The sequence below is a fragment of the Vibrio sp. 10N.261.55.C5 genome (genome assembly GCF_041470505.1).
GTDB classification, from domain to species: domain Bacteria; phylum Pseudomonadota; class Gammaproteobacteria; order Enterobacterales; family Vibrionaceae; genus Vibrio; species Vibrio crassostreae_C.
The window spans coordinates 57,672-102,917 of sequence record NZ_JBFRMS010000014.1 but is presented as its reverse complement, the minus strand read 5'-3'; the positions used below and the strand labels follow the sequence as shown (position 1 = coordinate 102,917).

The following is a 45,246-nucleotide window of genomic DNA, read 5'->3' as shown; positions in this document are numbered from 1 at the left end:
TTAATTACGCAACAAAGCCAACATACTCTTCAAAATTGATTAAAATATTAGCTGAATTTTGCGCTTTACCTCTACTAGGACTCAGAAAGCGGGTTAACGCATAAATTTGCATATCAACAAACTGCATCATGATTTCGTCATCATCATTGTAGTTTTCGTTTGTGATGAAATTGAGATTATTCCCGACACAAAAGCCATTGGCTATATGGGGATAATGTTCTGGATATTCTTTAAAAGCCTCTAAAACAGACTTCTCTTGTAGGTTAGTGACATTATCAAAATAGAAAGTACTAGGGTATATAATATAGTCCCACAAACGATTTTCATCGAGGTCACGCTGAACACAGCCAAAATTAACAAATTTATAAGCGACATTTACAAATGCTGACTTAATTACATCTTTTTCTGTACATTCCGGGAATTTTTCTTTGAAATCAGATAATTTAACAAACGAACCATATAGCTTATATTCAAGCCGGTTAGTTCTCAGAGCCTTTGACCAACGACTCCATTTATTTTCAGCAGCTGCTTTATCTAACTTCCTATTATCTTCATTAGATAACTCTTTGTTTTTAAAAAATGAAGGATTACTAGCTCCTTTTAGCTCCCAGCCATCTGGGTCGCGATCAGGATAAAGCTCTATTTTAAAGGATCTAACAAAATCTATGATTCTCTTTTTATCACGATTAAAGACCTCAACCCCACCGATAAAAAAATAGTCTAGAGTACTTGTAACATTTGGGTTTCTATCTCCTCGCTCATCAAGGTAGATAGATTTTGCTAAATCGACATTTACTGCAAGCTTCATGATTGACCTATTTATATATTTTACCAAAAAATCATGTAACGCCTAGTTAAGCAACGTAAACGCAATTCAACCGCTACGTCGTCCGTTTAATGACTTATTAGGACAATATTTCACTATCAATGTGATAGATTTCTTCCTAGTTTGCTTTATGGGAATAAATTATAACCATAAACTCTAATTATAACAGTGATTTAAATCATTAGCTGTAAACTAGATGCTAATGGCCTAGTTACGTATGTCGAAGATGTAAAAAGAGCTACTTTCATAATAAAGCAGCTCTTTTGATTAGTGTGATTTGTCACCGTTTTTTGTAACGTTTCCGTGTCGTGTTCGCCTGACCACTCGCCCATTTCTAAGCGTGTAGCCCTTCATTAGCTGGCCGGCCTTTGCATTTGTAACCTTTCTAGCCATTGGGGTCCTCCAGTTTTCGTTTCCGTTGCTCTTGGTCTTGCTGCACTCGTTTAATCCAGTGGATGTCTGTTTTCAAAGCCGCAATCGTGCCGAGGCTTGAGACTCCACCTGTAATAAATGCAATGACCAACGCATCAAGAAACGCCATCACTTCGTTTTCCATCGAGATGCGTAATATTCAAGTAGGTATTGCACCATAGCGCGGAAATTAGGAATGAAAGACAAGATGAGTGGTGCGAACGCTCTCATAAACAACAAAGTGATTCGATAAAATTGAGTTTGAAAAGTGACACTGCAACATAACTGCCCTCCACTTTAATTGATGAACAGTAACAGTGGCCTCGTGAGTCGTTATCACAGCTAACCATAAAACTTACACACACCACTCTGATTACAACAAACCGAGCCACTTTAAATTTAACTGTATAAATATACAGTTAAATTATTACCCCCGTAAAAACCGCACTTATTGAGCAAATAACATTCAGAATCAAGGCTCTGCGTTCAGATTTTAAACTTACATTTGGTTAAATGAATCTCTTTACTGTATAACCTGAGCTCTGCGTTAGTTTTAGGTATACCGATTCCACCTAAGGCGTTACTCAAATAGAATCTTCGATTGCGCCAACTCTAAGGCATTGCGCATTACATTCGAATCACGTGTACGGGTTAGTATCATGAGCGACAAAGCATTCCGAAAACTCAACATATTCCTTTCGATTTTTTGCCTAGCAATCACGCTAGTGTCGTTGATCTCTTTTAATACGCTCATGAATAAGAGCTACGTTATTACACCAGACAAATACCCTACACGCGTTAACACAGACAGAGACCACGATGGTGGCACCGTAGGCTCGTTACACAGATCAAAAGATGGCATTGAGTTACAGTGTGACTTTGAACGGACCTATAGCTTACCCTTCAGTGAAATTGAATTCGTTATATCGACACAAGATAAAGGGCTCGATCTCTCAACGTTCGATTCGGTCACCATTAATATGGATTACCAAGGCCAAGAAGACCCAAGGTTTCGCTTCTACATTCGTAATTACAACAAGAATTACAGCGTGAAAGGTGATGCTATGTCGAATAAGTACAATCGCTTAGACTTCTCGTTACCAGATAAAAACCACATCGACTTAAACTACTTCAACGTTCCTTTTTGGTGGATTGATCATTACAACCAACCTATTACTAGTAGCGCGGTAGACATTACAAACGCGGTGTCTGTTGAGCTCGGGCTTGAAGCCAGCACGCTAGATGGACACCATTCACTTAAGATCTCAAGCATTGTTTTCCACGGTAAAGTCATCAGCAAAGCTTTGTTAGGCGAACTCTTAATTGGATTATGGGTGACGTATGCCATCTATTATGTGGGTTGTGCGTTACATATCGCACAGCGAAGCAAAACGCGCGCAGCAGAGCAACAACGCTATTTGACCGACGAGATTGAAGAGTTAAAGGTAAAGGCAACAACCGATCCGTTGACCGGATGTAGAAACCGAACCGAAGCGTTAGATATCTTCTATGATTTCGAATGGCTGGCGCAACAAGGAAAAACGATTCACATCGCGTTGTTTGATTTAGACCATTTTAAGCAGATCAATGATCAACATGGCCATGAAGTGGGTGACAAAGTACTTATTCAGTTTGTCGCAACGGCGAACGAGAGCCTTGGTGAGCAGTACTTACTTTATCGCTGGGGTGGTGAGGAGTTTCTACTCGTTTGCCTGGAACAAACCACGCTACAGTGTAACGAATCTATCGATGATTTTTACCTAGCAATGGACCAAAGCCCTTGGCCTAAAGCGCTTAAAGTGACGACTTCGACTGGAGTAACGCAGCTTAAGGAGCATGAGTCGATACGTACAGCCATCAAACGTGCAGACAAAGCACTCTACCAAGCGAAAGACAACGGACGAAACCAAGTCGTTACGTTTTATTAAGGCTCACTAGACTGGACCGCAGCTACACATTCAACTCTCGGCCACTACTCAATCAACACGCCATTAATACCCTGTCGATATCTACTCTCCACTTAAGCAGCCGTTAGATTTTTAACCGCTGACTAAATAAACCTATAAGCTTTGTTGTCTCATCAGCATTCTAATCGATTCGTATGCCTATAAGCGCGCTCTCGCCATCTGCAATAACACCGTTTGCTATAACACCATCTGTAATAACGCCATCAATAGCATTCTCAGATTGATACGAATCGTTCCTGAATCGCTCTATAAACCGCTCTTCTGTACGCCTCTAGCTTCCTAAGCACTTGTTTTAAAATGTACATATTTGGCTAGTAAAGCGCGCTCTAACCAGTGGTCAGTCACTCGCGGTGTCGGTTTTGAACATTACCGTCGTTACTTATCTCGCACTGTTTTTAGATGAAATCCTCATTTGTCTGCTTCTGAACATTCATACACTCGTATCCGCTAAAAATAGAAGTCACAACGTCACTAGCCTTAAAAAACACCATATATTTAAAGACTTAGGTGTGGTGACATAAATGCTGACACCTAAAATGGCGATTGTTTTACTTTCAGAGCTTGCTGTAATTTAATTACAACTCAAAGCCGAGGAATGCCTGAAAAGTGAATTACTCCGACATAACTTGCTGAATATACGGTATTTAATGGTTTTGGGTAGATCGGAATTTAGGGTAACTAAAGAGTTCGGATGTACGAGATAATATACTAGAGGGTAATATATTTAGTTATAGTGCACTAAGGTAATAAAAAAGAAGGGCTAATGCCCTACTCTTCTTTATTACTCATTTCTTCACGAATTTGCTCAGCAACGATTTTAATAGCTTGTGCTGTGCTGATGCCCTGAGTCATCATTTCTTGAATTCGTTCAACAGCTTTCTGTTGTTCTTCGTGAGAAAGGGTTGGTAAGTCGTTTAGCATGCTCTGCTCCTTTATTTAGGAGCAGAACTATATAAGGACTGTTAGTAACTAGCAAGGAAATTGATGGATGCACCCATTGCATTTTCATTCGTGTAGTTAGCACTTAGATCTAGCTGAAACAAGTTCAATGGCGAGATACCAACACCAGCTGTCACTGTTCCTTCTGAATCAGAGTAAGCCAGGTTCTTGTAATACCCTCCCCTTAGCTTAAGCTGACGTAACAGGTCGACTTCAGTACCAACACGAATCATCTGTTCGTTGTCTTCGAACGAAGTAAACTTCTCTGCTTCATTCAAATCATAATCAACACTCAACGTAAAGTAATCAGAAACGATCCCCGCACCAACAGTGTAGACTGGCCCCAGGTTATAAGAATGACTCGATGTTACTGTTCTTGTAGCCCCTGTGCTGCTTGTTAGCTGTTGGCTAACGGATTTAGTTTCAATCTCACGGTCTATAATATTCGTTGCAGAAAAACCCACTCTAAATGGGCCGTAAAACCAAAGCGCACCTGCATCAATATTAAATGTAGTTTCCGCGGTGTCGTTTTCTCGAACATCACTTAGATCGTAGTTTTGTGCCGAGGCAATGTAGTTATACGTATAGATTCTTTGGAGTTTTGGAGAAATACCAAACGACAAATGTTGTCCCATGAACGTTTGATATTTTGCTAATGATATACCAGCTTCCATAATGCCAATAGAAACAGCTTTAACAGCAGTTAACTCAGCATTAACCAAGTCACTATTAGCAGCGTCACTAGATGTATCAGGGGTTACAAATGATTCAGTGTATGCTTTTGCAAATACGTTTGCTGCAATATACTGATTTGGTAGAGCGAATGCTACAACACCACCTAAATCAACATTCAGGCTATCACCATTAAGAGCATCTAGATCAGAACCAGTCACAGTACCTGACTCAATGCTGTCAACTAAATTATCGATATCATCAACTAAGTTATTAGGGTCATTATAATTACCGCCAAAACTTGGCGTGATCATTCCCATGTCATCATTACGACGATAAATCGCAACAAGTGCTGGGTTATAGAATGGAGCAGTTAGGAAGTTTGCTGAAACAACACCAACACCACCCATCGCATCACCACGCGCTTCAATGGCGTAGTTTGCTGCTGAAAGAGGAAGACTGGCGAATGCAATTGACGCTGCGAGTAGTTTTGTGGTTTTTTTCATGCCGTTTATCTTTGTTAGATCCCTTACATAGTTAACGGCACAATTTTAAATTACTTTAACTCTTCTTCGCTAGAAATATCATAAGTTTTGCTGATAGTTTGTGCTTGTTCTATCGCTATGTCGCCTTGCCAGCGTGAATGCACCATTGAAACCGCTAAAACATAGCGATCATTAGGAAGTTCTTCACCAGTAAGGTTCATTGGATAATCAGATTCGTAGCTCTTGCCCCAGACCTGTTCATAGTGTTCATCAACGTAATCGTACAAACCGATTTCGAGCTTAGGGAGCGGACAATAAGGATTGAGTAGTTCTTTTTTATCGATTCGCCACGTGTCTTTTGATGCCCAGCGAACTTGTTGACGCATGGCAACTTCACCCAAAACAACCCAAGTGCTCCAAGACTTTCCGCCATCACCTTTAACGCTTAAACGGTATAAACCGGATTCAAGTTGAGAGGCTAAATTGTAACGCTTGCGGTATAGACTCACCGATGCGTTGTTAACCACTTCACTGTCTTTGGTTAACTCACTGTCCGAAGAAACGATCTTATCGACCCACTTCTCGAAGGTAATGTCTTGAATGTTGTTTTCGGATTCAACATTAATCGATACACGAAAGGTATCTCGGCCAGGGCTTTGAATGATGTGTCTTTTAACGACGACTGAACTAATCCAATCTGGGAGTGTTTTTCTGGTGAGAGTTTTACCACAATCTTTGTTCAATGCTTGATCGAACAGTTCATTGAGGTGATCTTCTCGTGATTGAGACGAGTTGATTTGCCAAACTTCCACTAATGAGTCAAACATCTGAGGTAAATCATTATCTAGCAGATGTTTATGAACTTGAGTCAGAGCATCGCTGCTCTTAAACCAATCCGTTGCTTGCGCGGTATTCGCTACGCAAGAAAACATTAATAGTGGAAGTAAGGCTATTCTCATTACGCTTTCATCTTGTAACCAACGCCACGCAGCGTTTCAATTTCTAGACCCGGCAGTTTCTGTCTTAGTTGCAGAACGTGCGTGTCTACCGTACGTGTTGTTGGGAAATGGTTGTAACCCCATACATGGTCAAGCAGTTCATCACGTGTAAACACACGTCCAAGGTTACTTGCCAAGAACAGTAGAAGGTCAAATTCAGTGCGCGTTAACGTTACTTCCTGTTCATTGAAAAACACTTCACGTGTCGCTTTATCGATAACAAGATTCTGAGCGATAACTTTTGATGCATCTTGTTCTTCAGAATCTGGCAGGCGAAGTTGAGCACGAATTCGAGCAAATAGCTCAGCCTCTGCGAATGGCTTTGTTAAGTAGTCGTTTGCACCTGAATCTAGGCCCGCTACTTTGTCTTTTACTGTCACGAGAGCCGTCAGCAAAATAACTGGGATATCTTTCTTTTTCTTCCAACCTGGAAGTGAATCTACTGAGTCGCCATCAGGAAGTTGACGGTCTAGAATCACTAGATCCGCTTGTTCCCAGTAGCCTTCAACTTCAGAGATCAGTTCTGCATGCAAACATTCATATCCAGCTTGCTCAAGGCTAACTAATAAACCGTCAGCTAAATTTTTATCATCTTCAACGAGAAGCAATGTCTGTTTCACAAGGTATCTCCAAAATAAATGTTGTCGGGGGGCCGATAAGCGTCATGTGACCGCCCATTTTTCCAACCATAGATTCCACTATCGTCAGACCTAAACCGAGTCCACTCTTACTTACGAATGGTTTTCTTAGTTGCCCCCAATCTTTGCGAGACAAGTCTCCATTATCTATAACTTTGAATGTCAGCTTCTTGTCAGAAGTATTCAGTTCTAGAATTACTGGAGCCACACCGTATTTCACGGCATTTCTGATTAGGTTATCGATGCACGTTCCCAACCAATATACGCTCACTTTTGCAGCTATATCTTTGTTTACACGGAGTTCAATCCCCGGCGCAAAGTCTTCTTCAACTTTGTATTGGAGCCACTCTTCAACACTTGGCACCCACTCTGTTGCGAGCGGTTGATTATCTGATTGCAGGTAATCTTTACTTGCTTCCGCCAACTGTCTTAAACGGCGTGTATCTTCACACAGCCTACGGAACTCATCATATACCGATTCTGGTAAGTGTTCGAACTCACGCCTGAACCCTTCCACCGTCAATGACAAACTCGCAATCGGCGTTCTTAATTCGTGCGTTAGGATTTGAAGAACCAGCATGCGACTCTTCATCTCTTGTTTCTTGCTGTTCCAGCGGTAAATCGCCCAACCTAAGACAAGCATGATGTTGGCAATAACCAAGATAAACATGGCGACTTGCAGAAGCTCTGAATGATCTTCTATTTCCCAACACACATTACCACGCTGGACAAAACAGCTTTTACCTTCTGAAGACAAGCTAAACGATAACCCAGCAAGCGTGGCATTTTCGTTCCAGACTGATTTTTTATACAGGTAATATCTGTAGCCGCGTTTTACCCACATCTCATCAAGCTCAACAAACATACTCGCACCCGCTAACAGCGCGGTGATTGCTTCGCTATCCATTTGTTGCAAGCGAGACAGTAGTTCATCGTGTTCGGTGTTTGGTCGCTCTTGAATATGCATAAAGCGCTTCAGAGAGTCGAATTTTTCTGGGTACTTCTCAACGTATCGTGCCGCATAAGAACCGCCGCCAGGGTGAATCAAACCACTACGGCTAAACCAACGGTCAGAAAGCTTGGTGCCTTTACACATTGCACGAGTAAAAACTAAAGGCTCAGTAATCAAAGGGCTTAACGGCAGTTTACCACTACAGGTTTTTGATAACTGGTACAAGCGCTGAATGTCTTTTAACGGGTACTCTGCTGTTTGTGGCAGCATAGAAGACGGCATGATCAAACGTGTTGGATAATCAGCCTGTAGCACTCGAATATCGTAAGATTCGATTGCCGTTTCATGATCAAAGAGTTTGGTGAAATTATCGATACGCTCAGGTAAAGAGTCAGCAAATGCGTTTGCAGACACAGACAACGTAGCGATAAGAAGAGTAAATGTTCTTTTGATGATCACAAACCAACGCAAATTCATATAGATCAACCAAATATATACCATTCGCTATCAAAGATAAATTTTTAACCGCATGAAAAACATTGAGAATGGCGAGCTACAGAGATAAAGGCCAATATATTACGGCCACATTGTACATACGTACTAATAGACTGATTGGCAAGCCAAACCTCAATTGCGACAAGTTTTGCATCAGGCTTCGTCAACTTCGTATCAACTGAGATCACACATAGAGTCGCTTTCGTAAGATAAAAAAAGGAGCTCAAATGAGCTCCTTATCGAGTTGTTACATATTGTTTAGAGGTGATCTCTATAGATGTTCTAAGATACTTAGACAACTCTTTTTAGCATCGCCAAACAGCATCTGCGTGTTCTCTTTGAAGAACAGTGGGTTTTGCACACCGGCGTAACCTGTGTTCATCGAACGCTTGAATACGATAACATTCTGAGCGTTCCAAACTTCAAGTACTGGCATACCAGCAATTGGGCTGTTTGGATCTTCAAGTGCTGCAGGGTTTACGGTGTCATTCGCACCAATTACCAATACAGTATCTGTCTCATCGAAGTCATCGTTGATTTCGTCCATTTCTAGAACGATATCGTACGGCACTTTCGCTTCAGCAAGCAGTACGTTCATGTGACCCGGTAACCTACCAGCAACTGGGTGGATACCAAATCGAACATTAATGCCCTGCGCTCGTAGCTTCTCAGTGATTTCATGCACTGGGTATTGTGCTTGAGCTACTGCCATGCCGTATCCAGGAGTGATGATTACTGACTTAGAGTTTTTCAGCATATCAGCCACATCTTCAGCTGATATTTCGCGGTGTTCACCTTGCTCTTCATCGCCATCAGACACAACCACTTCTTGGCCGAATCCACCAGCAATAACGCTGATGAAAGAGCGGTTCATCGCCTTACACATAATGTAAGACAGAATCGCACCCGACGAACCAACCAATGCACCAGTTACGATAAGCAGATCGTTTGCAAGCATGAAACCTGCCGCTGCTGCTGCCCAACCAGAGTACGAGTTCAGCATAGATACAACTACTGGCATATCTGCACCGCCAATCGATGCCACTAGGTGGTAACCGAATGCGAATGCGATAAGTGTCATCACCATTAGTGCGAACATGCTGCCGTCTGCTTTAACGAACATGATCATCAGCAGTGTAGAAACTACGATAGCCGCTAGATTCCACTTGTGCTTATGAGGGATGTTCAATGCAGACGAAGAGATAACGCCACGAAGCTTACCAAACGCAACAATAGAACCCGTGAACGTCACCGCACCGATAAACACGCCAAGGAACACTTCCACTAGATGGATAACGTGCTCTGCATGAATATCTGCAGGGTTGATAGAAACAGCAGCAGGTGGATCGATGTAGCTGTTGTAACCTACAAGTACTGCAGCCATACCTACGAAGCTGTGCAGAATTGCAACCAGCTCTGGCATTTCAGTCATTTCTACTTTTCTTGCGTAGTGGATACCAATACCACCACCGATCACCATAGCAATGATGATCCACACAATACCAGCAGAGTGAGGGCCAAAGATCGTTGCGATCAACGCGATTGCCATACCCGTGATACCGTAATAGTTACCTGCACGCGCAGATTCCTGTTTCGATAACCCAGCCAAGCTCATAATAAAGAATACAGCAGCAACAATATAAGCTGCTTGTACTAATCCTTCAGACATCTGTTACTCCTTAGTCTTTACGGAACATTTCAAGCATACGTTTGGTCACGGTAAAGCCACCAAAGATATTGATACTTGCAATTAATACGGCAATAAATGATAAGAACGTGACGACGCCACTTCCTTGTCCGATCTGTAACAGTGCACCTACTACAATGATGCCTGAAATCGCGTTAGTCACGGACATCAAAGGCGTATGCAGAGAATGGCTTACATTCCAAACTACGTAATAACCCACCACACAAGCGAGAACAAAAACGGTAAAGTGAGATAAGAACGCAGCTGGAGCAACCGAAGCTACCCAAGCGAATGCACCAACAGCTACCGCCATACCCGCCACTTTCTTAATTGGAGAAACAGGTTCTTCAACTTTAGGCTCTGGTTTGGCCGCTTTTGGCTTAGCTTGTTGTGGTTGAGCTGAAACTTGAATTGGTGGAGCTGGCCAAGTGACCTCGCCCTCTTTAACCACAGTAACACCACGCAGAACAACATCTTCAAAGTCGATATTGATGTTGCCATCTTTCTCTTTGCAAAGCAGTTTCAAAAGGTTAACTAGGTTCGTTGCATACAGTTGAGATGATTGAGTCGGCAGTCGACCAACCATATCAGTGTAACCAACCACCTTCACGCCATTAGCCGTTGTAATGACTTGATCCGCAACCGTGTATTCACAGTTACCGCCATTGGCCGCCGCAAGGTCTACAATCACACTACCTGCACTCATGCTGTCTACCATCTCTTTGGTAATCAGCTTCGGAGCCGGGCGACCTGGAATCAGCGCCGTAGTAATGATGATATCAACGTCTTTTGCTTGAGCTGCATAAAGCTCTTCCGCTTTCTTATTGAATGCTTCAGACATCTCTTTTGCGTAGCCGTCACCAGCACTGGTGTCTTCCTTGAAATCCACTTCCAAGAATTCAGCGCCCATCGACTCAACTTGTTCTTTAACTTCAGGACGAACGTCGAATGAACGAACGATCGCACCTAAGCTACCCGCAGCGCCGATTGCCGCTAGTCCAGCAACACCAGCACCTGCAACCAGTACTTTTGCTGGTGGAACTTTACCCGCAGCCGTAATCTGGCCCGTGAAGAATCGACCAAACTCATGCGCCGCTTCAACAACAGCACGATAACCCGCGATGTTTGCCATAGAACTCAATGCATCTAACGCCTGAGCTCTTGAAATTCGTGGTACAGAATCCATCGCCATCACGTTGATGTTACGACTGGACAATTGTTCCATTAACTCTGGATTTTGAGCAGGCCAAATAAAGCTGACCAATGTTGCGCCATCTTTAAGAAGATCGATTTCATTTTTAGACTCGTCAACGATCGGAGCGTTAACTTTAAAGATAATATCGGATTTCCAAGCTTCATCTGCGGTGACAACTTTTGCTCCAGCTTGTTCATAAGCTGCATCTTCAAAACTTGCTAACGCACCTGCTTGTGATTCAACAAAAACTTCAAATCCTAATTTTAGAAGCTGTTCTACCGATTTCGGCGAAGCAGCGACTCGCGTTTCACCTGCGAGCGTTTCTCTTGGTACACCAATTTGCATAGCTATTCCTTGACTATTGGCACGAATGACTTATTCGTTTGTATCTAACGACAACTAATACTTCAAGCGTTTTGTTCAAAGAACAGGAAAAGTTATTACTTATAACGATTTGGACGGAATTTGAGCGCTTCATTCGGATAAATGACGACCGTCTCGAACCAAGAGGTCAAACCACTTGCAAATAATCCTTTTAATAACAACTCACTAGCTGTTCTTTATCCATAAAACTAAAAAGAGCTTTCAGCATATACACTGAAAGCTCTCTAAATTATGACCAACATCAATTCTAACCCTAATTGGTTAGCTAAATATATTGTCGCCCATTTGGTCGATGAACATCTGCGATTTTTTGAGCATCAATTCATCGGCATCTTGTTTGTTTGAAACAACATCTGAACGAATAAAACGGTGAGTTTTGATTTCACCATCGAATTCTTTCTCGATTCGCCCAGCAACACGGTATTGACCAGATTCTGCAATGGCATCTTGATAGATATTGAAACCCTTATATTCGACTGGCTCAATCTCTACTTTTTGTTCGGTTTTTTCTTTGCCACCAAATAATCTAGAAAAGAATCCCACGTTTTTTTACTCCTTAAATGACCGTATTCACCCTAAACTATCATGACTGTTTACGGTTCAACAACGGCTTTTCGTACCATTGCAATTCTACGTCATCGTCAAAATTGTGTTGACTAAATATAACAGGCACATTGTCGTCACGTTCACGTCTTCGATCGTCAATAATCATACTTTCTGCATTTTTGACCGCGATCTCACTATTGCGTTTATAGAGCACCAATTTGTCTTCTGGCAATGCTGACAGAAAATCGATATCAAAACGAATATAGATAGGTTTTAGCTGGCCCAAAGCCAAGCACGCGAGATCGGCCAACTGTTCGTTGGTATAACTAGACACATATTCCTCGGTAGCCAATACATGACCGACCAGAGTTTCCATATAGTTATGTACATCAACACTAATTTGCATACCACACCTCCATTTGTAGCGGTTTTTCTAGTCGCAGTCGTTTCTAAAGTCACTTGAAACCATGCAATTCCTAATAGCTTTCTATAACTCAGTTATAGGTTTTACTGTCCATAGTTGAAACTTAGGCATTATTTAATCTTACTCTGACTTCATTACAGATCTTCGTCGCTTAATGAAAAGGTCACTCAATGATAACTGATCATCAAGCCCTTTAAGTGACAGCGCCAACGTAAGAGCAGCAGAGCAGATTTTGTTAAGTATCTATAACGACTAATTAATTTCTCATATATACTGTGTAGTTCGTTCTAAGGTTAATCGCAACTCAAAATACATATAAAAATGATTGCACCAATAGCGACCTATGACTATGTTTTTGCTCTAATTTAGGCAAAAAGCTTGGCAATCGCTTGTTTAACCGTATCCTACGCATATTATTAAATAATAAGATCATCAATATAGTTAGGCTCACCACATAAATGGCATCATCTTTTGTAACGTCGAGCATATTTCGATTTTGCTTCCCTTTAGTCCTGTTAACAATTTTGCTCGTTGGTATGGACAACGTCATCCTCGTGACGGACTCAAATTTAGGGTTTGCTAGCAACCTCCCTTACATTTTATTGAGCGTTGCGGTTCTGCTATGCCATACGTTCAGACAAGGTCGAATGGCGATGGTATCGGTGACCATGCTTGTCGCTTATCTGATCATCCAAGTTCGCTTACAAACGCCTCTCAATACTGGCACAACGCTATTAGAGCTCTCGTTACTTGCGGCATTAGTACCTGTCACTTGCTTACTTGTTTATGCCTTCCCTGATAACGGCGTAAACTCAAAGTCGATGCTGCTCTACGCCATCGTTCTTGTTCTGTTTATGGTGTGGGCACAATTGATCGTCTCTCACTTCCATGCCGGCGGTTTTGAATCATGGAGTGATGGTCTTCTATTTATTGTCAGAGACTTCTCCAAACTGCCTTTTGTTTTAGTGCTGTATAGCCTTTGCTTGCTTGGCCTTACTGCCATTCTCGTGTTGGTGTATAACCGCTCTATCGATGTTGTGGTTTATAGCGCTATCCTGCTTTCTTCTTGTACGTTCATCTTCTTCGATATTCAGTACATCTCGAGCACCATGTTCTCGCTGTCAGGCACACTGATCATCGTCTATGTGATGTCTGCTAGTCATGATATGGCCTTTAACGACCAACTGACTAACATTCCCGGTCGACACGCCTTAGAAGTCGATATGAAGCACTTGGGGCGTAAGTATTCGATGGCGATGGTCGATATTGATCACTTTAAACAATTCAACGATACCTACGGACATGACATTGGCGACGATGTGTTAAAACTGGTGGCACGCATTCTGAGGGAAACCACAGGCGGCGCTAAAGCTTATCGCTATGGTGGAGAAGAGTTCACGATTATCTTCAAAGGAAAACATTCGGAACAAGTTAAAGAGCACCTTCAAGCTCTGATTTCCGAGGTTCAAAACTACGACATGACGATTCGTAATAGTCATGAACGCCCCGACGATCATGAAGTGGGTATCAAAAAGCGTGGCAAGAAAGGCAAACCATCGGAAGTGGTGAATGTGACGGTGAGTATTGGATTGTCTGATAGTACAACCACCAGACATCCTGAAGAGGTGTTGAAGCTTGCTGACCAAGCGCTGTATAAAGCGAAAGAAACCGGTCGAAACAAACTGTGTATTGACCGTTAACAATAGTTGATAGCGAAAGATATTGAGTGCTAGAGATCTAAATAGCTTAAGCCATTAATAGCGATCTGCTTCAATAACTATCACTTCCAAGTTCAACGAGCCTCATTGATTTGAGGCCGTATGGGCTTAACTGGAAAAAAGAGCTTAATCTTGGTTGAAGAATATAACCAAGCTGCCACCTTTTAAGCTACTTCCGTAGTTAATCGTAAAACCTATTCCCACGTTATCGACCCACTCATTAAACAGGTTTGGGTTAAGCAACCAACCAACACTGCCCTCGTAGTAAGATGTGGTGCCCATAGATGCCACGGTGTCACCACCAATATCAATTCGTCTTATACTCGAGTACATCGAAGTGATGTTCTTATCCCAACGCACGAGATCATAGAAAACCTTGGCTTCATTGGCGATATACCACCCTTCAGGATGACCGACATTGCCATTATTCGCCTCGCCCCAGCCGATGCCATTAAAGTAATGCCAACTGGTGATCAATTTATACTTTCCCCAGTCATTCTTATCTTCGTACATCAGCTTGATTTTAGGCTCGATGATATAAGCCCAAGCATCAGTATTGAGATATACGCCATCCAGTTGGTCTTGAATAGGCTTTAGCAACGAAGCGCGATATTCATAATCATTGCGGTAGTAAGAGATGTGGTTACCGATTGCAGAGCTGAAGCTCCAATATTCGTCTAGCTGGGACACATTCGCGAATTCGACGTAGCCAGACACTACCGACTCTTTTTGAAAATCGTTTCTGTTTGCTGCCGCGTACTCGACATCGTTCTCGATTCGCAATGCAGACAAGCGTAGCGTCACCTCTTGATGGTTGTCTTCGATGTAACTTGGTAATTCAAATGTGTAAGGCAAACTCAGGGAGGTGATGTTTTGGCGACGACTTACCGAATCATTCGAACCGATGTCTTCATTGTCCAAACTAAACACTTTATTGGGGTCAAAGTTATTGATACCAAAAGTGAAAACATCGGTGTCGTTGAGCAATACACTGGTGGCAAAGCTCTGCTCTAGATCCTTTCGAAAAAGATCAGATAGCGTATTGGCATTAACAGTGGTCGCCAAAGCGGTAAAAAATAGAGGAACCGCAAGCGTCCAAGATGTGTTAGTCATAGAAAATGACTTCGAATGTGGCATTTCTTTTATCACTTAAAGCACTTCCTAGCTCAAACGCTATTAGAAGTATAAATTCAAATATCTAAAAGAGCTCGCCAACTAACGCGCAAGCTCCAAAATGTTACGTTGTACAAAGGTATTTCTACCACTTTGCTTCGCTTGATAAAGCGCTTGATCGACCTTTTCGTAAATAGACGCAATAGATTCGCCACCTTCTGGTACAAATGACAACACACCTTGTGACACTGTCACTCTATCCGATACCGTTGAGTGGTCATGAGCGTAGTTCATCTCATGCAATGCCTCTTTAACTCGAGTCGCGTGTACCTTAGCGCCTTCACTGTCTGTGTCGCTAAGAATCAGAACAAACTCTTCACCGCCATAACGACCGACAAACTCTCCCGCACGAACAAACAGCTGTTTCAAGGTATTAGCAAGCCCTTGTAAGCACTTATCCCCTTGAATATGACCATAATTATCGTTGTAAGGCTTAAAGAAGTCTACATCTAGAAGTATGACTGTCATGGATATATTACGTCTTCCGTGCCACGCTATGCTCTCTTCAAGCTTAGTATCCATATATCGACGGTTATACAATTTGGTCAGGCCATCTTCGTTGGCTTGTTGCTGCAGAAGGATGTTCAGTTCTTCGAGTTTGGCTGTGCTTTGTTTTAGCTCTCGTCTCATGTGCGCGATACGTTGCATCGCAATCAGCTTAGAATTCAAAACAACCTTGTTTACTGGCTTGATCAGGTAATCATCGCCACCAGCGTCAATCGCTTTTGCGATCATCTCAGGTTCTTCGTGACCACTAAGAAAGATGATGGGAACCCATTCTGGGAATCGGCTTCGAACCTCATTCGCCACTTCAAAACCATCCATATCAGGCATGCTGATATCAAGTAACACGAGTTCAGGATCAAAATCAGAATAAACACTCAGGGCTTCTTTTCCGCTACCGACAGCTTCTACAATATGACCCAGTTGCTTGAGTCGGATAGCAAGTTGCATCCTGTCTAGTTGAACGTCATCAACCAGCAATATGCGCATTGAAGATCCCTTTTCTATCATCACATCACCTTTATCTAGTGTTGAATATTCAAAGTAGCTCAAATTTGGGCTTAAATCATGCCCTAATCTCTATATTATATTGACTTTTTTACAGATCTTTTTAGCATTGTTTCTTTTTAAAGAGAAATACTATGTCAGACGCTACAAACAACGAACAACAAGAAATCGATTTAACCACCATCTCACCAGAACTTCGTCAAGTTATCGAATTTGATGGCGTACCAAAAGAGATGCACTTTATGGTTACTTCTATTCACGAAGTGTCTGAAGAAGCAGTACGCGAAGCTTGGGATAGTCTTCCAGCAAGCGCACAAAATGTTTTAGACAACTTCGAGCAGTTCCACGCTCTAATCTCAGTTAGCCAAGCTTTCGCTGGTGTTAACGTGATGGAAGAGTTCCCTACTCTTAAACTTCCAGAAGACATGTCTGACGAAGAAAAAGAAGAGTACCGTGCTCAACTGCTAGACCAAGTTCTACACAACTGTGTAAAAGACATGGTTAAACAAATCAAGAAAGCTCGTCGTGATGCAATCTTGAAGCGTGATTTCAAAGAAGTTTTTACTAAGTAAGTCGCTAGTCGCCTAAACTAGGCTAAGCGCTAACAGTACTACTTAGAATTAAGCCGCATGTTTCTTTAAACACGCGGCTTTTTTATATCCGCTATTTTCTGTTCGTCGATCGTTACGTCTGTATGTTCTTGTTGCTAATGTTCATATGATTCGACAAATCATATGCTTTAACACTCATATAGTGTGGCGCAAAACTGGCAGTTATACCGTATAAAAATGACGCATGTATCCAATCATGGAATCAAGACCGAATTTTCAGAACCTATAACAGGCAGTATCGCGACAATATCGAAAAGCAAACCTTCTCAGGTTTAATGCGTTACCGCGATATCTCTTTGAGCGACACTCACACCTTTAATTTGAGCGTAAACACGCTGCCCGATTTCTAGATTCAACTCATCCAGCGCCCACAAAGTAATGGTTGCCCATAGATAGCACCCAGACTCTAACTCTAGCTCGACAGCGACACTCTGCTTATTTGTGCCTTGCTGGTGCGTCTCTACACTTTTAATGGTCACTGGAAGGATGTTACGTATAGAAGTCCCTTTCGGCCGTTCTAGCGTGATAGAGACATCATTTGCCCTAACTTGCAGCCTCACTGTCGTACCAAGCTCACTCGATACTTTCTGAACCCATAACGACGTCGACTTTCCTAGCATCAGGCGAGACAGCGCATAATCGTCATTGTGTTCCGCTAATGTCGCTTCAAACAACGAGCTTTGCTCTGAGAAAGATTGCCAAGGTTGCATGGCTCTCGATGCCCAAACCTCTTCCGTCACACCCGACGAAATCACTTTGCCTTGGTCAATAATCACAAGGTGATTTGCCAAGCGTAAAATTTCATTGAGGCTATGAGTGACATAGATGATCGGTATTTGGACGGTTTCGGATAAGTTTTCCAGAAATGGCATCACTTCGCGCTTACGAGGCAAGTCGAGAGACGCTAAAGGCTCATCCATCAACAAAATGCTCGGCTTTGATAACAAAGCGCGGCCAATCGCCACACGTTGCTTCTCACCGCCAGACAAACGAGCTGGGTATCGGTCAAGCAATGAACCCAAAGACAACAGCGAGACTATTTGCTCAAAGTGCGCTTGATCGACGCTTTTCATACCGTATTTAAGGTTCGCTGCCACCTTCATATGTGGAAACAATCGCGACTCTTGGAACACATAACCGACGTTGCGTTTGTGAGTCGGCAAATTAATGCCATTTTCACTATCGAACAGTGTGGTTCCAGATACGCTGATCAGACCTTTATCGGGCTGTTTAAGGCCACTGATTGCATTGATAAGTGAGGTTTTACCCGCGCCAGAACGACCAAAAATTGCCGTAATGCCGCTACTTGGTAATTCCAAGTCGATATCAAAGAACGTTTCACCAAGTTGTTGTTGATATTGGAGGATCAAAGCACTCATGCATTGCCTCCCAAGCGTTGTGCTGACTTTTTGTTGAGCCACTCAGATAGCATCAATGAACCCAGCGCTATCACAATAGAAATGACACACAAACGCGCGGCTTCCATTTCAGCGCCAGGGGTTTCAATAAAAGTATACATAGCCAAAGGAATGGTTTGAGTTTCACCGGGAATATTTGAAACGAAGCTGATGGTCGCGCCAAACTCCCCTAGGCTTCTTGCGAATGAAAGCATGGTGCCGGTAATGACCCCTGGGATCATCAAGGGTAAAGTGATCGTGAAAAACACACGAAGAGGTGAAGCGCCTAATGTAGCAGCCGCCTCTTCAAGCTTACTGTCTACGGTTTCTAGGCTCAATCTAATAGAGCGAACCATCAGCGGCAACGCCACAACCACACAAGCGAGTGCCGCGCCCTTCCAGCTAAAGCTGAATACAATACCAAACACGTCATTGAGCCACGAACCTATGATACCTTGCCTGCCCATCATCACTAGCAGTAAATAGCCAATAACCACAGGTGGAAGTACCAAAGGTAAATGGACAATACTCTCAACAATGCTCTTACCTACAAATTGTTTCTTAGCAAGTAGCCATGCTAAGCCAATACCGATAGGGATAAGCCATAAGATTGCAAACCCAGCGACTTTTAAGCTCAGCATTAAGGCTTGGTATTCGTATTCCGATAAATACATCATTTAACGCACTTCAAATCCAAAACTGTTCAAGGTGTCTTTCGCTTTTTCGCTCTTTAGGAAAGTATAGAACTCTTCTGCCACAACTTTATCACTCAACTTCGCTACAGGGTAACGTATTGGTGTGTGCAGATCTGATGGGAAGGTCGACACTAGGTTTACTTCTTTAGAAAGCAACGCATCCGTTTTGTAGACAATGCCAAGCTTAGCTTCACTGCGCTCGACTAAGGCTAAGGCCATACGAACATTGTTACTTGGTGCCAATCGAGTTTTCACATCGTCCCATACACCTAACGTTTCTAACGCTTCTTTTGCATAGATACCAGCAGGAACCGACATGGTGTTACCCACTGCGAGCCTTTCATTAGTAAGCAGTTTAGCCCATTGTTCACCTTTTGATAGGTCTAACGTTACCGATGTCTCTTTAGGAGCAATCAGCACCAGTTCGTTTTCACATAGGTTTGTGACATTGTCACTATAAACCAATTTACGATCGACTAAATGCGTCATCCATTTCTCATTTGCCGAGATAAAAATGTCTGCTGGTGCTCCTCTTTCGATTTGTCGCACCAAAGACGACGTACTCGCGTACACAGGAATCACATCGACAGAATGGTCTTTCTCAAACTCTTCAACCAACAGATTAACCGCATTGGTCATCGACGATGCAGCGTAAACTCGTAGCTTTTCCGCAGCAAAAAGATGACTAGAACTCAATGCCGAAGTTAAAGCCATGGTTAAAAGGAAGACTCGCTTTTTCATTGTTATCACTTATCTATTGTTCGTTTAAGTTCTTTAGCTAACTTCTAAATGGCGGCTTAAGCTGTTAACTCTGGCCAAAGCAGATCAAGATTTAAGTACTCTTCGATGGCATCAGCGATTCGATTAATACCCAGCTCTTTAAGCTGTTCGTGGTCAATCGCGGTCACATCGTTGGCTCCTGCCCATTCGCAAATAAGCGACAACGCATCACTGTTGTCGAATACGCCATGCAAGTAAGTACCAAAAATCGAGTTATCTTGATTCACAGCGCCATCTAGGCTGCCAGATTCTAACTGAACCGGTAAGGCTGTTTCTTTGACATCAGTCCTACCTACGTGGATTTCATACCCTTTTACTTGTGCTGTTTTGCCATCCAGCGTCATGGTGCCGCGTACGTTGGTTAAGGTTTTCTGCTGTGTAAGGGTCGTTTCAGTATCCAGATACCCTAACCCTTCGCTGCTGCCGGGTTCCCCTTCAACGCCATCAGGATCGTGGATGATGTTACCTAACATTTGGTAGCCACCGCAGATACCCATCACTTTGCCGCCTAAGCGCAGGTGGCGTTGAATATCTTTATCCCAGCCTTGTTCTTTTAGGTAATCCAAATCTGCTCTTACCGACTTTGTACCCGGCAAGATAATTAAATCAGCATTGTTTACACGTTCGCCTTTACCGACATAACGTAAATCAATCGAAGGATTCAATCTTAACGCGTCAAAGTCTGTATGGTTGCTGATTCGGGTTAGCACTGGCACCGCCACCTTAAGCTTAGCTTCTCCGTAAGACTCTTGAGCAGAGGTAATGGCATCTTCCGCTTCTAAGTTAAAACCATGCAGATATGGCAAAACACCAATGACTGGCTTGCCGGTTTTTTCCTCTAGCCAATCTAGGCCAGATTGAAGCAGTGCGATATCGCCTCTAAAACGATTTATCACAAAGCCTTTTACACGAGCTTGTTCAGATTCAGACAATAGAGCTAATGTCCCGTAGAGATGCGCAAAAACGCCACCACGGTCAATATCAGCAACGATGATCACAGGGATGTCCGCTTTCTCAGCAAATCCCATGTTAGCGATATCATTTTCACGAAGATTGATTTCGGCTGGGCTCCCCGCACCTTCAATCATCACGCTTTCATATTCTTCAGAAAGTCGGTCAAACGAATCGATAACTGTATCCATCGCCACTTTCTTGTAATCATGATAACCCGTCGCTTCCATGTTGCTCAGCGCTCGGCCTTGCAGAATCACTTGCGCGCCGGTATCTGAATTAGGCTTTAACAATACAGGGTTCATGTGAACGGTTGGCTCTATATTACAAGCTTGCGCCTGAACCGCTTGAGCGCGACCAATTTCGCCACCATCTTTTGTCACAGCACTGTTTAACGCCATGTTTTGTGGCTTAAAAGGTGCCACTTTGATTCCTTTCCTTGCCAAAACACGGCATAAACCTGCCACCAAAACACTTTTTCCGGCATCTGACGTTGTCCCTTGAACCATAAGGGCACTTAATGGTGCTCGCATTTGTACTTAAATCCTTAATTTCTTAATTTCTTAATTTTCAATTTATAGCTGTGGGCAATATTTCTCTGCGACCATCTTAACGTCATTGCCGAGTAGATGCTCAATAAAATGAATGGAAAATGAATGTGTTACTCACTCTGGATTCAACCCCAGTGTTGTTTAATAGCTCCATCGAAACGAAGCTTGTGAACGATAACAGGCGCTTCAACAAAAAACGTACTAACGAAAAGAAACGTTTCAAATTCAGAAAAACGTTTCTACTAAAAACAACATTAAGGGATTCACCATGAAAAAAACTGTATTAGCTATCGCATCTACTATTATCCTTGCTCCTACTTTCGCAATGGCTAGTGACCACAACAGCAACAAGCACGAAAGCGCTATTGCTTATACTGGCCCAATTGAAACCGTTTCTGTTGCGACACTACTTGCCGACACAAGCATGTTCGCAGAGCAAGAAGCAATTGTGGATGGCAAGATCGTTCGTCAACTTAAGAATGACACGTTTGTCTTCTCTGATGGCCAGAGTGAAATTCAAATCGAACTTGATGATGATATCCGCCTAGCACAACCACTGACCGCTGATACAAAAGTTCGTATCTTCGGTGAATATGAAGGTGGTAAGACACCTGAAATCGAAGTGGACCACATCCAGGTTCTATAAGCGATTAATATAAAAATACCGACTTCAAATAATTGGCCTGCATATTGCAGGCTTTTTTGTATTATACTGCCGCAAAATACAATTTATATGGAGTCACCATGCTAAGTTGCACGAATAAGACTGTCCTTTTAGGACTCGCTGCACTGTGTTCATTCTCTGCGTCTGCAAACAACTTTAACTACAACACATTCGAGCTGCGCATGGGTACTAGCCCAAGTACTTTCGGTGGTGAAGTCACAACAATGTTCACTCAGAACTCTCATTTTGTTGCTCGTATCGATTCAGAATTTGAAAGTGATTGGGATGCAGCGGTAGGTATGGGATTCAACGGCCCAATCAGTCAATTTGCTGACGTTACTGGCCAAATGTTACTGCACAACATTGAACGGAATGACGATAACCACATCAAAACAGAAATTAACCTTGGCTTGAGAGCTTGGTTAATGGCAAACGTTGAAGTTAACGCACGCCTTGGTCAACTGATCGACAACGATGACACTCGTTCAATTTTGGGTATCGGTGCTCGTTTCCATTCAACTGATCAACTGTCTGTTGGTCTTGATATGCGCAATAACGGCACATATGGCCACCAAATCTTAATGTCGGCTCGATTCGGATTCTAATCTAGATTTCAATTACTGAGTAATAAATAGCTAAACGTATTACATAGAAAAGCCCCGAACATATTAATGTTCGGGGCTTTTTTGTTTGTTAGTTTCGCTGGCTTTTAGTCGTTCACGACCTGAGCCAGCGACTTGCTTTATAAGCTAACCATCAGCATCTTTTTCTGGTGATCTAAGTACTCTTCATAAGTACCTTGGAAGCTCACTAGCTGTTGATCTTTTACATCGATGATGTGTGTTGCTAATGAAGAAACGAACTCTCGGTCATGGCTTACGAAGATAAGCGTGCCAGTGTAAACCTTCAACGCGTCGTTCAGGGCTTGGATTGCTTCCATGTCCATGTGGTTGGTTGGTTCGTCCATTACAAGCACGTTGATGTCTTGCATCATTAGCTTGCCGAATAACAGACGGTTCTTCTCACCACCAGAACAGTTACGCGCTTTTTTGTTCGCATCGTCAGCAGTAAACAATAGGCGACCTAGAATGCCACGTACCATAAGGTCATCGTGCTTCACTGTGCGCCATTGTGAGATCCAATCGAAGATGCTCAGGTCGTTATCAAAGTCAGACGTACTATCTTGTGGGCAGTAGCCTACAGATGCGTTTTCAGACCATTTTACGATACCTTCGTTTTGCTCTAGCTCTTGAACTAGGCAACGTAGCAGCGTGGTTTTACCTACACCGTTCTCACCGATAACCGCAAGACGAGTACCCGCTTCAAGCAGCAAGTTACCACCGGCAAACAATGTTTCGCCATCGAAGCCGTGACCAAGGTCTTGAAGTTCAAGCGCTTGACGGTGTAGTTTCTTACCTTCGCCAAAATCAATAGATGGGCTCATACGGCTCGATGATTTCACTTCATCAAGCGTGATCTTATCCATTTTCTTGGCACGAGAGCTTGCTTGTTTTGCTTTAGATGCGTTAGCACCAAAACGGTTTACGAAATCTTGAAGCTCGCTGATTTCAGCCGCTTTCTTAGCGTTGCTTGCTAAAAGCTGTTCACGAATCAAGCCAGATGCTTCTAGGAAGTACTCGTAGTTACCAGGGTAGACACGTAGCTCACCGTAGTCGATGTCTGCCATGTGTGTACACACAGAGTTCAGGAAGTGTCTATCGTGCGAAATGATGATCATTGTACATTTACGCTGGTTTAGCTCTTCAGCAAGCCAGTTGATCGTGTGAATGTCCAAGTTGTTGGTTGGTTCATCAAGAAGCAGGATATCTGGGTTTGCAAACAGAGCTTGTGCCAATAGCACACGCAGTTTCCAACCTGGAGCTACTTGCTGCATCAAGCCGAAATGGAACTCTTCTTCAATACCCGCTTGAATTAGGATGTCGCCAGCACGGCTTTCTGCTGTGTAGCCATCCATTTCCGCGAATTCACTTTCAAGTTCTGCGACTTTCATGCCGTCGTCTTCGCTCATTTCTGGCAAAGAGTAAATACGGTCACGTTCTTGTTTTACTTCCCAAAGTTTTCTGTCGCCCATGATCACAACGTCGATAACGCTGTACTGTTCGAAAGCGAACTGATCTTGGCTTAGCACACCCAGTTTTTCTCCTGGAGTGATAGAAACGTTGCCCGAGCTTGGCGTTAATGCGCCACTTAGGATTTTCATGAACGTTGATTTGCCGCAACCATTAGCGCCGATCAAACCATAACGGTTGCCGTTACCAAATTTAGCAGAGATGTTTTCAAACAGCGGCTCTGCGCCAAATTGCATTGTGATGTTCGCGGTAGATATCAAAGAACTAATTCCTAAGCGTGTACTGACAGATAATTATTAGGCTATTTCAAGAACCTAAATAAGAAGTACGAAAGTATGGATTAAACAAAAATCGAAGCGCGGATTATATAGAGATCTCGATCACGTTGTCGAGGCTAAACAGTAAACGAATAGTAAACATAGACCATTTAGATGCTTTTCATACGTTATGGGGGTGTAAATAAAAAAATCCCCACCAGCAGAACTGGTAGGGATTTCATTTATCAACACTAAAAGTCTTTTAAGCTCGTCACCTTTGAAACTATAGCTCTTCAAACGAAAAGCTTTGATGACGAGCAGAACTTGTTATTTAGTAATTTTCTTCTGAACGTATTTTTTGCTCACGTCGACAACCGCAACATCTCTAAAGAAGCTTCTACCCAACAGAAGTGGGAAAGAAAGATGCGTTCGGTCGGCTAGCGTAAATTCAGTTTTGTCTTTTAGATCGCCAATTTGAATCGAAGCTACAACCACAGCGCGTCGTTGTGTGCCTTCTGCGCTTGATTGCTTGATCTTAACCCAGCGTTCTACTGGTAAGCTGATCTCTTCAGTTGTAATTCCGTCGTGTTCAATCTTGAACTTAACCCAGTCTTTGCCGTCACGTTCAAAATCAACAATATCAACTGCACTGATTGAAGAGGTTGTTGCACCGGTATCGACACGTGCTTTAAACGCTTCTTTTAAACCAGGAACAAACACCCACTCTTCTTCACCAAGAATCAGTTTGCCATCACTTGTTTTTCTAACCTTCTCTACTGGTTTTTCAACAGGTGCAGGTTTTACTTCCGGCTCAGTTGGTTTTACTTCTTCAGGCTTCTCAGTAGGTTCCGTTACTTTCTCGCCTTCTGTTGCGTCAGTTTTTGAAGAGTCATCCACAACAGGTTGTTCGATTTGAGGCTTTTGCTCTGGCTCAACAGGAGCTTGAGTTGTAGCCGAACAAGCAAACAGGCCACCACTTAGCATTAAAACTACAATCGCTTTCCAATTATACATTCAGTCACCTTCTATTTTGAAACGTTTGCTATCGCTTTTGCTACATAAGGAATATGAGATTCGGAAAGGCCTGCGATATTGATGCGTCCATCACCAACACCATAGACTCCATATTCTTCACGTAATTGATTCATTTGAGTTTCTTTAAAGCCTAGTACACTAAACATGCCTTTATGGCTTTCAATGAAGTCAAATTGTGACGTGTTATAAGTATTTCGCAATTCATCACATAGACTTTGGCGCAGATTTAACAAACGTTGCTGCATTTCACTCAATTCTTGCTTCCAAATCGAGGTTAGCTCTTGATTCTGAAGAATTGTTTTAACCAAAGCTGCACCATGATCTGGCGGCATTGTGTAAGTTGAACGAGCAAGCGTTAGAAGCTTACCTTTAGCATTGCCAACGTGTTCGCTGTTTTTGCCAATCACAATAGCGGCACCCGTTCTTTCACGGTATAAACCGAAGTTCTTCGAGCAAGATGTCGTAATCAACATCTCTTCGACGTTGTTAGCCATGTGTTGAAGACCTTTTGCGTCTTCTTCTAAGCCATCACCAAAGCCTTGGTAAGCAATATCAACGAACGGCAAGAAGCCATTTTTCTGCGATAGTTTGGTAATTTCCTGCCACGCCTCAAAGTCGATATCCGCACCCGTTGGGTTATGACAGCAACCGTGCAGTAGTACCACGTCTGATGGACCCGCTTTTGAAAGGTCATCCAACATTCTTGCAGTATCAACTTGCTTCGTTTCAGGACTGAAGTAATTGTAATATCGAACTTTTAAGCCTGCCGCTTCCATCACCGGTTTGTGGTTAACGTAGCTTGGGTTTGAAATCCAAACCGTGGTGTCTGGTTGAGAAACTTTCATTAAGTCACCCAACATGCGAAGTGCACCACTTGCACCCGGTGTTTGAATCGCAGCTACGCGATCCATTGCAGAAGTCCCTTTAAGCAGCAGATCAACCATGCTCTGGTTAAACTCTTCACAGCCTGCTAGGCCAACGTAAGCTTTGGTTTTCTGAGTCTCAACAACGATATCTTGAGCCATAGAAACGGCTTTCATGATCGGAGTTTCGCCTTGATCGTTTTTGTAAACGCCAATGCCTAAGTCGACTTTATCAGTACGAGTATCGCCGCGGTAAGCAACAGAAAGAGATAGAATTGGATCTAAAGTTGGTTTTGGTAGATGTGAAAACATGAAAGTCACAACCCTTTGAAATTCAAGTAATGGATTTCACGTTAACATTTTCGTACTAAAATCAGAAACATTTTTTAATAGAAGCGCTTAGTTACCATAAGTAATCAGAGATTGGTCGTTTCAAACGGATAAATAGTGCAAATTTCAAACACCTAATGACCCATTGCACAATTCAAATTGCTTTATTTCTATGCGTCTTATGTTCCTATATTCTTATGTTTGCACGTGCTCTATTAAGATTACTACTGGGCACTCTGTTTGAATTGTCTTGGTGTCATTCCTGACCAAGCCTTAAACCGAGTGCTAAAGTTAGCGGCATTGGGATATCCAACTATCTCGCCAATGTGTTGAATCGACCAATCACTCGACCTGAGCAGCCTTGCAGCGTATTCCATTCTCATACGCATAATATGAGTCATCGGGCTATGAGAGTAATAACGTTGGCACAAACGATGGAAGTGCGGCTCTGAACAAGGAAATAGGTTTGCTAGCTCATGCACATTCCACTCTTTATGAAGCTGCTTTTGAACACTGTCGAACACACGTCTCAAGCGAATCAAATTTCGAGACTGTTGCTGCGGGACTGGTGCATTAATCATGAACTCTATTTGGGCTACGCTGTGAATGGCAATCGCTCCGCCTAAATCAATGGGCAAGGCAATACTTCTCAGCAAGGTATGAATACAAGACGAGACGACTTCGGCTGCAGGAGAGAGCGTATAACTCACTTCATCATTGACGACATTATCCCAATGCTTATCAGGCGATAGAAAGATCCACGCTATCTGCCATGTTTCTTCTTCAATCCCAAAGCCATTCTCAACGCCTGCAGGCACAGTAATGCACGACCCCGGCTCTAGAATATAGCGACACGCCCCACTTTCTAACCACCCTTTGCCCCTAACCGTGTAAAGCAGCATGTGTTTCTGTGGATTCTTCCGATGGACAGAAAAGAAATCTCGGCACGACGCCGTCCCACACTGAACGATACCCAATTCTTCGAATGCCAATACATGGCTTTGATCGACAAACTCTTGGTGTGTCTGATCAGAGATCTCGTACCGTTCGTGTTTCTCACTCATTTCACTGATCGCTCATTAGGTTTGCCTGCAATTAAATCGCCACTTTAGTCATTCGATAGTTTTGGAATAGATGATTTTGAAAACAGATCGTTTTGACAAATAGACAGATTTTGAAAATAGATAGTTTGGCAAAAGTTTGTGATGAACCTGAACAATACAGCCTAAACAAATGCCGATAAACTTCTCGCATATTAACCACAGGGGAAATGCGATGCGCTCGACATATCGTCATCTAGACAAAGATTTCTGGCAAAAGCTTTTACACATCGGTTTGCCTGTATCGCTACAAACCATGTTGTTTTCATTACTCGGCGTGGTCGATATTTTTATGGTTAACCAACTGGGTGACTCTGCAACTGCGGCGGTTGGTGTGGGTAACCGCATATTTTTCTTCAACTTGATCATGGTATCCGGGATTAGCGGCGCTGTCAGTGTGCTAGCTTCGCAATATTTCGGTGCGGGAGATTTCAACGGAATTAGACGCACATTAGCACAGTCATGGGCATTGTCTGTCTTTACCATCATCCCCTTTGTGTTGATTTATACATTGGCTCCTGAATCAGTCGTGTCTGTGGTGGCCTCAGACCCTGATTACGTCCGCTTGGCAACGGATTACCTTTGGATAACAGGAGCCAGCCTTTTTGGTACCGCGATCGTAGTGCCCTTAGAAAGCGCACTGCGATCGGTCGGCGAAGCCAAGCTACCCACCAAGATCAGTATTTGGGCAATCATCGTTAATGCGATTCTCAATGCATTGCTGATCTTTGGTTTGTTTGGATTTCCAGAACTGGGCGTAGTTGGTGCGGCTATTGGCACCACGGTGTCTCGATTCTTTCAGACGATAGCGCTGCTTATCATGGCGAAGAAACACTACGCGCATCTATTCCCGACATTAAGTAATTGGCGAGAAGCGATATTACCGAAGCATAGAAAGAAGTACTTCACGATAGCAATACCTATGTTGGTTCATGACACAGCATGGGCAATCGGTATTCCCCTTGCTTACTTTACTGCGCTGGTGTTGGGTTGGCCGCTAGAATGGGTGTTGATGATTGTGTTACTGGAGGAGTTAGCGAAGATCGCTTTAACTAGCCAGCGAATTCACTCTAAGAAATGGATCAACAATCTAATCGACGAGCCTGAGCACATTCCTATATAAACAGGCGATAAACTGACACTGACGTGCAGGCGATAGATTCAAAGAACTCACACCCAAGGGCTGATTTGTAGCATTGCGCTAACCATGACGCCCTTTTTCGTTTACGAGTGTGCAAAATCACGACAGCAGTTATATATCAGTAAATCGATGGATAATTTGGTTTGAACTACCACGCCAATCCAACATTGGATCCGCTTTGTCTTGCTCAAAGCGACCGTCAATTAAGGTATCAATGTATTCAAGCACTTGCTTCTGCTTTTCATCGAGTTCGTCGAGTTCGTAACCAGTCCACATCCAAATATCTTTACCTTCGCATTCTGCTTTTACACGCTGAACAAGCTTAAGCACTTCAGACACGTTTGCAGGATGCAGAGGATCACCACCAGAAAGCGACAAACCACGACGCTTGATTCGCGGATCATTGAGATCAGCAATAATGTGGTCTTGAAGTTCTTGAGTGAACAAATGCCCAGAGTCCAACCTTTGCGTCGATTGGTTATAACACCCGCGACACTGGTGTACACAACCCGACACAAACAAAGTGCAGCGTGTTCCTGGGCCATTTACAACGTCGATGGGGTGATATTGGTGATAATTCATAAGGCAGTATTGAAACTCGTTATTGCTTAATAGTTTGAAGTGAAGAGCTGTCACAGCTGAAACGAAAGAATTGGTATCGACACAACACCGATACCAATCTTATTTCTTGAAACCTAGCTCTTCTAAGTAAGCTAGATAATGATCTTAGCGGTTACTAAAGATGCTTCACGCGACGTTTAACTTCTTCTTGCTTACCGAAGTTAAATGGTCGTGCATCTGGGCTACCAAGGTAACCGCAAACACGGCGTGTTACCGATACTTTCGTAGAATCATGGTTGCCACACTTAGGACACGTAAAGCCCTTACTTGTACAGTCAAACTCACCGTTGTAACCACACTCGTAGCACTCATCAATCGGCGTATTTGTACCGTAGTAAGGAACACGTGTGTAGCTGTAGTCCCATACGTTTTCTAGTGCTTCGATGTTCTTCTGCATGTTCGGGAACTCACCGTAACAGATGAAACCACCACTAGAGATTTCAGGATAAGGCATCTCAAAATCGATCTTGTCGTATGGGTTCACTGTCTTCTGCACATCTAAGTGGAAGCTGTTGGTGTAGTAACCACGGTCTGTCACACCATCAATCACACCAAATTCTTTGGTGTCGATGCTGCAGAAACGGCTACATAGGTTTTCACTTGGTGTGCCATATAGGCTGAATGCGTAACCTGTCTCTTTTGTCCAAGATTCCACTTCACGCTTCATGTATTCCACCAGCTCAAGCGCTTTAGCACGCATTTCGCCATCGTCGTACAAGTGAACGTCAGTGCCGTAAAGCGCTGTCATTGCTTCGTGGATACCAATGTAACCAAGAGAAACAGAAGCACGGCCGTTCTTAAAGATATCAGCGATAGAGTCGTCTGCTTTCAAGCGAACGCCACATGCACCTTCCATGTATAGGATTGGAGCAACACGTGCTTTCACGTTTTCTAGACGAGAAATACGAGTTTCTAATGCACGACGAGCCAGCTTGAGTTTATCATCAAGCAGTTCGTAGAACTTAGCCATATCTTGTTTTGCGTTAATCGCAATACGTGGCAAGTTCAAGCTAACAACACCTAAGTTGTTACGGCCTTCGTGAATCAACTCACCATTTTCTTCGTAAGTATTCAAGAAGCTACGACAACCCATAGGAGTTTTAAATGACCCTGTCACTTCTACTACTTTGTCGTAGTTAAGAATGTCTGGGTACATACGCTTAGACGCACACTCTAGCGCTAATTGCTTGATGTCGTAGTTTGGATCTTGCTTCTGGTGGTTCAAACCATCTTTGATCGCAAATACCAGTTTAGGGAACACGGCTGTTTTACGGTTCTTACCCAAACCTGCAATGCGGTTTTTCAAGATTGATTGCTGAATCAATTTCGAGCCCCAGCTTTCACCTAAACCAAAACCAAACGTCACGAATGGTGTTTGACCATTAGCGGTGTGCAGCGTGTTTACTTCGTACTCCAGAGATTGGAACGCGTCGTAGCACTCTTTCTCAGTACGAGAGATAGCAAAAGCTTCTGGGCTATGAATGTCCCACTCTTTCGCTAACGATAAATGCTTCTCGTAGCTCGCCATTACGTAAGGTTCTAGAACCTCGTCGATGCGGTTGATCGTTGTACCGCCGTAAATGTGGCTCGCCACTTGTGCGATGATCTGTGCAGTTACCGCTGTTGCTGTAGAAATAGACTTAGGCGTATCGATTTCCGCGTTACCCATCTTGAAGCCATGCGTTAACATGCCTTTCAGATCGATAAGCATGCAGTTAAACATTGGGAAGAACGGTGCGTAGTCTAGATCGTGGTAGTGAATATCACCACATTCGTGAGCATGTACGATATCACGTGGCAAAATGTGAGTTTTCGCATAGTGTTTAGCCACGATACCCGCCAGCAGGTCACGCTGAGTTGGGATTACTTTGCCATCTTTGTTCGCGTTTTCATTGATTAGATCAACGTTGCTTTCTTCGATCAAACCTTCGATCTCACGAGTTAAAGCGCTTTGCTTCTCACGGGCGATGTCGCGGTCATGACGATATTCAATGTAGGCACGAGCCAGAGACTTGTATGGTCCCTGCATTAGCTCGTTCTCGACCATGGTTTGAATTTCAGAGATATGAACTTCATCGTAGTCTTCGAGCTTCAACTCAACTGCTAATGCCACATTCAGTGCATAAATAGCAATTTCCTTATCGGCTTTGTCTGATGCTGCTTCCACTGCAGCTTGGATGCGATCTCTACTGAATGGAGCTCTTGAGCCATCACGCTTGATTACGATTGATTTCACCACTTCTCCTTACTCTTGAGGTATTCACAGACTTATCCACAAACACACTATATAGAGCGATTTATCGTTTAACTAACACTAGATATTGTGGCGTATTTAACGAGAACCACCAACTTTGAGTATTGATTTGGATCAATAAAAAGAGAACGCTGACTAAGATCAATTCAATATTATTACGCTAGTTCTCAAGTCGAAAAGAAACAATGTAACAATAAAAAAACTCCTAAAAAGAGTTGAATTTTTGGTAAGTGTTGTAGGATAACGGCTCATCAATATTGGCAGACAAAATTAGGGATATTTGGCATGAAACGACTTCAAAACTGGATAATGTTAGGCTGCTTACTCAGTAGCCAGACATTTGCTGAACCTTTGACCATATCCAGTTGGAATATCGAATGGTTATCAACCAACGAGGCTGTGAATAAGTTTTCTGACAAACGTGATCAAGCTGATTTCGACAAACTCGCAACTTATTTTCAATCCTTAGACGCAGACGTGGTTGCGTTTCAAGAAGTCGATAACGTAAATGCCATTCAGCGTGTGGCTGGTGATCAATACAAGATATTGATGTCTGACCGGGCGCTATCTAAGAACAGCAACCGCCAATTTAAAGAAGTGAACCAATACACGGGATTTGCAGTTCGTAAAGGAGTAGCCCTCACCGACTACGCTGACTTTCCGCTTGAAACCACATCCAACAGTAAACTTAGGTTTGCCAGCTATATCGTTGTAGAAACAAACTTTAAACCCATTCACATGTTGTCTGTGCATTTAAAGGCAGGTTGTAGCGGAGCGTATAAGTCCAACCGCGATTGCTCTCGTTTAAAAGAGCAAGCTCAGCAACTGAACAAGTGGATAAAGCAAAGAGAGCGCAATAACGAAGACTACGCCATTCTTGGCGACTTTAACCATAACCTCGCTTACTCACGAGATTGGATGTGGAAAGAGTTATCACAATATACTGATGCGCAGTTAGCGACACGAAAGACCCGTGCAGATTGTAAGGTACGCTCTAACCGCAACAATTATCGCACACATCAGTTCCGCTCTGTTATTGATCATATTGTGGTGAGTGAGTCGCTAAATGCTTCTCCTGCAAAGCAGAAGGTATTTGAAACACAAGATGTTCTGGACTACAAACTCAGCGACCACTGTCCAGTTTCAACGACTATTAAATAGTAGATTTTAGATAACAGCAGATTGTAGATAACTGAAAATAATAGAAACAGTAAATATAGAAAGAGGCTGACTGACTTTCGTGCTGAAAGCGAGTCAACCTCTATGCTTGGTCAGCTCAGAACGGATAACGTCAAAGCCAATGTAATCAGCTATAAGCTTGCTACTAACACGTTTTGTTCATACGATCCGCCAGCCACATTCCCACCAGCATGCTTATCATAAACACCCACACCGTCGGGTTGCCGCCACTTAGGCTGGTTACCGCAGGGCCTGGGCAAAAGCCTGCAATCCCCCAGCCTAAGCCAAACGCTGTAGATCCAAGAATCAGCTTTCTGTCTATCAACGGATTGTTACGGCTATCTAACGGCTCGCCATTGATGGCTTTAGCGCGCTTTTTAATGACCAGATGATAAAACGGTGCAAAGACCAATAGCGCGCCACCCATGACGAATGCCAAACTAATGTCCCAGTTACCGGTAATGTCTAAGAAGCCGAGTACCTTCTCAGGATCAACCATCCCTGAGATGATCATGCCAGAGCCAAAAAGAATACCTGCGACCAAACCGATAACGATAGTAAATGAAGCGTTTTTCATTATGCCCCCAAGCCAGTCAGATTCTTGATAAACACGGTTACGATTGCCACACCCATAAATACACAGGTCGCAACAATAGAACGTTTAGATAAACGAGCCATTCCGACAATGCCATGCCCGCTAGTACAACCGTTCGCTGTTTTAGTACCAAAGCCCACCAGAAGGCCAGCAATAATCACTAAAGCGAGATTCATCTCTTCTAACTGCGGAAGTTGGTAGCCCGTCGGAATTAATAGCCAACCACTTGCGACCATTCCCACAACAAAGGCGATACGCCAGTGTTTTTCGGTGTTTGCTGTATCCGCATCTTTACGTTCTTTGTTGCTGGTGCCAGTTGGCAATAATCGGCTGACAATGCCACTAATGCCAGCAACTCGACCAATCCCCAACATTAAAACAATGGCCGACACGCCTAACAACATGCCGCCGAAAAAAGCATCCCAAGGAATCAAACTAAGCACAAACCTCTCCTATCCACAAACATCATAAACTCATAACAACCTATAAATTAGAGTTTACTAATAAATATAAATTAGTCAATGCTAATGTACTGCGAGTATGTGTCGTTTTGTAAGTCTGGAATTAACAAGCGCCCTGCATGAAAAAAGCCCCTAGGTGTTAACCTAAGGGCTTAAGATTTATTCTGTCTTTGGTAAAGAACAGCTATTTGACCTTGTTCTTCTCAGCAATCCATTGCGACATGTATTTAGTGCTCGCCATACTATGGTGCTTAAGCATTGAACCAAAGAAATTATTCAGTCGATGCGCATCAAGCTCAGAACCTAGCGCAGTCAGTCGCTCGATCAATTTGACGCCCAGTTGATTCTGTTCATAGTGCGCTTCAAGAATTGAATGACATTGGCTTTGAGCTTTAAGCCATTTCTTTTCATCTTTATAAAGAGCGACAGCTTGTTCAACAAACTCATCAATATCATCTGACACTGCGCCCGGCCATTGCAGTTCACCTTGCGGTAGCATGCCTTCACTGCCGATCTCGCTGGTTACATTCGGAGTTTGCAGCTTCATCGCATCAAGTAACTTGCCTTTAATGCCTGCGCCAAATCGTAAAGGTGCAACACACACACGAGCCTGCTCCATCACTTCTTGAGCGTCTTTCGCCCAACCTTTGATATGGAAACCGGTTTTTGGATTATGCAAAGCGGTTGCTTTCGGCGGCGGATAAGATCCGTAAATATGAAGTTCACTATCAGGCAACTGCTTACGAATCTTCGGCCAAATCTTCTGTAACTGAAGCACTGCATCCCAGTTAGGCGCATGTCTAAAATTACCTATCGTCATGAAATGCTTACGTTCTTCAAAGCCTTTCGTACTTTCAGGCAACGTGTTGAGATCAACCATGAACGGCAGGTGATGTAATAGTTTTGGATCGATATTGAACTCAGATTGGAGCAATTCCATCTCGTAACTTGAGATGATCAACGAAAGATCACAGCGCAGGATTGCAGCGATTTCACGTTTCGCCAAGTCACTGTACAGGTGCTCTTTCGTTAACTCTGTCTCTTTCTTAACAGCTTCATGTCGAGCATTGCGTAGGAATTGTAAATCTTCAGTATCCAGTAGCTTAAAGGCATTGGGACATACCTTCTCGACGCGCCAGCCGAATTGCTCTTCCATCATAAAACGGTCAAACATCACAACATCGGGCTGCAGCTCTTCAATGTAATCGTCGAAGCTATCGCAATTTAACTGTATAGATTGGCTTGTGATGCCCTCTTCAGAGAGATCAATCATGTGTTCGGTTTCTTGAGCGGGTGTTGCAAATTCAACTGACCAACCTTGTCTCTTAAATAGACGTAAAAGAGACATCATATGGCTGCCAGCCGCCGATGAATTCGGTTCTGGCCAAACGTAGCCAATTGCTAAAACTTTCTTCAAAATACTTCCTAAGAAATAACAAAAGGGCCACAGAAGCCCCTAATAAAACGTTAATCGAGTTATGCCGCTGATAATAATGGTTCTAAGAACTCAGCGATCAGATTCGTTCACCTACATTGCGAGCTATCATAAGCACTTCATCGGCTGAGTAAAAGTTTGAAATCGTGGTTTCGACTTGAGCGCCCAATGTCGACTGATAGAGCTTTTGTGCAAAGTTATCTGCTCTGGTGGTCACTAATACATGTTTTAGTGTCGAGCCCTGCTCTGATAGCTTCTGCTTCACTTGAGGCAAAGAGTCTAGAATCAGCTTTTTGCCCAATCCTTGCCCCTGAGCACTCGGTAACACAGCAAGTTGTTCTAGCTCCAAAACAGCTTCAGGCCTAAACCCACTCTTTTGAACCCAAATAATGTAGCCGACAATCTCGCCATCGCTTTCAGCAACAAAGTTAAGAAAGCGTGGCGCAGCATTTAAGTTACATTGTAACCATTTTTTTGAGTTTTGCTGTCGAACAAAAGTAGCTTGGTGAACTAAAGCCGCTCCATCGAGGTCGGCTTCTGTCATAAAACGAACTTGCGCCATGCTGCTACTCATTCTCAGAATTAGGACGCGTTTTACAGTGTAAAATGGCTTTCTCTAGAAGTTCTAATGCCGAGCTATCTGCTTCTGGAAGCTTAGCGTCCGATTGACCTAACGGCTCAACACGGCTACCCCACTTAATATGGCCTGCCCCCCAAGTTAAACCGGCACCGAATGCCGCCACAAGAATGTTTGAGTTAGGTTTAACAAAGCCTTGCTCTAACGATTCACACAATGCAATCGGCACAGTCGCAGCCGATGTGTTGCCGTAGTTTTGAATGTTCACAAACGCTTTCTCACGTTCAATGCCCGCCATATCACACAGAGTTTGAATAATTCGGATGTTCGCTTGGTGCGGAATCACAACATCGATGTTTTCAGTTGAGATGCCAGTGCGACTCAATACTGTATGTGCTGCAGCGCCCATTCCTTTCACTGCACGCTTGAAGATCTCTTTACCAACGAAATCAAAATCCCAGTAACCGTTATCAGCAGCAAAGCGGTCCATAGAAGTACCGAATTTTGGTACTGCTAGAATGTCACGGCCCTCTGCGTCACAACCGATTTGAGCTTCTTGTAAACCCACTTGCTCTTCAGTACGTGATAGAACCACAGCGCCAGCGCCATCACCGAATAGAACCGCAGTATCACGCTTGGTCCAGTCGATGAAGAATGAAAGACGCTCTGCACCCACAACGATCGCATTGCGGTAGTTGCCCGCTTGAATCAATCGAGTTGCTGTTTCAACACCGTAGATAAAGCCTGTACACGCTGCATTAAGGTCAAAAGCTGCTGCGCTCTTGATGCCTAAGTTCTGTTGAACTTTAGACGCGGTATTTGGAATAAGAGAGTCTGGACTGCACGTCGCTACGATCACAAGATCGATATCTTCGGCTGTTAAACCAGCACACGCCATTGCATGTTGAGCAGCAACGGTCGCTAGCTCAGAGGTATTTACATGACTGATACGACGATTTTCGATACCAGTTCGAGTACGAATCCACTCGTCAGACGTATCAATGAAAGTGCTTAAATCATCATTGGATAGCACGGCTGGTGGCAGACACTTTCCCCAGCCCGTAATTTCAGCGTAAAATTTTGTCATCATTTACCTGTTTATTGTTTGTTTTTATTTGAGTATCTTATTCTTGTTTTAAACAGTATAAGCGTTCCGTACATGATTCGTAAATCGCGTTAGGCACGGAGACGCAATAAAAAGAGAAAGTTATGTCTACATTCAACACACGTTGCCCTTCTTGCGGTGGCGTAAACCGAGTTCCTTCAGAAAGAATTTCAGAAAGCCCTACTTGTGGTAAGTGCAAAAACGCACTTCTAGACGGTGCACCAATCGAAGGTACGTCACTGAATTTCCAATCAATTTTGAACAGTTCACAGCCTGTCGTTGTCGATTTTTGGGCGACATGGTGCAACCCATGTTTTGTGGATGCGGTAACTGCGGCTTAAATCTTGTCAATCATAAGTAAGCTCTTTTCTCGAGGTTCGCTCAAATAGAATATAATTTTTTATATGGAAATAGAGCGCTATTTATCTAGTTTAATTTTTTAGCTGGTCCCCAGTAAATGTATAAAACGTAAATTTGTTAGTGATAAATATTAATAATAATCACCTTTATATATATAGTCTGGATTTATTCTAGAATTTGATTTATTTCCAATACATCATGAATGTGTCGCTGGGTAACTAAAGGCACTACCTGACAATAAAGATTACTAGACTAAGGTTGATAACTTTCTCTGCTTGTACGCCACTACCTATTTTTATCCTTGCACATTTCAGGATATAGACGTGTTTCGGAAAGTTGAATGTTAGAGGTTAATCGATACGTGCAGGTATGAAGAATTTGAAAAGCTCCACCATCGATGGTGGAGCTGTTGTACACAAGGTTGTCGCTTTACTTACTAAAAATCCTCGATATCATAATTTCTCTAACAACCCTAAATTATGCTTCTTATTGAATGAAGATGAGCCACCAATATAATCTTCCGCAATATCAGAAATAGTATTTATCAGTTTTAAATCCGTTGTTATGAAACCTACCGGAATGCTGACGGGATGTGTTTCTGGCCTTGACACGTGGTAGCATACAACCGCAAAAGTTCCCTCAAGTACAATGACCTCTACACTTCCCCCAAGAAAACCCTCAATTAAGCCATGGAGGTTATTTGACCCATTCCTAAAATCATTTTTCCAAGCTCCAATCGTCCGCCTATCCGTCACATCTGACAACGGCAGATAAATGTAAGGGGTGTATATACGTTGAGGATTATTTTCTTGTGTAAGCTGCGCTTGTTCTATTTCATTGAAACAAAGCTCAAGCTTTTTACTTTTTCCCCAAAAAGCATCAGAAGGTGCAATCCACGTAAATTGCTTTACAGCTTTATCCTTTGATTTCATGAAAGACGCTGGAAGTCCCTTCAAAATCTTTCGAATATGCTCCCAGTTATTTCCAGCATAAATGGGACCTACAAATGGAATTTCTTTTTTATCATCAAGCAAAGCTTCTGCATAACGATGTCCTAATGCTGCAATATCTATTGAGTTGCTATTGAATATATCTTTTGTCCAAGTATCACCAAAAGATTTCATAGCCACACCAATCTCTTGAATGTTCTGGCCCTTTTGGGATTGATTTAACGCAATAGTTATTGCTTCATGCACTTCAGATGAGTCATTTAAATTATCGAAGTCTTCTCGTTCAATGGCTTTTCCTTCTTGATCAATTGCAAAGTAAGTCGTTAAACGCATTGGATCTTGTGTTAATTTACTGACGGAATCAATTGTATAAATACTAGGCCGTTCACTTCCTTCGGTACGAACTCCTTTTAAGTACTCATTATCCAATAATTGATAGAAATTCCTTTGAAAGTTTGACTTTGCTAACCCTTCTGTTTCGGATAGCTTTTTATTATCAACGGACAACTTGATGCCAGTATGCCACCCACCCGAACTGCGTTTATTCCCAATGCAGTTAAAGCCACAAAGTTCAAATGAAAGCGCAGCACCAGTTTCTTGGATTGAGTTGGTTTGAGGCGGTTTGCCAATCCCTTCGAAGTACCCTGCTGATTGCTGGGTGAGTTGAACAAGACCTAGCTCATTAAAAACAAGGTCCCCTTTGTCCATCAAATCACCAATAGCTTCATTAACTTCAAGCTTATTTAAACCTAAATAAGTTGCAATCTGAGATGGTTTCATAGGTGCTAGTTGCACTAACCTCAGCACAAACTCTCTCATGAACGAAAGTCCCTGCTTAGTCACGTATGAAAAGCGGAAGTTAAAACGCTGAGCAGGTACTATGAAATCTACCTCATGATAATTTGATCTAATTTCTTCAGTCATTATTTGACTCCATTAAGGTCGCAATTAATTTTGTGGATACGATAGTCAGACGAATCTTTGGTTTGTCCAGATATGTAACTTAGTACTTTGCCTAACGGCAGTGTACTGTTGTGTCCTTGCCACATATGGGTTGAACCAACAATCATCAACCGATCCATTGCCCTAGAAATTGCGACATTAATGCGATTCGGAGTTCTCAAAAACTTTGGTTTCTTATCGCGACTTGAGCGAGTCACAGAGAGGATAATGACTCTGTTTTCTTTACCTTGATAGCTATCAACGGTATCAATTTTAATAAGGTCCTTGAAGTCATCGCTCCACTCTATCTCTTTGAACTTTTGGCGAATTAGTCTTTTTTGTTCGCCGTACATGCAAATAACACCAATGGCTGCTTCACCTTTTTTCACCACGCCCTTTAGCTCCGCGACAAACTCAGGTTTATTAGCGATATCTTTTAATAAATTGATAATGATATCTGCTTCTGTTCGGTTATATATACTGACGCCACGATCCCTGCGATGGTCAGCCTTGTCACCCAAATGCGATGTATCAACCCAAGACACCACGCTTTGCAGCATTTCAGGAGCAGCACCATAGATATCAGGAACTTTACGCTCACCATTTTGTAGTTCACCCTTATAGAAAGTATCCGAAACGATATTTCCAATAGGTGGTGCCATACGATACTGTGTCAGCAAGGATGCGCCTGCTTGCTGACCGTATGGTGATTCAAACGCTCTCGCGAAATCACTTTGCAAAACAGCGTCGATATCAATGTCTTTGTCGGCCAAACCAAGTTTAAGAGCCAATGCTTTTTTATGTGCATCAGAATACAAAGGAGGTAATTGTTGATGGTCACCGACGAGTAAAACTCTTTTGCCCGATTGCATCGCAATAGCAAGCTCACTCGCTATTGAACGAGCTGCTTCATCGATAATAACCCAATCGTATTGATTATCGGCGATACCTAAATGACGTTGCCCTATACCAACACAAGTACCAGTCACTAATTGTCTAGAACGAGCAAAAAACTCATCATAATTAACACGCTCTGTTTCAAGTACATCTAACATATCGCCTGAGATATTGGCTAGTGCTATAGCTTTTCCTGCTTCGTCAGGCCTAACTGAATATCTCGAACATAAGTACTGAATCACCTTGGTTTTTGCATTCCGAACATCTAAATTTTCATCGTAACTAATGCCATATTTGCTACTTAATGCTTCGCGGATAGTCGCATCTAAATCAACTACATTTGTCTTAATGATGTGCTGCTCATCTTTTTCAAGCCCCCCATCCTTCATCGACTCCAATGATTTATGCAAAGTATCAATCTGCTTAAACAAAGTGAGCTCAGCTTCCACCAAATCAGTCAAAAACTCAGCCTGTAAGCCAAGAGCTTGAGACAACGATGAAACTCGATACTTTGCTTCAGCTCTAAATAACTCTCTTTTTTCTGCAACTATCGCATTTGAGTAAACATCTTTAAGACCTGTTGAAACTGCACCTTCTCGGTTACTAAATCGAACAACATCCAATTCCGTGTCAAGACGAGAACAGTGCTTGCGAATCCTTTCTGCTGCCGTATTAACGGCTTCATGCGATTGACTAACTAGAAGAATATTTTTTACATTCTGCTTTTCTATCAAGTGGTGCACAAATGCCGCAATGAACTCCGTCTTACCTGTCCCAGGGGGACCTTGTAACATTGAAAGAGGCCCGTTACTTAATAGTTGCTGGAATGCTTTCCTCTGTTGCTGATTCAGGCTAATTTTATTGTTATGCTCATCGGTACGATCGTAACGAGCAAAGTCGTCAGATGTCACTGGCTTATCATATTGTACCGTCGGAGAGCTGCAATCTGGATCAAAATACTGAGCCAGGTTACTAACAACACTTTCATGTTCCAAAATGCGCTCTAAAGCTGCCTTACGTTTAACGTAAGAAGCTTTATCTTGCTTTGTACGGAAGAAAACTTGGTCTCCATCCTCTAGATTCCTTGCTTTGAAACCGACGCGATGTAATCTAATCTCATTGAGTGCACTTTGTTTAAGCTTAACTTCACCGAGGCGAACTTCATCCTCGCCTACAATTCTTAAAGCTTCAATAACATCATTTTTATTAAATTGCCCTAGTGCATCAACGTCAGAAGTGTATGGAAGAATTAGTTCGTCATCAGAATCTTTTACTTCGTTTGCCCCCCCAATTACCTCAATATATGGATAGGCTTGGGTTTCAGTCTCCAGAACTGCTTTCCACAATTTATCAGTTGATATTACAAGATGATCTGGAGACGTATTTTTAGCCTCAATGTTTTTAAATACTTGAGCTAGCTGGCTAGTAAGCCCATCAACTTTCTCCTCATCTTCAACTGGTTTAAGTACCGTTTCTACTGTTCTATTAAATGACTCATTGCCCATCAACTTTTTAGTTAATTGGCTTAATTCCATAACAGAACCAGACTTAATCGTGATGGCAAAGTCTAAAACCAGTTGGCATCTTTCAATATCTTTCGGATTAATGGAGTCTCGTGCACGAGGTGGGAAAGAAACAATAAAGCCTTTTTCATTCGTTGTGTAAATGACACGAGCACTACCGCCAAGCCCATAAAATGTAACCATTACATCAGTACTGTTTTGGTTACTTTTCTCGACATGGACATACAATTTTCCGTTATCGGGATAAATTGTAATCATTTCAAAATCTTTGTTGCTGCTAATAGTAACTGGGGCAATAGATACAGATTTCTTAGGTTTTAAAGCTGCTTTAAATCGAACAAGATCTTTGAATCCTGCACTAGGATCGCTCGCCTCAACCTTTAGGGCATCACTGAGTTCTGGTAATTCACTTAAATCGACTCCCCATTCACCACCTAGTAGTTCGAACGACAACCTCATGACTGCAAAATTATCACGCTCAAAAGGTGTACAGTTATCTATATTTTCGGGGCTATAAAGATGATTTTTCGGTTCATCACCATTAGCAGAGAAATCAGGCACATCTATAAACGTTAAGTCAAAACCGTCAACTGTCTTAGTTAGAATAATGTTCTCTGGGTGTAAATCGCCATGATAGAGGCCTAGCCCGTGTAAATGCTCTACAGACTCAACTAACTTATCAATCACCGCCAAACGTTGCTTGCTGCCAATAGATACCTTATTCCAAGTTAACCCTTCAACCTTATCTGTTACCATAAATAGGCTTGAAGACTTAGTGGCAATACCAAACTCTCTAACACATGGCAGGTATGGTGGGTTTATCGATCTGATCTTCTCAAGACGTTGTAAAAAGTGCAGTACTTTATAGCTTAGTGCTGGGTCATCAACTGATGGATTAACATTAAGCCATGCTTTTACCATTAACCCATCTGATACATAAACTTCCTTCTCGTCAGTTTCCACGATAAGGTCATCATCTTCACGATATTGACGGGAGTGACTAATGTTTCTTCTATAGGGCTCAAGTTCACTATCATCAAATTCAAATGTACATGCATCGCTCGGCTCAGCTTCTTTTAACGCATCAAACAGTTCTTCAGCATTATGATAACGCCCCCCAGCAATTGCATTTTCTATGACCAAACCGTACCATTCTGGGCAAGAAGCTAGGTTCTCATCTAGTTTTTCTAAACTAACCGGCGAAATTCGTTCATCATTCAAAATATGCCAACATAAAATGCCAAGTGTTTTTACATCACTTTGAAATGGGGACAGCTCATCATCCGCATTTTTACCCGATATAGATAACTGTGAGCGATAATCACCAACAGTGCCAATGGGTTGATGGTAGGCAGAGATGAAGTTAGATAATGCAATCTCTTTACCAGGAGAAATCCAAAGACTATGGTCTCCTAAATCACGATGAGCAACTTTCATCCTATGCAAGTCTGCAAACTTAGCTACTAGCAACTTAACTAAGTTTGCGCGGTCAACTTCAGAGAAGTTTTTACCAAACTTACCAATGAATTCGTTAAATCGAATATGGTTTGGTGGTAGTTCAAATACTTCGTTAAATTCAGTCGTTACATCATCAGGCTGTACATTGGTTAAAGAACGTAAACAGTGTTTATATAAGTCTAAGTTCTGGTGCTTGATATAGCTGAGCACCTCTCGCTCCCGAGAAACGATGCTATATCGACCTTCAGGTGTCCCGCCTTTCACCCCATCAAAATTTTTAAAATTCCAGACACGCAGTAACGCTTCGTCCTGTTTGGATGATTCTGATTTCGCTAAAAATTCCTTGTACAACTTGGTTGGGTGTTCATCAAATATCAGTGATTCAGCTTTGTAGCCATTTACACTAATTTGTTTAGGTGCGGTTGAGTTGCCTAAGAACAGTTCATCGAAAATAGCGAAATCTTGGTTCAGAACTTGCGCATTTGGATGAGGACGAAACTTATCATTGAATGTTTTTTGATCGGCGTAAGTTAAGAACTCATCTAGGCTAATCGTGTGATGTAATTCTGTATCTGGGAGTTTGCTAAAATCAGCATTGCCTGACATCACAACGAAAAAATGAACAAACGGTGTGAAACCTTTATTGCTAAATCGGTGTTTCTCACGTTTAAGCTTATTGTCCAACAAGAACTTCTTGTTTCGCGTGACACTCACAGGAGAGCGTCCCATCAGCTGATTATTCTTGTACCATTTATCCTGACTACAAGTAATCTCACCATGATTCCAATCTTTCAACTCAATAATGAAAACATTACAATGAGTCACAATGACAAGGTCAAACTCCCCTTCGTAGCCACGATCTGAATCCACAAACCTAAATCCAGCATATCCTTTCCATGGGAACATTGATGAACCACCAATACTGCGCAGTTGATCTTGTAGAGAACCACCACGTGCTGGTTTGCTACTCTTCAATTTCGGTTTGGCAAAAGCAGCTTTAATCATATCAATGGCTTTAATTTCTTGGGCTTGAAGCCCTCCTTCCCAAAGTTCTATTTCCAAGGTTTACCTCGTTATTAACTAACTTTATAAAAATACAGGCATAATATGCACAATCCGACATACCAATCTGAGCACATAATAAAGTATTAGTTAGAATAGGTCAGCCTAAGACAACAGTATTGAGTTAAAATCTTAGATCCAAACCGTTTTGGGACAAAAGTAAGCTTGTGCCATTCAGTTTATCCCGGGAGCCGCAAGTATCTCTGCTTTTTCTATGAGCTGCTATTTACTGTCTGGCCAGAAGTAATGGTATCAATTTGAACTCTACGTAATTGCAAAGCAGCTTAACGAGGACATTCTATTAGCCCTGTTATTCTCAGCTAATAGAATGTTGACTATAGGTAGCACGACAAGAGCCACTAACTGTGGCTCTTGTCGTTCCTGGCATTCGAAAGGGATACAGTAACCCTTTTCCGGCTTGGTTGAAAAATGCTTATGAGTTGCACTACGTACGTTAGGATAAAAGACAGGATGTAGACTAGTAAGCACAAGCGAAAAAGCTCACCGAACACATGTTCAATTTGATGTTAGTCCTCTTTTAGTGCCCTCATATGTCGATTCTAAAGTTAAGTGCAACAATTCCATTCACGCAGACCCAAAACCATCCGTCGAAGTAAGATGAAGGTAAGAAACTAATAACTCCAATCCTCATACGCCAGAGGCAAGCTATTGAGTAAGCGTCTACGTTCGCGCCAATCCTGCAAGTGCTCATCCATCAAGGCTCTGAAACGGTCGTTGTGGTGACGTTCTAATAGATGGGTAAGCTCATGAACTAGAATGAACTCCAAGCACTCTGGCGGCTTTTTAGCGAGCTCAAGGTTCAGCCAGATACGTTTGTTAG

At 42.6% G+C, this 45,246-nt stretch carries 38 protein-coding genes and 1 pseudogene (1 of these 39 cut by a window edge); 8 read left to right on the top strand and 31 right to left on the bottom strand.

Annotated features, from left to right (window positions below; genetic code table 11):
- Window positions 1-4: 4 nt before the first annotated feature.
- Together AB4263_RS07595 and AB4263_RS07590 are read right to left on the bottom strand one after the other, a co-directional pair.
- Entirely contained in the window at window positions 5-808 is an 804-nt protein-coding gene (locus AB4263_RS07595; RefSeq protein WP_372098019.1) for a DUF3800 domain-containing protein, read from the bottom strand.
- Window positions 809-1,211: 403 nt separating this feature from the next.
- A complete protein-coding gene (locus AB4263_RS07590; RefSeq protein WP_181360018.1) occupies window positions 1,212-1,382 on the bottom strand; it encodes a hypothetical protein in 171 nt (56 codons plus the stop codon).
- A 475-nt stretch (window positions 1,383-1,857) separates the two neighbouring features.
- On the opposite strand from AB4263_RS07590, the gene AB4263_RS07585 reads away from it, so the two are divergent.
- The gene (locus tag AB4263_RS07585; RefSeq protein ID WP_372098018.1) at window positions 1,858-3,165 is read left to right on the top strand and encodes a GGDEF domain-containing protein; all 1,308 of its coding nucleotides are present in this window, start codon (window positions 1,858-1,860) and stop codon (window positions 3,163-3,165) included.
- A gap of 807 nt (window positions 3,166-3,972) precedes the next feature.
- Here the strand turns inward: AB4263_RS07585 and AB4263_RS07580 are convergent.
- From AB4263_RS07580 to AB4263_RS07540, 9 genes are all read right to left on the bottom strand, one after another.
- A complete protein-coding gene (locus AB4263_RS07580; protein ID WP_004731009.1) occupies window positions 3,973-4,125 on the bottom strand; it encodes a YoaH family protein in 153 nt (50 codons plus the stop codon).
- Window positions 4,126-4,166: 41 nt separating this feature from the next.
- Window positions 4,167-5,321: a conjugal transfer protein TraF gene (locus tag AB4263_RS07575; RefSeq protein ID WP_017069084.1), complete on the bottom strand. Its 1,155-nt coding sequence runs from the start codon at window positions 5,319-5,321 to the stop codon at window positions 4,167-4,169.
- Window positions 5,322-5,371: 50 nt separating this feature from the next.
- Window positions 5,372-6,259, bottom strand: coding sequence for a DUF2861 family protein (locus AB4263_RS07570; protein ID WP_029235234.1), 888 nt, complete (start codon window positions 6,257-6,259; stop codon window positions 5,372-5,374).
- On the bottom strand, window positions 6,259-6,918 hold the full coding sequence (gene vxrB, locus AB4263_RS07565; protein ID WP_017060099.1) for a response regulator transcription factor VxrB: 660 nt from the start codon (window positions 6,916-6,918) through the stop codon (window positions 6,259-6,261). The genes AB4263_RS07570 and vxrB overlap by 1 nt, the downstream gene beginning before the upstream one ends.
- Entirely contained in the window at window positions 6,893-8,365 is a 1,473-nt protein-coding gene (gene vxrA / locus AB4263_RS07560; RefSeq protein WP_372098017.1) for a sensor histidine kinase VxrA, read from the bottom strand. Before vxrA ends, vxrB begins: the two co-directional genes overlap by 26 nt.
- A gap of 289 nt (window positions 8,366-8,654) precedes the next feature.
- Entirely contained in the window at window positions 8,655-10,052 is a 1,398-nt protein-coding gene (pntB, locus tag AB4263_RS07555; RefSeq protein WP_372098016.1) for a Re/Si-specific NAD(P)(+) transhydrogenase subunit beta, read from the bottom strand.
- Window positions 10,053-10,062: 10 nt separating this feature from the next.
- Window positions 10,063-11,610 carry a Re/Si-specific NAD(P)(+) transhydrogenase subunit alpha gene (pntA, locus tag AB4263_RS07550; RefSeq protein ID WP_372098015.1) on the bottom strand — a complete coding sequence of 516 codons (1,548 nt, stop codon included), beginning with the start codon at window positions 11,608-11,610 and terminating at the stop codon, window positions 10,063-10,065.
- 300 nt (window positions 11,611-11,910) lie between these two features.
- Window positions 11,911-12,192 carry an HlyU family transcriptional regulator gene (locus AB4263_RS07545; RefSeq protein ID WP_004731023.1) on the bottom strand — a complete coding sequence of 94 codons (282 nt, stop codon included), beginning with the start codon at window positions 12,190-12,192 and terminating at the stop codon, window positions 11,911-11,913.
- A 40-nt stretch (window positions 12,193-12,232) separates the two neighbouring features.
- Entirely contained in the window at window positions 12,233-12,601 is a 369-nt protein-coding gene (locus AB4263_RS07540; RefSeq protein ID WP_017060104.1) for a late competence development ComFB family protein, read from the bottom strand.
- Window positions 12,602-13,077: 476 nt separating this feature from the next.
- On the opposite strand from AB4263_RS07540, the gene AB4263_RS07535 reads away from it, so the two are divergent.
- Window positions 13,078-14,319 carry a GGDEF domain-containing protein gene (locus AB4263_RS07535; protein WP_372098014.1) on the top strand — a complete coding sequence of 414 codons (1,242 nt, stop codon included), beginning with the start codon at window positions 13,078-13,080 and terminating at the stop codon, window positions 14,317-14,319.
- A gap of 144 nt (window positions 14,320-14,463) precedes the next feature.
- Here the strand turns inward: AB4263_RS07535 and AB4263_RS07530 are convergent, their stop codons facing one another.
- Both AB4263_RS07530 and AB4263_RS07525 read right to left on the bottom strand, forming a co-directional pair.
- Window positions 14,464-15,474 carry a Solitary outer membrane autotransporter beta-barrel domain gene (locus tag AB4263_RS07530; protein ID WP_372098013.1) on the bottom strand — a complete coding sequence of 337 codons (1,011 nt, stop codon included), beginning with the start codon at window positions 15,472-15,474 and terminating at the stop codon, window positions 14,464-14,466.
- A 78-nt stretch (window positions 15,475-15,552) separates the two neighbouring features.
- Window positions 15,553-16,524, bottom strand: a complete 972-nt coding sequence (locus AB4263_RS07525) for a diguanylate cyclase (protein ID WP_170967997.1) — start codon at window positions 16,522-16,524, stop codon at window positions 15,553-15,555.
- A 131-nt stretch (window positions 16,525-16,655) separates the two neighbouring features.
- Between AB4263_RS07525 and AB4263_RS07520 the strand changes: the two genes are divergently transcribed.
- The gene (locus AB4263_RS07520; protein WP_017060108.1) at window positions 16,656-17,093 is read left to right on the top strand and encodes a DUF3069 domain-containing protein; all 438 of its coding nucleotides are present in this window, start codon (window positions 16,656-16,658) and stop codon (window positions 17,091-17,093) included.
- A 311-nt stretch (window positions 17,094-17,404) separates the two neighbouring features.
- Here AB4263_RS07520 and modC read toward each other — a convergent pair whose 3' ends face one another.
- The 4 genes from modC to AB4263_RS07500 are packed head-to-tail and all read right to left on the bottom strand — an operon-like array spanning window position 17,405 to window position 21,488.
- Window positions 17,405-18,511 (bottom strand): molybdenum ABC transporter ATP-binding protein ModC, encoded by a 1,107-nt coding sequence (modC, locus tag AB4263_RS07515; protein ID WP_017067812.1) that lies wholly within the window; start codon window positions 18,509-18,511, stop codon window positions 17,405-17,407.
- Window positions 18,508-19,206, bottom strand: coding sequence for a molybdate ABC transporter permease subunit (modB, locus tag AB4263_RS07510; protein WP_017060110.1), 699 nt, complete (start codon window positions 19,204-19,206; stop codon window positions 18,508-18,510). Before modB ends, modC begins: the two co-directional genes overlap by 4 nt.
- The gene (gene modA, locus AB4263_RS07505) at window positions 19,207-19,965 is read right to left on the bottom strand and encodes a molybdate ABC transporter substrate-binding protein (protein WP_017060111.1); all 759 of its coding nucleotides are present in this window, start codon (window positions 19,963-19,965) and stop codon (window positions 19,207-19,209) included.
- Window positions 19,966-20,021: 56 nt separating this feature from the next.
- Window positions 20,022-21,488 (bottom strand): cobyric acid synthase, encoded by a 1,467-nt coding sequence (locus AB4263_RS07500; protein WP_017069093.1) that lies wholly within the window; start codon window positions 21,486-21,488, stop codon window positions 20,022-20,024.
- A 286-nt stretch (window positions 21,489-21,774) separates the two neighbouring features.
- On the opposite strand from AB4263_RS07500, the gene AB4263_RS07495 reads away from it, so the two are divergent.
- Window positions 21,775-22,152: a YgiW/YdeI family stress tolerance OB fold protein gene (locus AB4263_RS07495; protein WP_048608277.1), complete on the top strand. Its 378-nt coding sequence runs from the start codon at window positions 21,775-21,777 to the stop codon at window positions 22,150-22,152.
- Window positions 22,153-22,250: 98 nt separating this feature from the next.
- Window positions 22,251-22,775 carry a hypothetical protein gene (locus tag AB4263_RS07490; RefSeq protein WP_017069094.1) on the top strand — a complete coding sequence of 175 codons (525 nt, stop codon included), beginning with the start codon at window positions 22,251-22,253 and terminating at the stop codon, window positions 22,773-22,775.
- Window positions 22,776-22,912: 137 nt separating this feature from the next.
- Here the strand turns inward: AB4263_RS07490 and AB4263_RS07485 are convergent, their stop codons facing one another.
- From AB4263_RS07485 to AB4263_RS07470, 4 genes are all read right to left on the bottom strand, one after another.
- Window positions 22,913-24,520, bottom strand: a complete 1,608-nt coding sequence (locus AB4263_RS07485) for an ABC-F family ATPase (RefSeq protein ID WP_080582218.1) — start codon at window positions 24,518-24,520, stop codon at window positions 22,913-22,915.
- Between the two features lie 324 nt (window positions 24,521-24,844).
- Window positions 24,845-25,531, bottom strand: a complete 687-nt coding sequence (locus AB4263_RS07480; RefSeq protein WP_017069095.1) for an ATP-dependent zinc protease — start codon at window positions 25,529-25,531, stop codon at window positions 24,845-24,847.
- 11 nt (window positions 25,532-25,542) lie between these two features.
- The gene (locus tag AB4263_RS07475) at window positions 25,543-26,727 is read right to left on the bottom strand and encodes an amino acid aminotransferase (RefSeq protein WP_017060118.1); all 1,185 of its coding nucleotides are present in this window, start codon (window positions 26,725-26,727) and stop codon (window positions 25,543-25,545) included.
- Between the two features lie 242 nt (window positions 26,728-26,969).
- On the bottom strand, window positions 26,970-27,809 hold the full coding sequence (locus tag AB4263_RS07470; RefSeq protein WP_137001489.1) for an AraC family transcriptional regulator: 840 nt from the start codon (window positions 27,807-27,809) through the stop codon (window positions 26,970-26,972).
- Window positions 27,810-28,020: 211 nt separating this feature from the next.
- On the opposite strand from AB4263_RS07470, the gene AB4263_RS07465 reads away from it, so the two are divergent.
- Window positions 28,021-28,968 carry an MATE family efflux transporter gene (locus AB4263_RS07465; protein WP_372098012.1) on the top strand — a complete coding sequence of 316 codons (948 nt, stop codon included), beginning with the start codon at window positions 28,021-28,023 and terminating at the stop codon, window positions 28,966-28,968.
- Window positions 28,969-29,097: 129 nt separating this feature from the next.
- On the opposite strand, the gene nrdG is transcribed toward AB4263_RS07465, so the two are convergent.
- Both nrdG and nrdD read right to left on the bottom strand, forming a co-directional pair.
- Window positions 29,098-29,568: an anaerobic ribonucleoside-triphosphate reductase-activating protein gene (gene nrdG / locus AB4263_RS07460; protein ID WP_372098011.1), complete on the bottom strand. Its 471-nt coding sequence runs from the start codon at window positions 29,566-29,568 to the stop codon at window positions 29,098-29,100.
- Window positions 29,569-29,722: 154 nt separating this feature from the next.
- Window positions 29,723-31,843, bottom strand: coding sequence for an anaerobic ribonucleoside-triphosphate reductase (nrdD, locus tag AB4263_RS07455; RefSeq protein WP_102394372.1), 2,121 nt, complete (start codon window positions 31,841-31,843; stop codon window positions 29,723-29,725).
- Between the two features lie 303 nt (window positions 31,844-32,146).
- Here nrdD and AB4263_RS07450 point away from each other — a divergent pair, with 303 nt between their 5' ends.
- The gene (locus AB4263_RS07450; protein ID WP_017064569.1) at window positions 32,147-33,022 is read left to right on the top strand and encodes an endonuclease/exonuclease/phosphatase family protein; all 876 of its coding nucleotides are present in this window, start codon (window positions 32,147-32,149) and stop codon (window positions 33,020-33,022) included.
- 163 nt (window positions 33,023-33,185) lie between these two features.
- On the opposite strand, the gene AB4263_RS07445 is transcribed toward AB4263_RS07450, so the two are convergent.
- The 5 genes from AB4263_RS07445 to AB4263_RS07425 all read right to left on the bottom strand — a co-directional run bounded on the left by AB4263_RS07445 (window position 33,186) and on the right by AB4263_RS07425 (window position 37,195).
- Window positions 33,186-33,617, bottom strand: coding sequence for a YeeE/YedE family protein (locus tag AB4263_RS07445; protein ID WP_016787649.1), 432 nt, complete (start codon window positions 33,615-33,617; stop codon window positions 33,186-33,188).
- Window positions 33,617-34,078 carry a YeeE/YedE family protein gene (locus AB4263_RS07440; protein WP_010429747.1) on the bottom strand — a complete coding sequence of 154 codons (462 nt, stop codon included), beginning with the start codon at window positions 34,076-34,078 and terminating at the stop codon, window positions 33,617-33,619. Before AB4263_RS07440 ends, AB4263_RS07445 begins: the two co-directional genes overlap by 1 nt.
- Window positions 34,079-34,280: 202 nt before the next feature.
- A complete protein-coding gene (locus tag AB4263_RS07435; protein ID WP_372098010.1) occupies window positions 34,281-35,513 on the bottom strand; it encodes a glycosyltransferase in 1,233 nt (410 codons plus the stop codon).
- A gap of 97 nt (window positions 35,514-35,610) precedes the next feature.
- On the bottom strand, window positions 35,611-36,075 hold the full coding sequence (locus AB4263_RS07430; RefSeq protein ID WP_372058727.1) for a GNAT family N-acetyltransferase: 465 nt from the start codon (window positions 36,073-36,075) through the stop codon (window positions 35,611-35,613).
- A gap of 22 nt (window positions 36,076-36,097) precedes the next feature.
- Window positions 36,098-37,195 (bottom strand): ketoacyl-ACP synthase III, encoded by a 1,098-nt coding sequence (locus tag AB4263_RS07425; RefSeq protein ID WP_372058726.1) that lies wholly within the window; start codon window positions 37,193-37,195, stop codon window positions 36,098-36,100.
- 122 nt (window positions 37,196-37,317) lie between these two features.
- Here AB4263_RS07425 and AB4263_RS07420 point away from each other — a divergent pair.
- Window positions 37,318-37,527, top strand: a pseudogene (locus tag AB4263_RS07420) (thioredoxin domain-containing protein); the annotation flags it as partial.
- 498 nt (window positions 37,528-38,025) lie between these two features.
- Here AB4263_RS07420 and AB4263_RS07415 read toward each other — a convergent pair.
- From AB4263_RS07415 to AB4263_RS07405, 3 genes are all read right to left on the bottom strand, one after another.
- Window positions 38,026-39,447, bottom strand: a complete 1,422-nt coding sequence (locus AB4263_RS07415; protein WP_372098009.1) for a hypothetical protein — start codon at window positions 39,445-39,447, stop codon at window positions 38,026-38,028.
- Window positions 39,447-44,405: an AAA domain-containing protein gene (locus AB4263_RS07410; RefSeq protein WP_372098008.1), complete on the bottom strand. Its 4,959-nt coding sequence runs from the start codon at window positions 44,403-44,405 to the stop codon at window positions 39,447-39,449. Before AB4263_RS07410 ends, AB4263_RS07415 begins: the two co-directional genes overlap by 1 nt.
- A gap of 632 nt (window positions 44,406-45,037) precedes the next feature.
- Window positions 45,038-45,246 carry the 3' end of a M48 family metallopeptidase gene (locus AB4263_RS07405; protein WP_261840037.1) on the bottom strand. It continues 520 nt past the right edge of the window, so only the last 209 of its 729 coding nucleotides appear in the window; its start codon lies beyond the right edge, outside the window; the stop codon is at window positions 45,038-45,040.

Coding starts and splice junctions, on each gene's coding strand:
- AB4263_RS07595 (WP_372098019.1), bottom strand. CDS start 808: ATGAAGCTTGCAGTAAATGTCGATTTAGCAAAATCTATCTACCTTGAT.
- AB4263_RS07590 (WP_181360018.1), bottom strand. CDS start 1,382: ATGGAAAACGAAGTGATGGCGTTTCTTGATGCGTTGGTCATTGCATTT.
- AB4263_RS07580 (WP_004731009.1), bottom strand. CDS start 4,125: ATGCTAAACGACTTACCAACCCTTTCTCACGAAGAACAACAGAAAGCT.
- AB4263_RS07575 (WP_017069084.1), bottom strand. CDS start 5,321: ATGAAAAAAACCACAAAACTACTCGCAGCGTCAATTGCATTCGCCAGT.
- AB4263_RS07570 (WP_029235234.1), bottom strand. CDS start 6,259: ATGAGAATAGCCTTACTTCCACTATTAATGTTTTCTTGCGTAGCGAAT.
- vxrA (WP_372098017.1), bottom strand. CDS start 8,365: ATGAATTTGCGTTGGTTTGTGATCATCAAAAGAACATTTACTCTTCTT.
- pntB (WP_372098016.1), bottom strand. CDS start 10,052: ATGTCTGAAGGATTAGTACAAGCAGCTTATATTGTTGCTGCTGTATTC.
- pntA (WP_372098015.1), bottom strand. CDS start 11,610: ATGCAAATTGGTGTACCAAGAGAAACGCTCGCAGGTGAAACGCGAGTC.
- AB4263_RS07540 (WP_017060104.1), bottom strand. CDS start 12,601: ATGCAAATTAGTGTTGATGTACATAACTATATGGAAACTCTGGTCGGT.
- AB4263_RS07535 (WP_372098014.1), top strand. CDS start 13,078: ATGGCATCATCTTTTGTAACGTCGAGCATATTTCGATTTTGCTTCCCT.
- AB4263_RS07530 (WP_372098013.1), bottom strand. CDS start 15,474: ATGCCACATTCGAAGTCATTTTCTATGACTAACACATCTTGGACGCTT.
- AB4263_RS07525 (WP_170967997.1), bottom strand. CDS start 16,524: ATGATAGAAAAGGGATCTTCAATGCGCATATTGCTGGTTGATGACGTT.
- AB4263_RS07520 (WP_017060108.1), top strand. CDS start 16,656: ATGTCAGACGCTACAAACAACGAACAACAAGAAATCGATTTAACCACC.
- modC (WP_017067812.1), bottom strand. CDS start 18,511: ATGAGTGCTTTGATCCTCCAATATCAACAACAACTTGGTGAAACGTTC.
- modB (WP_017060110.1), bottom strand. CDS start 19,206: ATGATGTATTTATCGGAATACGAATACCAAGCCTTAATGCTGAGCTTA.
- modA (WP_017060111.1), bottom strand. CDS start 19,965: ATGAAAAAGCGAGTCTTCCTTTTAACCATGGCTTTAACTTCGGCATTG.
- AB4263_RS07500 (WP_017069093.1), bottom strand. CDS start 21,488: ATGCGAGCACCATTAAGTGCCCTTATGGTTCAAGGGACAACGTCAGAT.
- AB4263_RS07495 (WP_048608277.1), top strand. CDS start 21,775: ATGAAAAAAACTGTATTAGCTATCGCATCTACTATTATCCTTGCTCCT.
- AB4263_RS07490 (WP_017069094.1), top strand. CDS start 22,251: ATGCTAAGTTGCACGAATAAGACTGTCCTTTTAGGACTCGCTGCACTG.
- AB4263_RS07480 (WP_017069095.1), bottom strand. CDS start 25,531: ATGTATAATTGGAAAGCGATTGTAGTTTTAATGCTAAGTGGTGGCCTG.
- AB4263_RS07475 (WP_017060118.1), bottom strand. CDS start 26,727: ATGTTTTCACATCTACCAAAACCAACTTTAGATCCAATTCTATCTCTT.
- AB4263_RS07470 (WP_137001489.1), bottom strand. CDS start 27,809: ATGAGTGAGAAACACGAACGGTACGAGATCTCTGATCAGACACACCAA.
- AB4263_RS07465 (WP_372098012.1), top strand. CDS start 28,021: ATGCGCTCGACATATCGTCATCTAGACAAAGATTTCTGGCAAAAGCTT.
- nrdG (WP_372098011.1), bottom strand. CDS start 29,568: ATGAATTATCACCAATATCACCCCATCGACGTTGTAAATGGCCCAGGA.
- AB4263_RS07450 (WP_017064569.1), top strand. CDS start 32,147: ATGAAACGACTTCAAAACTGGATAATGTTAGGCTGCTTACTCAGTAGC.
- AB4263_RS07445 (WP_016787649.1), bottom strand. CDS start 33,617: ATGAAAAACGCTTCATTTACTATCGTTATCGGTTTGGTCGCAGGTATT.
- AB4263_RS07430 (WP_372058727.1), bottom strand. CDS start 36,075: ATGACAGAAGCCGACCTCGATGGAGCGGCTTTAGTTCACCAAGCTACT.
- AB4263_RS07425 (WP_372058726.1), bottom strand. CDS start 37,195: ATGACAAAATTTTACGCTGAAATTACGGGCTGGGGAAAGTGTCTGCCA.
- AB4263_RS07415 (WP_372098009.1), bottom strand. CDS start 39,447: ATGACTGAAGAAATTAGATCAAATTATCATGAGGTAGATTTCATAGTA.